General features: G+C 66.9%; 57 protein-coding genes, 2 tRNA genes and 2 pseudogenes (2 of these 61 cut by a window edge). 44 read left to right on the forward strand and 17 right to left on the reverse strand.

Annotated features, from left to right (window positions below; all coding sequences use genetic code 11):
* The 4 genes from yidD to ACFQPG_RS06235 all read right to left on the reverse strand — a co-directional run.
* On the reverse strand, positions 1 to 143 hold the 5' portion of the coding sequence (gene yidD / locus ACFQPG_RS06220; RefSeq protein ID WP_380811081.1) for a membrane protein insertion efficiency factor YidD. The gene continues 70 nt to the left of window position 1, outside the view; 143 of the gene's 213 nt are visible here — the first part of the coding sequence; it begins with the start codon at positions 141 to 143; its stop codon lies beyond the left edge, outside the window.
* Positions 140 to 460: a ribonuclease P protein component gene (gene rnpA / locus ACFQPG_RS06225; RefSeq protein WP_380811733.1), complete on the reverse strand. Its 321-nt coding sequence runs from the start codon at positions 458 to 460 to the stop codon at positions 140 to 142. The genes yidD and rnpA overlap by 4 nt, the downstream gene beginning before the upstream one ends.
* Positions 461 to 462: 2 nt before the next feature.
* A complete protein-coding gene (gene rpmH / locus ACFQPG_RS06230; RefSeq protein ID WP_029942004.1) occupies positions 463 to 597 on the reverse strand; it encodes a 50S ribosomal protein L34 in 135 nt (44 codons plus the stop codon).
* A 91-nt stretch (positions 598 to 688) separates the two neighbouring features.
* Positions 689 to 1,120 carry a hypothetical protein gene (locus ACFQPG_RS06235; RefSeq protein WP_380811758.1) on the reverse strand — a complete coding sequence of 144 codons (432 nt, stop codon included), beginning with the start codon at positions 1,118 to 1,120 and terminating at the stop codon, positions 689 to 691.
* A 141-nt stretch (positions 1,121 to 1,261) separates the two neighbouring features.
* Between ACFQPG_RS06235 and ACFQPG_RS06240 the strand changes: the two are divergent.
* The 6 genes and pseudogenes from ACFQPG_RS06240 to ACFQPG_RS06265 form a co-directional block, all read left to right on the forward strand.
* Positions 1,262 to 2,737, forward strand: a pseudogene (locus tag ACFQPG_RS06240) (YifB family Mg chelatase-like AAA ATPase); the annotation flags it as partial.
* A 40-nt stretch (positions 2,738 to 2,777) separates the two neighbouring features.
* Positions 2,778 to 2,861, forward strand: a tRNA-Leu gene (locus ACFQPG_RS06245).
* A 95-nt stretch (positions 2,862 to 2,956) separates the two neighbouring features.
* On the forward strand, positions 2,957 to 3,304 hold the full coding sequence (locus ACFQPG_RS06250) for an Mpo1-like protein (protein ID WP_380811083.1): 348 nt from the start codon (positions 2,957 to 2,959) through the stop codon (positions 3,302 to 3,304).
* A gap of 39 nt (positions 3,305 to 3,343) precedes the next feature.
* Complete coding sequence (locus ACFQPG_RS06255) at positions 3,344 to 4,534, forward strand: AI-2E family transporter (protein ID WP_380811085.1); 1,191 nt, start codon at positions 3,344 to 3,346, stop codon at positions 4,532 to 4,534.
* 54 nt (positions 4,535 to 4,588) lie between these two features.
* Positions 4,589 to 4,665: transfer RNA gene (locus ACFQPG_RS06260), tRNA-Asp, on the forward strand.
* A 46-nt stretch (positions 4,666 to 4,711) separates the two neighbouring features.
* A complete protein-coding gene (locus ACFQPG_RS06265; RefSeq protein WP_380811087.1) occupies positions 4,712 to 5,470 on the forward strand; it encodes a J domain-containing protein in 759 nt (252 codons plus the stop codon).
* A gap of 27 nt (positions 5,471 to 5,497) precedes the next feature.
* Here the strand turns inward: ACFQPG_RS06265 and ACFQPG_RS06270 are convergent, their stop codons facing one another.
* The 5 genes from ACFQPG_RS06270 to ACFQPG_RS06290 all read right to left on the reverse strand — a co-directional run bounded on the left by ACFQPG_RS06270 (position 5,498) and on the right by ACFQPG_RS06290 (position 8,181).
* Positions 5,498 to 6,637: a cell wall hydrolase gene (locus ACFQPG_RS06270; RefSeq protein ID WP_380811089.1), complete on the reverse strand. Its 1,140-nt coding sequence runs from the start codon at positions 6,635 to 6,637 to the stop codon at positions 5,498 to 5,500.
* A gap of 36 nt (positions 6,638 to 6,673) precedes the next feature.
* Positions 6,674 to 6,901, reverse strand: a complete 228-nt coding sequence (locus ACFQPG_RS06275; protein ID WP_380811091.1) for a DUF2842 domain-containing protein — start codon at positions 6,899 to 6,901, stop codon at positions 6,674 to 6,676.
* A complete protein-coding gene (locus tag ACFQPG_RS06280) occupies positions 6,895 to 7,482 on the reverse strand; it encodes a 5-formyltetrahydrofolate cyclo-ligase (RefSeq protein ID WP_380811093.1) in 588 nt (195 codons plus the stop codon). The genes ACFQPG_RS06275 and ACFQPG_RS06280 overlap by 7 nt, the downstream gene beginning before the upstream one ends.
* A 168-nt stretch (positions 7,483 to 7,650) precedes the next feature.
* Positions 7,651 to 8,004, reverse strand: a complete 354-nt coding sequence (locus tag ACFQPG_RS06285; RefSeq protein WP_380811095.1) for a cell division protein ZapA — start codon at positions 8,002 to 8,004, stop codon at positions 7,651 to 7,653.
* 3 nt (positions 8,005 to 8,007) lie between these two features.
* On the reverse strand, positions 8,008 to 8,181 hold the full coding sequence (locus tag ACFQPG_RS06290; RefSeq protein ID WP_380811097.1) for a hypothetical protein: 174 nt from the start codon (positions 8,179 to 8,181) through the stop codon (positions 8,008 to 8,010).
* A 136-nt stretch (positions 8,182 to 8,317) separates the two neighbouring features.
* Here ACFQPG_RS06290 and tkt point away from each other — a divergent pair, with 136 nt between their 5' ends.
* The 6 genes from tkt to thiE all read left to right on the forward strand — a co-directional run bounded on the left by tkt (position 8,318) and on the right by thiE (position 14,926).
* Positions 8,318 to 10,294 (forward strand): transketolase, encoded by a 1,977-nt coding sequence (gene tkt, locus ACFQPG_RS06295; RefSeq protein ID WP_380811099.1) that lies wholly within the window; start codon positions 8,318 to 8,320, stop codon positions 10,292 to 10,294.
* 110 nt (positions 10,295 to 10,404) lie between these two features.
* Entirely contained in the window at positions 10,405 to 11,412 is a 1,008-nt protein-coding gene (gap, locus tag ACFQPG_RS06300) for a type I glyceraldehyde-3-phosphate dehydrogenase (RefSeq protein WP_380811101.1), read from the forward strand.
* Between the two features lie 117 nt (positions 11,413 to 11,529).
* The gene (locus ACFQPG_RS06305; protein ID WP_380811103.1) at positions 11,530 to 12,732 is read left to right on the forward strand and encodes a phosphoglycerate kinase; all 1,203 of its coding nucleotides are present in this window, start codon (positions 11,530 to 11,532) and stop codon (positions 12,730 to 12,732) included.
* 12 nt (positions 12,733 to 12,744) lie between these two features.
* A complete protein-coding gene (locus tag ACFQPG_RS06310) occupies positions 12,745 to 13,644 on the forward strand; it encodes a fructose bisphosphate aldolase (RefSeq protein ID WP_380811105.1) in 900 nt (299 codons plus the stop codon).
* A gap of 101 nt (positions 13,645 to 13,745) precedes the next feature.
* Positions 13,746 to 14,243 carry a class I SAM-dependent methyltransferase gene (locus ACFQPG_RS06315; RefSeq protein WP_380811107.1) on the forward strand — a complete coding sequence of 166 codons (498 nt, stop codon included), beginning with the start codon at positions 13,746 to 13,748 and terminating at the stop codon, positions 14,241 to 14,243.
* Positions 14,240 to 14,926, forward strand: a complete 687-nt coding sequence (gene thiE, locus ACFQPG_RS06320) for a thiamine phosphate synthase (RefSeq protein ID WP_380811109.1) — start codon at positions 14,240 to 14,242, stop codon at positions 14,924 to 14,926. Before ACFQPG_RS06315 ends, thiE begins: the two co-directional genes overlap by 4 nt.
* Here the strand turns inward: thiE and ACFQPG_RS06325 are convergent.
* Positions 14,901 to 15,569, reverse strand: coding sequence for an HAD family hydrolase (locus ACFQPG_RS06325; protein ID WP_380811111.1), 669 nt, complete (start codon positions 15,567 to 15,569; stop codon positions 14,901 to 14,903). The two genes, thiE and ACFQPG_RS06325, sit on opposite strands and share 26 nt — an antisense overlap.
* 170 nt (positions 15,570 to 15,739) lie before the next feature.
* Between ACFQPG_RS06325 and ACFQPG_RS06330 the strand changes: the two genes are divergently transcribed.
* The 26 genes from ACFQPG_RS06330 to ACFQPG_RS06455 all read left to right on the forward strand — a co-directional run bounded on the left by ACFQPG_RS06330 (position 15,740) and on the right by ACFQPG_RS06455 (position 39,596).
* The gene (locus ACFQPG_RS06330) at positions 15,740 to 16,849 is read left to right on the forward strand and encodes a L,D-transpeptidase (RefSeq protein ID WP_380811113.1); all 1,110 of its coding nucleotides are present in this window, start codon (positions 15,740 to 15,742) and stop codon (positions 16,847 to 16,849) included.
* 4 nt (positions 16,850 to 16,853) lie between these two features.
* Complete coding sequence (locus tag ACFQPG_RS06335; RefSeq protein WP_380811115.1) at positions 16,854 to 17,516, forward strand: M23 family metallopeptidase; 663 nt, start codon at positions 16,854 to 16,856, stop codon at positions 17,514 to 17,516.
* A 72-nt stretch (positions 17,517 to 17,588) separates the two neighbouring features.
* On the forward strand, positions 17,589 to 18,152 hold the full coding sequence (efp, locus tag ACFQPG_RS06340) for an elongation factor P (RefSeq protein ID WP_380811116.1): 564 nt from the start codon (positions 17,589 to 17,591) through the stop codon (positions 18,150 to 18,152).
* Between the two features lie 87 nt (positions 18,153 to 18,239).
* A complete protein-coding gene (locus ACFQPG_RS06345; protein ID WP_380811118.1) occupies positions 18,240 to 19,052 on the forward strand; it encodes an inositol monophosphatase family protein in 813 nt (270 codons plus the stop codon).
* 92 nt (positions 19,053 to 19,144) lie between these two features.
* Complete coding sequence (gene ndhC, locus ACFQPG_RS06350) at positions 19,145 to 19,522, forward strand: NADH-quinone oxidoreductase subunit A (RefSeq protein ID WP_380811119.1); 378 nt, start codon at positions 19,145 to 19,147, stop codon at positions 19,520 to 19,522.
* Between the two features lie 98 nt (positions 19,523 to 19,620).
* On the forward strand, positions 19,621 to 20,094 hold the full coding sequence (locus ACFQPG_RS06355; RefSeq protein ID WP_380811735.1) for a NuoB/complex I 20 kDa subunit family protein: 474 nt from the start codon (positions 19,621 to 19,623) through the stop codon (positions 20,092 to 20,094).
* Positions 20,095 to 20,156: 62 nt separating this feature from the next.
* Complete coding sequence (locus tag ACFQPG_RS06360; protein WP_380811120.1) at positions 20,157 to 21,044, forward strand: NADH-quinone oxidoreductase subunit C; 888 nt, start codon at positions 20,157 to 20,159, stop codon at positions 21,042 to 21,044.
* The gene (locus ACFQPG_RS06365; protein ID WP_380811122.1) at positions 21,044 to 22,318 is read left to right on the forward strand and encodes an NADH-quinone oxidoreductase subunit D; all 1,275 of its coding nucleotides are present in this window, start codon (positions 21,044 to 21,046) and stop codon (positions 22,316 to 22,318) included. Before ACFQPG_RS06360 ends, ACFQPG_RS06365 begins: the two co-directional genes overlap by 1 nt.
* Positions 22,318 to 23,010: a complex I 24 kDa subunit family protein gene (locus ACFQPG_RS06370; protein WP_380811124.1), complete on the forward strand. Its 693-nt coding sequence runs from the start codon at positions 22,318 to 22,320 to the stop codon at positions 23,008 to 23,010. The genes ACFQPG_RS06365 and ACFQPG_RS06370 overlap by 1 nt, the downstream gene beginning before the upstream one ends.
* Before the next feature lie 115 nt (positions 23,011 to 23,125).
* Positions 23,126 to 23,260 (forward strand): hypothetical protein, encoded by a 135-nt coding sequence (locus tag ACFQPG_RS06375; RefSeq protein ID WP_380811126.1) that lies wholly within the window; start codon positions 23,126 to 23,128, stop codon positions 23,258 to 23,260.
* Complete coding sequence (nuoF, locus tag ACFQPG_RS06380; protein WP_380811128.1) at positions 23,260 to 24,570, forward strand: NADH-quinone oxidoreductase subunit NuoF; 1,311 nt, start codon at positions 23,260 to 23,262, stop codon at positions 24,568 to 24,570. Before ACFQPG_RS06375 ends, nuoF begins: the two co-directional genes overlap by 1 nt.
* Positions 24,567 to 25,154 (forward strand): hypothetical protein, encoded by a 588-nt coding sequence (locus ACFQPG_RS06385; RefSeq protein ID WP_380811130.1) that lies wholly within the window; start codon positions 24,567 to 24,569, stop codon positions 25,152 to 25,154. Before nuoF ends, ACFQPG_RS06385 begins: the two co-directional genes overlap by 4 nt.
* A 163-nt stretch (positions 25,155 to 25,317) precedes the next feature.
* Positions 25,318 to 26,010 carry a hypothetical protein gene (locus ACFQPG_RS06390; RefSeq protein ID WP_380811132.1) on the forward strand — a complete coding sequence of 231 codons (693 nt, stop codon included), beginning with the start codon at positions 25,318 to 25,320 and terminating at the stop codon, positions 26,008 to 26,010.
* 74 nt (positions 26,011 to 26,084) lie between these two features.
* Positions 26,085 to 28,094, forward strand: coding sequence for an NADH-quinone oxidoreductase subunit NuoG (gene nuoG / locus ACFQPG_RS06395; RefSeq protein WP_380811134.1), 2,010 nt, complete (start codon positions 26,085 to 26,087; stop codon positions 28,092 to 28,094).
* The gene (gene nuoH, locus ACFQPG_RS06400) at positions 28,091 to 29,146 is read left to right on the forward strand and encodes an NADH-quinone oxidoreductase subunit NuoH (RefSeq protein WP_380811136.1); all 1,056 of its coding nucleotides are present in this window, start codon (positions 28,091 to 28,093) and stop codon (positions 29,144 to 29,146) included. The genes nuoG and nuoH overlap by 4 nt, the downstream gene beginning before the upstream one ends.
* Complete coding sequence (locus tag ACFQPG_RS06405) at positions 29,143 to 29,646, forward strand: hypothetical protein (RefSeq protein WP_380811138.1); 504 nt, start codon at positions 29,143 to 29,145, stop codon at positions 29,644 to 29,646. The genes nuoH and ACFQPG_RS06405 overlap by 4 nt, the downstream gene beginning before the upstream one ends.
* Positions 29,643 to 30,125 (forward strand): NADH-quinone oxidoreductase subunit NuoI, encoded by a 483-nt coding sequence (gene nuoI, locus ACFQPG_RS06410; RefSeq protein ID WP_380811140.1) that lies wholly within the window; start codon positions 29,643 to 29,645, stop codon positions 30,123 to 30,125. The genes ACFQPG_RS06405 and nuoI overlap by 4 nt, the downstream gene beginning before the upstream one ends.
* A 119-nt stretch (positions 30,126 to 30,244) precedes the next feature.
* On the forward strand, positions 30,245 to 30,856 hold the full coding sequence (locus tag ACFQPG_RS06415) for an NADH-quinone oxidoreductase subunit J (RefSeq protein WP_380811736.1): 612 nt from the start codon (positions 30,245 to 30,247) through the stop codon (positions 30,854 to 30,856).
* Positions 30,853 to 31,158: an NADH-quinone oxidoreductase subunit NuoK gene (nuoK, locus tag ACFQPG_RS06420; RefSeq protein WP_380811142.1), complete on the forward strand. Its 306-nt coding sequence runs from the start codon at positions 30,853 to 30,855 to the stop codon at positions 31,156 to 31,158. Before ACFQPG_RS06415 ends, nuoK begins: the two co-directional genes overlap by 4 nt.
* The gene (gene nuoL, locus ACFQPG_RS06425) at positions 31,159 to 33,201 is read left to right on the forward strand and encodes an NADH-quinone oxidoreductase subunit L (protein WP_380811144.1); all 2,043 of its coding nucleotides are present in this window, start codon (positions 31,159 to 31,161) and stop codon (positions 33,199 to 33,201) included. It begins immediately after the preceding gene.
* Positions 33,201 to 34,757 (forward strand): NADH-quinone oxidoreductase subunit M, encoded by a 1,557-nt coding sequence (locus ACFQPG_RS06430; protein WP_380811146.1) that lies wholly within the window; start codon positions 33,201 to 33,203, stop codon positions 34,755 to 34,757. The genes nuoL and ACFQPG_RS06430 overlap by 1 nt, the downstream gene beginning before the upstream one ends.
* Complete coding sequence (nuoN, locus tag ACFQPG_RS06435; RefSeq protein ID WP_380811148.1) at positions 34,757 to 36,187, forward strand: NADH-quinone oxidoreductase subunit NuoN; 1,431 nt, start codon at positions 34,757 to 34,759, stop codon at positions 36,185 to 36,187. The genes ACFQPG_RS06430 and nuoN overlap by 1 nt, the downstream gene beginning before the upstream one ends.
* Complete coding sequence (locus tag ACFQPG_RS06440) at positions 36,184 to 36,879, forward strand: biotin--[acetyl-CoA-carboxylase] ligase (protein ID WP_380811738.1); 696 nt, start codon at positions 36,184 to 36,186, stop codon at positions 36,877 to 36,879. Before nuoN ends, ACFQPG_RS06440 begins: the two co-directional genes overlap by 4 nt.
* Positions 36,880 to 36,883: 4 nt before the next feature.
* The gene (locus ACFQPG_RS06445) at positions 36,884 to 37,666 is read left to right on the forward strand and encodes a type III pantothenate kinase (protein WP_380811150.1); all 783 of its coding nucleotides are present in this window, start codon (positions 36,884 to 36,886) and stop codon (positions 37,664 to 37,666) included.
* Positions 37,667 to 37,701: 35 nt separating this feature from the next.
* Positions 37,702 to 39,339, forward strand: a complete 1,638-nt coding sequence (locus ACFQPG_RS06450; RefSeq protein WP_380811152.1) for a ribonuclease J — start codon at positions 37,702 to 37,704, stop codon at positions 39,337 to 39,339.
* The gene (locus ACFQPG_RS06455; protein ID WP_380811154.1) at positions 39,336 to 39,596 is read left to right on the forward strand and encodes a DUF1467 family protein; all 261 of its coding nucleotides are present in this window, start codon (positions 39,336 to 39,338) and stop codon (positions 39,594 to 39,596) included. The genes ACFQPG_RS06450 and ACFQPG_RS06455 overlap by 4 nt, the downstream gene beginning before the upstream one ends.
* A 1-nt stretch (position 39,597) precedes the next feature.
* On the opposite strand, the gene ACFQPG_RS06460 is transcribed toward ACFQPG_RS06455, so the two are convergent.
* Positions 39,598 to 41,880: a hypothetical protein gene (locus tag ACFQPG_RS06460; protein ID WP_380811156.1), complete on the reverse strand. Its 2,283-nt coding sequence runs from the start codon at positions 41,878 to 41,880 to the stop codon at positions 39,598 to 39,600.
* A gap of 72 nt (positions 41,881 to 41,952) precedes the next feature.
* Here ACFQPG_RS06460 and ACFQPG_RS06465 point away from each other — a divergent pair, with 72 nt between their 5' ends.
* From ACFQPG_RS06465 to ACFQPG_RS06475, 3 genes are read left to right on the forward strand one after another with little or no spacing between them, the layout of a single operon-like run.
* Positions 41,953 to 43,137, forward strand: a complete 1,185-nt coding sequence (locus ACFQPG_RS06465; protein WP_380811158.1) for a hypothetical protein — start codon at positions 41,953 to 41,955, stop codon at positions 43,135 to 43,137.
* Positions 43,138 to 43,173: 36 nt separating this feature from the next.
* The gene (locus ACFQPG_RS06470) at positions 43,174 to 44,220 is read left to right on the forward strand and encodes a DUF2336 domain-containing protein (protein ID WP_380811160.1); all 1,047 of its coding nucleotides are present in this window, start codon (positions 43,174 to 43,176) and stop codon (positions 44,218 to 44,220) included.
* Positions 44,210 to 45,520: an ATP-binding protein gene (locus ACFQPG_RS06475; protein WP_380811162.1), complete on the forward strand. Its 1,311-nt coding sequence runs from the start codon at positions 44,210 to 44,212 to the stop codon at positions 45,518 to 45,520. Before ACFQPG_RS06470 ends, ACFQPG_RS06475 begins: the two co-directional genes overlap by 11 nt.
* On the opposite strand, the gene ACFQPG_RS06480 is transcribed toward ACFQPG_RS06475, so the two are convergent.
* Positions 45,517 to 46,803, reverse strand: coding sequence for a citrate synthase (locus tag ACFQPG_RS06480; protein ID WP_380811164.1), 1,287 nt, complete (start codon positions 46,801 to 46,803; stop codon positions 45,517 to 45,519). The genes ACFQPG_RS06475 and ACFQPG_RS06480 overlap by 4 nt on opposite strands.
* The gene (gltX, locus tag ACFQPG_RS06485; protein WP_380811166.1) at positions 46,803 to 48,224 is read right to left on the reverse strand and encodes a glutamate--tRNA ligase; all 1,422 of its coding nucleotides are present in this window, start codon (positions 48,222 to 48,224) and stop codon (positions 46,803 to 46,805) included. Before gltX ends, ACFQPG_RS06480 begins: the two co-directional genes overlap by 1 nt.
* Positions 48,225 to 48,280: 56 nt before the next feature.
* On the opposite strand from gltX, the gene ACFQPG_RS06490 reads away from it, so the two are divergent.
* Positions 48,281 to 50,563, forward strand: coding sequence for a ComEC/Rec2 family competence protein (locus ACFQPG_RS06490; protein WP_380811168.1), 2,283 nt, complete (start codon positions 48,281 to 48,283; stop codon positions 50,561 to 50,563).
* Here the strand turns inward: ACFQPG_RS06490 and ACFQPG_RS06495 are convergent.
* The 4 genes and pseudogenes from ACFQPG_RS06495 to ACFQPG_RS06510 form a co-directional block, all read right to left on the reverse strand.
* Positions 50,486 to 50,824 (reverse strand): annotated as a pseudogene (locus ACFQPG_RS06495) (hypothetical protein); the annotation flags it as partial. The gene ACFQPG_RS06490 and the pseudogene ACFQPG_RS06495 sit on opposite strands and share 78 nt — an antisense overlap.
* Complete coding sequence (lexA, locus tag ACFQPG_RS06500) at positions 50,751 to 51,398, reverse strand: transcriptional repressor LexA (protein ID WP_380811170.1); 648 nt, start codon at positions 51,396 to 51,398, stop codon at positions 50,751 to 50,753. The gene lexA and the pseudogene ACFQPG_RS06495, both read right to left, overlap by 74 nt.
* 54 nt (positions 51,399 to 51,452) lie before the next feature.
* On the reverse strand, positions 51,453 to 52,031 hold the full coding sequence (locus ACFQPG_RS06505; protein ID WP_380811172.1) for an anthranilate synthase component II: 579 nt from the start codon (positions 52,029 to 52,031) through the stop codon (positions 51,453 to 51,455).
* 3 nt (positions 52,032 to 52,034) lie between these two features.
* Positions 52,035 to 53,969, reverse strand: a complete 1,935-nt coding sequence (locus ACFQPG_RS06510; protein WP_380811174.1) for a SurA N-terminal domain-containing protein — start codon at positions 53,967 to 53,969, stop codon at positions 52,035 to 52,037.
* Positions 53,970 to 54,096: 127 nt separating this feature from the next.
* Between ACFQPG_RS06510 and tpiA the strand changes: the two genes are divergently transcribed.
* Positions 54,097 to 54,861, forward strand: a complete 765-nt coding sequence (gene tpiA / locus ACFQPG_RS06515; protein WP_380811176.1) for a triose-phosphate isomerase — start codon at positions 54,097 to 54,099, stop codon at positions 54,859 to 54,861.
* Between the two features lie 65 nt (positions 54,862 to 54,926).
* Positions 54,927 to 54,976, forward strand: the start of a protein-coding gene (secG, locus tag ACFQPG_RS06520; RefSeq protein ID WP_380811178.1) for a preprotein translocase subunit SecG. 364 nt of this gene lie beyond the right edge of the window; the window shows 50 of its 414 coding nt (coding positions 1–50); its start codon is at positions 54,927 to 54,929; the stop codon falls past the right edge of the window.

Here is a 54,976-nt window from a genome sequence, read left to right on the forward strand (position 1 = left end):
CTGCCCCGCAGCGCCCCATAGCGCGTCCAGGCGGTGATCGCATAGGCCGAGCAGGACGGCTGGAACCGGCAGCTGGGGGAAAGCACGCGCGATGGGCCGAGTTGCCAGCCGCGGGCTACGAGGATGAGGGCCCTGGCGATCATCGCTGCACCTTGGCGAGCGCCCGACCAAGCTCCTCCCGAAGACGGCCGAAATCGCGTTCGGCGCCGCCGGCACGGCCGATCAGCACATGGTCAGCGCCGCTCACGCCGCGCTCGTAGAGCATTTCGCGGGCGAGGGCGCGGAAGCGCCGCTTCATGCGGTTGCGGATGACGGCGCCGCCGATCTTCTTCGTCACGGTGAAGCCGACGCGCTTGGCCGGATCGCCGTCGCGGCGATCACGCACCAGCAGCACGAACCCGGGCATGGCGGCGCGGCGACCGCCGTTGGCAGCCAGGAAATCCGCGCGCTTGCGAAGGATGACTAGGCGCTGAGCTTCTTGCGGCCGCGCGCACGGCGGGCTGCCAGCACCTTGCGGCCGCCGACCGTCGCCGACCGGCTGCGGAACCCGTGCCGCCGCTTGCGGACCAGATTGCTCGGCTGAAAGGTGCGCTTCATCGCTCATTGCCTTGTTAGTCTAAAGAAAAAGGGCCGCCGTCGTGGGCAGCCGCTGGGTGTGTCGGGCCGTTAGGGGAGAGTGCGCCCGAAGTCAACGATTCGGCTGCCCTACCGGTGCTGCCGATTTGAGCTCGCCAGGCGTTGGATCGACCGGCGCCGCGTCGAAGCCGGCGTGGGGGAGCGGATCGTCGGTCCGCTCGATGCAATGCGGCGGCGGCAACTCACGCCGCTCACGCTCCTTGCGAAGCGCTTCGCGACGGCGCGGACTACCCCGGCGAAGGCCCCAGTCGGTCACCCGGCCGGCGCGCGGCTGCCAGCGCTTGAAGCGGACGTAGTGCCGCTTGGCCCACATGCTGGTCTTCAGCACCATCGCCAGGCCAAGCGCGAACACCAATATCCCGCCGGGGCCGGGCAAAACGCCGGCCAGCGGAGACACGATCATCAGCAGCATGCCGACAACGAAGATCGTCCACTCCACCACCGGGAGATCGAGGAACGCATGCCACTGATCGCGACTGATCATGAGAACGATGTGGGGAATGGAGAAACGGGCAACAAGAGCGGCTTGCGGGAGGGGCCGGTGCCGGGCTAGCAGCAATGCCGCCGAGCTAGGGGGGTGAGTGCCGCGTAAGAGTAGTGCAAGCGTGCTGCAGGCGGCCGCCTGATGGTCGCCATCGTTTCCACCGTTGCCTATCTCGGGCTCGAGGCGCGCGCCGTCGAGGTCCAGGTCCAGCTGTCGACCAACGTCCCGGCATTCATCATCGTCGGACTGCCCGACAAGGCGGTGGCCGAAAGCCGCGAGCGGGTGCGTGCCGCGCTGGCCGCGATCGGGCTGGCGCTTCCGCCCAAGCGGATCACGGTCAACCTGTCCCCGGCCGACCTGCCCAAGGAAGGCTCGCATTTCGACCTGCCGATTGCGCTTGCCCTGCTGGCGGCGATCGGCGCGTGCGATGCGGAAACGCTGTCGCATTATGTTGCCGTAGGTGAGCTCGGGCTCGATGGACGGATCGCGCCCTCGCCAGGAGTGCTGCTGGCGGCGCTCCATGCCTCGGCGCAGGACAAGGGGCTGATCTGCCCGGTCGCGCAAGGGTCGGAAGCTGCGTGGGCCGGCAATGTCGAGGTAATCGCGGCGCCCGACCTGCTGGCGCTGCTAGCCCACCTCAAGGGCACAAGCGCGCTTCGGCCGCCCGAGCAGGGCGAGGCCGAGCCGGTGCGGGCCGGCCCAGACCTCAGGCAGGTGAAGGGTCAGGAAACGGCCAAGCGCGCGCTGGAGATCGCCGCAGCCGGCGGGCACAACCTGTTGATGAGCGGTCCGCCAGGTGCGGGCAAGTCCCTGCTCGCGTCGTGCCTGCCCGGCATCCTGCCGCCGCTGCAGCCAGCCGAAGCGCTGGAAGTATCGATGGTGGCGTCTGTTGCCGGGGAGCTCGACGGCGGCAAGATGATGCGCCGCCGGCCGTTCCGGGCGCCGCACCATAGCGCCTCCATGCCGGCGCTGGTCGGAGGCGGGCTGAAGGTCCGGCCAGGAGAGATCAGCCTGGCGCATCTGGGCGTGCTGTTCCTCGACGAGCTTCCCGAATTTCAGCGCGCGGTGCTGGACTCGCTTCGCCAGCCGCTGGGTGCAGCTGATCGCGGCGATGAACCCGTGCCGCTGCGGCCATCTGGGCGACGCGTCGCTGGCGTGCAGCCGCGCACCGCGTTGTGCCGCCGACTATCAGGCCAAGGTGTCCGGCCCGCTGTTCGACCGCATCGAGCTCCACATCGAGGTGCAAGGGGTAAGCGCCGCCGACCTGACCCTGCCGCCGCCGGCCGAGGGCAGCGCGGACGTGGCCAGGCGGGTTGCCGCTGCCCGGTCAGTCCAGGCCGAACGCTATAACGGCCACGGCCCGCGAACCAACGCCGAGGCGGATGGCGAGCTGCTGGATTCGGTGGCGACGCCCGACGAGCCGGGATGCAAGCTGCTGGCCGATGCCGCGGCGGCGATGCGCCTGTCGGCACGCGGCTACCATCGCGTTCTGCGCGTCTCGCGGACCATCGCGTTCTGCGCGTCTCGCGGACCATCGCCGATCTGGAGGGGGCGAGCCAGGTCGGGCGGATCCATGTCGCCGAGGCGCTAAGCCACCGCCGGCAAAGCCCACGCAACCGATTGCCCCGGCGCGCAGGCTTCGCTAGCAGGAGGGCGGGCCCCCGTGGCGGAATGGTAGACGCGATCGACTCAAAATCGATTGTCGCAAGACGTGTCCGTTCGAGTCGGACCGGGGGCACCATCATCGCAGAGCCGCAGATCGCCGGTCACCCGCTAAGCCTAAAGGGCCTAGGTGCGCGGATTGCAACGACTTGCCGGGAATGACAGACTGCGACGATGGCCGAACGCACTTGTAAGACCTACGCCGAATTCTGGCCCCATTACCTGCGCGAGCATGCCCGGCCGCGGACCCGCGCGATCCACTATGTCGGCACCGCGCTGGTGATCGCCTTTGCGTTGGCACTGGCGCTGACCGGCAACTGGTGGTGGCTGCTGGCGATGCCGCTCGCCGGCTATGGTTTCGCCTGGGGAAGCCATGCCTTTGTCGAGCGCAATCGGCCGGCGACGTTCACCTATCCGTTGTGGTCCCTGGTGTCGGACTTCCGGATGTTCTTCCTGGCGCTTGGGGGCCGGCTCGGCCCGCATCTTGCGGCGGCTGGGGTCAGGACGGCTCCCGTCAGCTGACGCTGGCAGGGGAACGCGGCGCCCGCTACAACCCCGCGCATGGACGTCCCAGCGCCGACCGTCGAGGTCGAAGAAGTACCCGAGCCCGACCTTCCGGAGGTCGCCGGAGAGGCGGTCAACGTGAAGCGCGACCGGCTGCTTGCATCGCTGACCCTCATCGCCGGGATCGGATTGATCCTGGCAATTCCCTTCGCGCTTCGGGCGGGGGCGGAATTCTTCCTGCCCGTCACGGCAGCGCTGGTGATTGCGATCGCCCTGGTCCCGCTGCTCGAATGGTTCGAGCGGCGCGGAGTGCCGTCGGGGCTTGCCGCGGGGCTCTGCGTGATCATCTTCCTGGCGGTGATGGCGTTCGCGGTGCTTTCGATCGTCATTCCGGCGATCGACTGGGTCGCGCTGGTGCCGGAGCGGATCGGCAAGGTGCGCGAGGCGCTGGAACCGGTCCTCAGCCTCTACCAGTCGCTGGAGAAGTTCATCGACCGCACCATCTCTCAAATCCCGGTAGGGAGCGAGGGCGGCGGCCGGACCGTGCGGATCGAGACGCCCAACTCGATGCTCGGGCTGCTCGCCCAGTCGGCGCCGCATGCCCTTATCCAGCTGTTCTTCGCACTTCTGGTTATCTTCTTCTTCCTTGCCGGCTGGACCGGGATGCGCAAGCAGACCATCACCAGTCGCGGCAGCTTCGAAGGCGCGCTGACCACGGCGAGGGTCATCCAGCAGGTCGTCGCCGCGACGTCGACATATCTCGGCACCATCACCCTCATCAACGTGACCCTGGGGGCGCTGACCGCGACCATCCTGTGGTGGCTGGGGATGGATTCGCCCTTGATGTGGGGCGGCATCGTCGCGGTGCTGAATTACATCCCCTACCTGGGTCCGATCGCGTCGGCTTTCCTGCTTGGGCTGGGCGGGCTGATGACGTTCGACGATCCGTGGTCCGCCCTCCTGCCGCCGGCGATCTTCGTCGGGCTGCACATGGTGGAGGCCAATGCGATCACCCCGCTGGTCGTCGGCAAGAGGGTCAAGATCAACCCGCTGCTGATCCTCCTTTCGCTGAGCTTCTGGGCCTGGGTCTGGGGCACTACCGGGGCGCTGCTCGCGATCCCGTTGCTGATCATCATCAAGACCGTCTTTGCCGCCGCGGGAACGCCCGACATCGCCGGATTCCTGTTCGAGCACGGCACGCTGACCCACGCCGGCGAAGAGGACGAGAAAGAGGACTCGGCGCGGTGAGTTGGCCGTTGACTTGGCGAACCCCAACCCCTAGTTGCCCGCCCACGCCAAAGCGCGGGTGTAGCTCAGTTGGTTAGAGCGCCGGCCTGTCACGCCGGAGGTCGCGGGTTCGAGCCCCGTCACTCGCGCCATTCCCTTCATCTTTGCCTCGCGCTCTCACCGGCGTAACACGGTCCGATGCTCGTCGGTCCGTCGCCTCTTGCCGTGCTGGGCCTTCGCCCCGGCTGCAGCCGGGCCGAGGTGGACGAAGCCTATCGGCGCTTGATCAAGCAGCATCATCCCGACCTGCCGGGCGGCGATCCGGGCCGCGCGGCCGAGCTCAACTGGGCCTATGGCGTGCTGAAGCGGGAGGGGTCGGGCGCCGCAATGCCAGGCCGGCAAACCAATGTCGCTGCGCCGCCGTTGGTTCGTCCACGCCGGGGCAGGCGCCTGATGAGCGCCGGCGGGCTGCTGGCCGCCGGAGCCTGCCTGCTGCTGTTGCCCTTGCCGTCGCTGCCGGTTCAACCTTCAACGACACTGCAGCCGCCGCACCGCACAGGTGCGCGCGTGAGAGCGTCGCCGGCTCAGCCTGGCATGGCGGAGTTCCGGCCGCTGCCCGATTCCGGGTCAGTGACCAGCGGGGTAGCCGAGGCGGTCCGGCTGGCAAGGGATGGCGGCTCGGCAGCCTCCGCCCGCTACAGCCGCGAATGTGCGGAGGACCTCGAGCAGTATCCCGGGGCGGCCTTGCTAGACCATTGCGTCGCCTTCGACACGGCGGTCGCCACCCTGCTTCCTGGTGGGAGTCTGGAACCGCAGTTGACGCCAGAGCAGATGGCGGAGCGGCATGCCACGGCCGCGCAGGCGCTCGCGGGCAATCCGATCCTTGCCGACGCCAGGGTGCAAGTGGTGAGGCGGGAAGCACAACGGCTCGCCGGCGGAGTCAGTGAAGCCGACTGAAAGCGCTGATCAGGCCTGCGGAACCGCTCAGGGTTGCCCGGACGGGGTTGCCGGCGCGACGGGCGCTGCTGCCGTTTCCGGTGCGGCGGGCTTGCCGAGCGGCTTCTGGTCCGTCGCGAAAGCGAGATTGCCGGTCAGCGTCCAATCGAGGTTGGCCGACGGCGTCGCGCGCGGGATCTCCGGCTCGATCGGCTTCGAACCATCCTGGCGCGGGTTCGGGATGGTGAGCGCGACACGACCATCCGTGTTACCGGACTTGAGCTCGAGTTCGACCAGCGCGGCAAGTTCCGGCGGCAGCATCTGCCCGGCGACAGCCGTCGGGGCTGCGCCAGCCTTGGCACGGTAGCTCGCCTCCGCGGCCAGGCTGGCCTGGCGAAGCTTCGCCCCGTCCGGCTCGCGGCCGGCGTACCGCTGTCCGAACGCCGTCGGTTGGCCCCAGGTGCCGCGCCAGCGGTAGAAGATGTGGGTCCCGACGACCGCATTCTTGGTCAGCGTGGAGGCCCAGTAGGGCACTACCCAATTGGTGTGGTAATGGGTGGCGTTGCCGACCGGGGCGTAGACGAACCCGCGCAGCGCCGCGGCCGCCACCTTGTAGGCGCGCGACCAATAGGGATTGATGGCCCGGCGCGCGAGCGAGCCGTCGCAGGTGAAGGTGAACTGGCAGCCGGTCTCGCGCTCGGACCCCTGGTAGACGACTCCGCAGACGCTCGACGGGTAAGCCGGATGGCGCACCCGGTTGAGGATGACCTGCGCGACCGCCTGCTGGCCTTCCAGCGGCTCGGTCGCGGCCTCGTAGTAAACGCCCTCTGCAAGGCACTCCGCGGCCTGCTTGAAGGCCGCGCCGGTCGTGGTCATGCGGAACGGCATGGCCGGCGGGTTCGGACCGCGCGCGATCGGCACGGCGGCGTTGATCTGCACGGCAGCGGACGGCGCGATGTTGCGCACCGCCGTGGGCAACGGCGTCGGCGGCGGAACGGCGGCAAGCGCACGCTCCTCCGCGCTGAGCGGGCGAGGCGTCGAGCCGGCTGGATTGGCAACCGCGCCGAGTGCGGCAAGTGCAGCAATGGCGGTCAGGCCGCCGAGCAGCGATTCCTGTGGGTGCGAGCGCAGCCACTGCAGCGCCGCACGGACCTCGACGGGCCGCGAAAGGGTCATAGCAATGGTCATGAAGTGTGTGTTAAATTAGCAAATCACCCCGGAAAATCAACCCTGCGGGCCGTCGCTCCGCCAGCGGCCAGTCTCGCTCCAGCGCAACAGCGGCTTCAGCGGAAGCACCCACAGAGTCCCCGCCGCGATATAGAAAACAGCCTGAACGAGGACCGGCCAATCCCCGACGAGGTCCGCGAGGCTGGTCACGAGCACCGCCCAGACAATGATCACGCCGAGGATCATGGCGATGCCAGCGAGGGTCCTCCACCGTGGGTTCAGCATGGAAATTCCTCCACTCCGTCGGGCGAGGCGAAGGCATCCAGCCGCACGTCCCACGGATCGGGCTCGATTGGCCCGTCCAGCAGCTGGAACTGCCAGCCCACGCCCACGAGCCGCGCTCCGGCCGCGCGCAGGCCCGGCAGCGCCCGGTCGTAATGACCCTTGCCCATGCCGATCCGGTTGCCGGCGCGATCGATCGCCAGCAGGGGAACGAGGATTAAGTCGGGCGACAGCGTCGGAGCGTCGGTCGGCGGCTGGCGGATGCCCCATGGACCCGGATCGACCGGATCGCCTGCGCGAAAGGTCATCCGGCTGTCGCGGTCGGTGAAGGCGGGGACGGCGGTTGTCTTGCCCATTGCCCGGGCCTTCTCCAGCGCAGGCAACGCGCTGATCTCGTCCTTCATCGGGAAGTAGGCGGCGACGCCGGTTGCGGCGAAGAGGAAGGGCCCCAGCTGCTCCGCCAGCGCCGTCTCCAAGGCCTCGCGGGTGTCGGACAGGAGGCTGGCCGCGTATTGCCGCCGGGCGGCGCGCATCGCGTCGCGCAGGTCGGCCTTGCTGTCGGGAAGGGGTGACGGGACCGCCATGAGGTCGTTACTCTACTTATCCACTGACGCCATAAGCATCAGGTGGGAACCATATGTTCCGGACCCCAAGGTAACCCTTGTAGCCCAGGCAGGGACGGCCCCCTTGGATCGGGAATAGCCTCAGGGATGTTCAGAGCTCGTGCCTGGCAGTGCCCGTCAGCACCGTATCTAGGCGCTCTGGGCTACACTCTCAAGGCTGCCGGCCAACCGCTCGAGGCGCTCGGCCAACGCGTCGACCCGGCGCACCACCTGCGGGTCGAGCGAAGGGGCGGGGGGTGGCGGAGCCGGCGCTGCTGCGGGCTCTGCGGTGGGCAGAGTGTCCTTTTTCTCGATCAACTGGTCGGCAAGGAGCAGCGAGGCGAACAGGAGCTGCCGCGCCTCGCTCAGCGCACCAAGGCCGGCCAGCGCCTCGCGGCTCTTGCCGTCCACCAGTTGCGCTGCCTGGCGGAGACTGTCCTCCTCCCCGTCGCGGCAGGCAACCCGATAATTGCGCCCGGCGATCTGCAGGTCGACTTCCGCCATGGCTCAGGCCTCCGCCTTCTGGATCAGCAGGTCGAGCTCGGCGATCGCGTCGCGCACCTTGGCGCGGAGCGCATCGTCGCGACCGCCACGGCGCGCAGCACTTTCCGCGACCCGCTCGATCCTCGCCAGGGCACGCTCCGCCCGGGTCAGCGCCGTTTCCAATGCCTCATTGTCCATGGCGGTTGAGCTAGGCCTTCCCGAGGGTGCCCGCAAGGCGCGCGGAGGTTGACGCCCAACCGCTCACCGCCCAAAGGAGCCAACCCATCGGCACGACCGAATCCGGTGCGCCGCCGACCCCTTCGATGGAGCACCGATGCAGCCGACCCAACGCCGCCTTGCCAACGCCATTCGCGCGCTGGCCATGGATGCGGTGGAGACCGCCAATAGCGGGCACCCGGGCATGCCAATGGGCATGGCGGATGCCGCAGTCGCGCTGTTCGCCGACCACCTGAAGTTCGATCCGTCCGACCCAAAATGGCCCGACCGCGACCGCTTCGTCCTGTCGGCCGGTCATGGCTCGATGCTGATCTACGCGTTGCTCCACCTGACCGGTTACGAGCGGCCGACGATGGATGACATCCGCGGCTTCCGGAAGCTCGGCAGCCCCTGCGCGGGCCATCCGGAGAACTTCGAGCTTTCCGGCGTCGAGACTACCACCGGTCCACTAGGGCAAGGGCTCGCCACCGCGGTCGGCATGGCAATCGCCGAGCGGCACCTGAACGCGGTCCATGGCGACGATCTGGTCGATCACCACACTTATGTGATCGCCGGCGACGGTTGCCTGATGGAGGGCATCAACCATGAGGCGGTCGGACTTGCCGGTCACCTGAAGCTCGGCCGGTTGATCGTCCTTTGGGATGACAACAATATCACCATCGATGGTTCGACCGACCTGTCGCGCAACGAGGATGTGATTGCCCGTCACCAGGCCTGCGGCTGGCACACGGTCGAATGCGATGGGCTGGACGCCGCCGACGTGTCGCGGGCGATCGCCGAAGCAAAGGCCGACCCGCGGCCAAGCCTGATCCGTTGCCGGACGATCATCGGCTTCGGTGCGCCCAACAAGCAGGGTACGTCGGCGACACATGGCGCCGCGCTGGGCAAGGACGAAGTCGAGGCGGCGCGTGCCGAGCTCGGGCTCGAGCCGGCCGAGTTCACCATCCCTGACGATGTGCTGCAGGGCTGGCGCGCCATCGGGGAGCGCGGAAAGGCCGAGCGTTCGGCCTGGCAGAAGCGACTGGAAGCGAGCGGGGGCCGCGAGCCTTTCGAGGCTCAAATGACCGGCAAGGTCTCGGCCGGTTGGCTGAAGCCTTACCTCGACGGCCTGCTCGCCAATCCGCCGAAAGTCGCCACCCGCAAGGCGTCGGAAATGGCGCTGGAAGCGATCAACGCTGCGACCCCGCTGACGATCGGCGGCTCGGCCGACCTTACCGGCTCCAACAACACCAAGACCAAGGGGCAGACACCGCTCACCGCCGAGGATTACGCGGGCCGCTACCTATACTACGGCATCCGCGAGTTCGGCATGTCCGCGGCGATGAACGGCATGGCGCTGCATGGCGGTGTCGTCCCGTATGGCGGCACCTTCCTGGTCTTTTCCGACTATTGTCGGCCGGCGATCCGCCTGTCCGCGCTGCAGGGCGCGCGGGTCATCTACGTCATGACCCATGACTCGATCGGCCTGGGCGAGGATGGGCCCACCCACCAGCCGGTCGAGCATATCCAGAGCCTGCGGCTGATGCCGAACCTCGACGTCTACCGTCCGGCCGATGCGGTCGAAACGGCGGAATGCTGGGCGGCCGCGCTGCAGGCTGACCGACCGTCCGTGCTGGCCCTGTCGCGGCAGAACCTGCGTCCGGTCCGTACCGAAGCGGCAGGCGAGAACCTGTCTGCCCGTGGCGGCTACACGCTGCGCAAGGCGGACGGCGAGCGGCGGGTCATCATCATCGCCACCGGCTCGGAGGTGGAGATCGCGCTCGATGTCTCCGACAAGCTTGCTGAGCAGGGTGTGGGCGCCGACGTTGTGTCGCTCCCTTGCTGGGAGCGGTTCGAGGCGCAGGACGAGGCCTATCGGACGAGCGTGCTGCCACCGGCCGAACCGGAACAGATCCTGCGCGTCTCGATCGAGGCGGGCACCACCTTTGGATGGGAGCGGCTGGTCATGACGAAGGGGCTCCGCTTCGGCCTCGATGGTTGGGGCGCCTCTGCGCCGGCACCCGACCTCTACCGGCATTTCGGCCTCACCGCGGAGGCGATAGTGCCGCAAATCTTGGAACATGTGAGAAATTGATGCCGTTTGCCCTGGGCTTGTCGAAGGGCTGTTCTTCTCTCGCAGGGCGATTGAAGAAGGCCAGGGCTTCGACAGGCTCAGCCCGGACGGGTTGAGGGAGAGAAGAGTAAATGACCAAAGTTGCAATCAACGGTTTCGGGCGCATCGGCCGCCTTGTCGCGCGGGCGATCCTGGAGCGGCCGGACTGCGGGCTGGAGCTGGTGGCGATCAACGATCTGGCGGACGCCAAGTCCAACGCGCTGCTGTTCAAGCGGGATAGCGTGCACGGCCCGTTCCCCGGCGAGGTCAGCGCGGAAGGCGAGGAGATCGTCATCAACGGCAAGCGCATCCGCGTCACCGCGGAACGCGACCCGGCCAACCTGCCGCACAAGGAACTCGGCGTTGAACTGGCGCTGGAATGCACGGGATTCTTCACCGACAAGGCGGGCGGCGAGAAGCACATTCAGGCTGGCGCCAAGCGGGTGCTGATCTCGGCTCCGGCCAAGGGCGCGGACCTGACGGTCGTGTACGGCGTCAACCATGACAAGCTGACCGCCGAGCATCGCATCGTCTCCAATGCCAGCTGCACCACCAACTGCCTGGCGCCGGTCGCCAAGGTGCTGAACGATGCGATCGGCATCGAGCGCGGGCTGATGACGACCATCCACGCTTATACGAACGACCAGAAGATCCTGGATCAGATCCACTCCGACATGCGCCGCGCGCGTGCGGCGGGCATGTCGATCATCCCGACCACTACCGGTGCGGCCCGGGCGGTTGGCGAGGTGCTGCCGGAACTCAAGGGCAAGCTCGACGGCTCGGCGGTGCGAGTCCCGACCCCGAACGTGAGCCTGGTCGACCTGACCTTCACGCCCAAGCGCGACACCACCCTGGACGAGGTGAACGGCGTGCTGAAGGCCGCGAGCGAGAGCGGGCCGCTCAAGGGCATCCTGGCCTACACCGACGAGCCTTTGGTCTCGATCGACCTCAACCATAATCCGGCCAGCTCGACGGTCGACAGCCTCGAGACTGCGGTGCTGGAGGGCAAGCTGGTCCGCGTAGTCAGCTGGTATGACAACGAATGGGGCTTCTCCAACCGCATGGTCGACACCGCCTGCGCGATGGCGAAGCTGGGTTGATCAAATCAATCCCGCTCACCCTGAGTAGCCGCGAAAGCGGCGTATCGAAGGGCCGAGGTGCTTCGATACGGAGCCTTCGGCTCCTACTCAGCACAAGCGGGTCGGGAGTTTGCTGATTTGCCTTCGTTTAAAACCCTCGACGATCTCCCCGCCGACCTGGCCGGCAAGCGCGTGCTGGTCCGGGTGGACCTGAACGTGCCGATGCAGGACGGCGCCGTGTCGGACGCAACGCGGCTCAGGGCGGCGCTGCCGACCGTGCTGGAGCTGGCCGACCGGCGCGCGATCGTTCTGCTGTTGAGCCACTTCGGCCGACCGAAGGGACAGCGGCGGCCCGACATGTCGACCGCCCTGCTGGTCAAGCCGCTGACCGACCTCACCGGGCGGTCGGTCCGGTTCATCGAGGATTGCACCGGACCCGATGCCGAGCGGGCGGTCACGACCATGACCGCAGGATCGATCGGGGTGCTGGAGAATACACGCTTCCACGCCGGTGAGGAGAAGAACGATCCGGAACTGAGCCGGGGCATCGCGGCGCTTGGCGACTATTATGTCAACGACGCCTTTTCCGCCGCGCACCGGGCGCATTCGTCGACCGAGGGTGTCGCCCACCTGCTGCCAAGCTTCGTCGGGCGGGCGATGGAGGCGGAGCTGAAGGCCTTGGAAAAGGCCTTGGGCAAGCCCGAGCGCCCGGTCGCGGCGGTGGTCGGCGGGGCCAAGGTGTCGAGCAAGCTAGCCGTGCTGGGGCACCTCGTCGACAAGGTCGATCATCTCATCATCGGCGGCGGGATGGCCAACACCTTCCTCGCCGCGCGGGGGGTGAACGTTGGCAAGTCGCTGTGCGAGCACGACCTGACCGGCGAGGCCGAGGCGATCCTCGAGCGGGCCGAGCAGGCGGGGTGCACCGTGCACCTGCCCTATGACGTAGTGGTGGCGAAGGAGTTCGCCGCCAACCCGCCAAGCCTGCGCACGGTCAACGTCCATGAGGTCGCGGGCGACGAGATGATTCTCGACATCGGTCCGGCAGCGGTGGAGGCGCTCGGCGATGCGCTCAAGACCTGCCGAACGCTGGTCTGGAACGGGCCCCTCGGCGCGTTCGAGACTCCGCCGTTTGATGCGGCGACGGTGGCGCTGGCCAGGATCGCCGCGGCGCTTACCCAGGACGGCAGCCTGGTGTCAGTGGCCGGCGGCGGCGACACGGTGGCGGCGCTCAACCACGCCGGAGTGGCGGCGGACTTCAGCTTCGTCTCGACCGCGGGCGGAGCATTTCTGGAATGGATGGAAGGGCGGACGCTCCCGGGCGTCGCGGCCCTGATGCAGTAGCAGGGAACAAACATGCAGCAGTCGGAGATGATGGAAAAGATCGCGCGCGGGGAGGGTTTCATTGCCGCGCTGGACCAGAGCGGCGGTTCGACCCCCAAGGCGCTCAAGGGCTACGGCGTGGACGAAGGCGCGTGGAGCAACGATGAGGAGATGTTCGGTCTCATCCACCAGATGCGCTCGCGGATCATCACCTCGCCCTGTTTTTCGGGCGAGAAGGTGATCGGCGCCATCCTGTTCGAGCGGACCATGGACGGCGAGGTCGAGGGCAAGCCGACTCCGCAGGCGCTGATTGAGCGCGGCGTGGTCCCGTTCATCAAGATCGACAAGGGCCTGGAGGATGAGGTGAACGGCGTCCAGCTGATGAAGCCGATGCCCGAACTCGACGCACTGCTGACGCGCGCCAGGGGTCTCGGCGTGTTCGGGACCAAGGAGCGTTCGGTGATCAACCTCGCCAATCGCGAGGGCATTGCGGCGATCGTCCGGCAGCAGTTCGAAGTGGCGCAACAGGTGCTCTCGCACGGGCTGGTCCCGATGATCGAGCCGGAGGTCAACATCAAGAGCTCGGAGCGCGCGGACGCCGACCGTATTCTGCTGCAGGAGCTGACGAAGGCGCTCGATGTGCTGGGAGGCGACGGCCGGGTCATGCTGAAGCTGTCGATTCCGGCCCAAGCGGGGCTGTTCCAGCCGTTGGTGGACCATCCGCGGGTGCTGCGCGTGGTGGCGCTGTCCGGTGGCTTCAGCCGGAGCGAGGCGTGCGCCGAGCTGGCCAAGAACCCGGGCATGATCGCCAGCTTCTCTCGCGCCTTGCTATCCGACCTCCGCCACCAGATGGACGATGCGGAATTCGATCGTTCGCTGGGCGGCGCGATCGACGAAATCCACAAGGCGTCTACCGAGAAAGTCTCCGCCTGAGCCTGGAGGCCATCCTCGCCCGCCAGTTCGCTCAGCCGAGCGGCTGGCTGGGCCGATGGATCATCGCGCCCTGGCTGAACCGCATCGGGCGCAACCTCAACGTGCTTGCCTTCGATCTGTTGGCACCGCAGCCGGGAGAGGCGGTGCTCGAGATCGGCTACGGCGGTGGCGGGCTGCTTCGCCGGCTGGCAGAAGAGAAGCTCGGGCGCCTGGCCGGCGTCGATGTCTCATCCTCCGTTCCATCCCGCATCGAGGGGGCGGAGCTTGCCCGAGCGAGTGCGGTTGCCCTGCCGTTCGCCGACGCGAGCTTCGATGCGGTGGTGAGTGTTTCGGTGCTCCACTTCTGGACCGACCTGGACCCCGCGCTCGCCGAGATCGGCCGGGTGCTTCACTACGGCGGGCGGCTGGTGCTGGTGTTCGAGCCACCGCAAGCCCTGCGCAAGTGGAAGGGTTCCCGGCACGGATTCCAGATGTGGAGCGAGAAGGATGTCACTCGTGCCGCTCGCCAGGCAGGCCTGTTGCTGGAAGCCCGTGCTGACGACCACGGGCGCAAGCCGGACTATTTTGTCGGGCTGCGTTTGCGTAAGGGCGCGGAATGACCGACGAACTCGACACGCCGCTGGACGTCCATGGCTTCGCCGAACGGTTCGAAGCCGAGGGCAATCGCGATTGCCAGCTTTACCTCATCTCACCGCAGGAGGTGGACGGCAGCTTTCCTGAGCGGCTGCGAGCCGCGCTGGACGGCGGTCCGGTGGCGGCGTTCCAGCTGCGTGTGAAGGGCGTGGACGAGCATCAGCTCGCCCGGCTGGCGGAGCCGCTCCAGGCCATCTGCGCCGAGCGCGAGGTGGCGTTCATCGTCAACGACAGCATTGGTCTCGCCAAGCGGCTTGGCGCGGACGGGGTGCACCTGGGCCAGTCCGATGGTGACCCGCGCGAGGCGCGAACGATCCTGGGAGCGGCAGCGCAGGTCGGGGTCACCTGTCACGATAGCCGCCATCTGGCGATGGAAGCCGGCGAGGCGGGCGCCGACTATGTCGCCTTCGGGGCGTTCTACCCGACGACGACCAAGCGCAGCGAGTACCGGCCAGACCCTTCGATCCTCGGCTGGTGGTCGACCTTGTTCACCATTCCTTGCGTTGCGATCGGCGGGATCACGCCGGCCAACGCCAAGCCGCTGGTCGAGGCCGGTGCCGACTTCGTTGCGGTCTGCCAGGCGGTCTGGGGAGCCGAGGACCCTGCCGCGGCCGTGGCTGCTTTTACGCCTGTTCTCGGACGCGGCTGAGCGGCGAGGCGTCAAAGCGCGCCAGCAGATTGGCCACATGGTCGTAAATGGCGATCGCTCCGGTCAGGTCCGTATCGCTGAACCTGCCTGAGCGAACGGCAATGGTACGGACGCCAGCTTCGGAGGCCGCTTCGATATCGTAGGGTGTGTCGCCGATGACGACCGCGTCCGCGCCATCGACACCAAGCTTGCGCAGCGCCGTCGCGAATACGTCAGGGCAGGGCTTGGAGCAGCCGACGTCGTCCGCGCTGGTGTGGGCGTCAATCAGGTCGCGGCAGTCCAGCAGATCGAGGTAATGCTGCAACTCCTCGCCCGACGCTGAGGAAGCGAGCGCCACCTTGAAGTCTACCTCCTTGCATCGTTGCAGAATGTCGTGGGCTCCGGGGAACGGGCGGACCTGCGGCAGGTAGAGCCGTTTGAAGATCCGGCCATGCTCGTCCCCGAGCCGCTCCGCCTCTGCCGCCGCGATGCCTGGCAGAAGCGAGGGGACGTAATTGTCCGCGCCTTTGCCGATCTGACGATGGAGGGTTGCCCGGTCGAAATGGTGCCCGGCGCCGTGGAACGTTTCCTCCCACGCGAGCACGTGGAGGTCGTTGCTGTCGACGAGGGTGCCGTCGATGTCGAAGAGGATGGCCTGGAGCATGCTCCGCTTAACCGGCGCGGCAGCCGTGGGTTGCGCCTTGAGTTCCTGTCGTCGCGAACGGCCGAACGGATCGGCTCAGCCGAGGCGCGCCACGGTCATTCGTCGCTCCCAGGGAAAGAAGTGCGGCCTGCATCGTTTCGGACCCAACCGTTGGTTTCATGGAGAGTTTCGTGCTGCAATCCCGTTTCGTGCCCGCCAGTCTTGGGGCGGTCCTGCTCGCCACTGCAGCGATCGCTGTCGCCCAGGCGCCGAAGAACAATGCCGCTACCTCCTCCAACACCGTCTCGGCCGAGCCGAACAAGGCGGCATGGGTTCCGCCGGGCACTCCCGGGTCGCCGATCGATGGTACCGTGTTCCACGCGCAGGTTCTGCTCGACGTGGCCGGTTTCCCGACCGGCGTCATCGACGGCAAGAAGGGCATGGTCTTCAAGAAGGCGGTGCAGGGCTTCCAGCAGAGCCGCGGCCTGCCGGAGAGCGGCGAACTGGACGCGCCCACCCGCGCCGCGCTGCTGCAGCAGAACCGCGTGTCGACCCGCAATCTGCGGCTGACCGAGCAGGACGTGTCCGGCCCGTTTCTCTACCCCTTCCCGGACAAGCCGGAAGATCAGGAAAAGGCGAAGCAGCTGTCCTACCGCAACATGCTGGAGAAGGTTGCCGAGCGGTTCCATACCACGCCCGAGACCATCGTCGCGCTGAACGGTCCGGACAAGTTGATCGGCCTGAACCAGGTGCTTCGCCTGCCAAACGTCCTGCCGCGCTCGCGCGAGCACGGCGAAACGGCTGATGCAAAGCAGGGCGAACTACTCAACCTGTTCAACGTCGATGCACAGCAGCCGCGCGGGGACTTCGTGGTGGTCGACAAGAGCGAAGGCGTGATGAAGGTCTACGAGGGCGACGTTCCCGAGGGCAACACCGTTCCGCCGACCGCCGGCAAGCTCGTCGCGCAATTCCCCGTGACTATGGGGTCCAAGCAGTATCCGCTGCCGCTCGGCCGATGGAAGGCGACGACCTACGCCTTCATGCCGCCATTCCACTATCAGCCGGACATCCTGATCAATGCAAAGAGCGATGAGGAGCATCGCTTGCCACCTGGGCCCAACGGCCCGGTCGGGGTCGCCTGGCTCGACCTGACTAAGGAGAAGTATGGCATCCATGGCACCAACGAGCCGCAAACCATCGGCCGGGCCGAGTCCAGCGGGTGCATCCGCCTCGCGAACTGGGATGTGGTTCGACTTTCGCGCATCCTGAAGCCGGGCTTTACGGCCATCTTCCAGGCGTAGGACCATGGCCAGGCGCTTTTCCATCGTCGGCAACCTGATCGTCTTCGGGATTGTCGCGCTTGGCGCCTGGCTGGTCTGGACCAACGCCTTTCGCACTGCGGCCCCTCCCTCCGCCCCCGTCGGGGCACTTGTGGATGCAGCGGAGAAGGTCGGCTTCGATCCGGCCCGGCAGGCACCAAGGGCAGGGGAGATCTCCGTGCGCGACCTCCAGGTCGGGCCCCGTGGTCTCGCGGTCCCGGTGGACCGCGTGCACCCGCGCCAGCTTTCCGACACCTATACCCAGTCACGCGGTGGCGGGGCGCGGGTCCACAACGCGATCGACATCATGGCGGAGCGGGGCCGGCCAGTCGTGGCCGCCGCACCGGGGATCGTCGAAAAGTTGTTCTACAGCCAGGGCGGCGGCGGGATCACGGTGTACGTCCGCTCGCCCGACCGGCGCTGGATGTATTATTATGCCCACCTGGACGCCTATGCGCCGGGGCTGCGCGAGGGCCAGCGGGTCGAGCGCGGCACGGCGCTGGGGACCGTGGGTATCTCCGGCAACGCCAATCCCTCTGGACCGCACCTGCATTTCGCCATCAACCGGATGGATCCGCGGGAGAAGTGGTATCAGGGCGAGCCGGTCAATCCCTACCCGCTGCTTGCCGGAAACCGGGCTTCGCGCTAGGGGCGCGTGCGTTTTCCAACTCCGTACGCCCTGACAAGCTCAGCCCATACGGTTTCTTTGAACGGACCAGTCATGAAGATCAGCGGCGTGGACATTCGTCCCGGCAACATCATCGAATATGAAGGCGGCATCTGGCGCGCGGTGAAGATCCAGCACACCCAGCCCGGCAAAGGGGGCGCCTATATGCAGGTCGAGCTGAAGAACCTCATCGACGGTCGCAAGAACAACGTCCGCTTCCGCTCGGCCGAGACCGTCGAGCGTATCCGGCTCGACACTAAGGACTTCCAGTACCTCTATGCCGAAGGCGACGACCTCGTCTTCATGGACAAGGACACCTACGAGCAGGTGACCCTGCCCAAGGACCTGATCGGCGAGCCGGCGGCGTTCCTGCAGGACGGCATGGACGTGATGATGGAGCTCCACGAGGAGCGTCCGATCTCGGTCCAGCTGCCTGACACCATCGAGGCGACGATTGTCGAGGCCGACGCGGTGGTGAAGGGGCAGACCGCCTCGTCCAGCTACAAGCCCGCGATCTTGGACAATGGCGTCCGGGTCATGGTCCCGCCGCATATCTCCAGCGGAACCCGAATCGTGGTGGACGTTTACGAGCAGACGTACGTCCGCCGGGCGGACTGATTTGCGTTAAGCCCCGTTCGTCCCGAGCGAAGTCGAGGGGCGCAAGGAACGTGTCTCGACTTCGCTCGACACGAACGGAGAATGAGATTGGTAAGTCATTCAGGCCTGATCACCGTCATGCAGCGCGCGGCGCGCAAGGCCGCGCCCCGGCTTCGCCGCGACTTCGGCGAGGTCGAGCAGCTGCAGGTCAGCCGGAAGGGCCCGGGCGACTTCGTCTCGATCGCCGACAAGCGCGCCGAGCAGACGATCGTCGAGGAGCTGCGTAACGCCCGGCCCGACTGGGGCCTGCTGGTCGAGGAAGCGGGGGAGATCGAGGGCGATCCGTCCAAGCCGCGGTGGATCGTCGATCCGCTCGATGGAACGACCAACTTCCTCCACGGCATTCCGCATTTCGCCATCTCGATCGCGGTCGAGGACAAGCGTCCGGACGGGCGCGGGGAGGTTTCGGCCGGGCTGATATACCAGCCGCTGACCGACGAAAGTTATTGGGCGGAGAAAGGTCGCGGCGCCTGGCTGCACGACCGCCGTCTGCGAGTGTCGGCCCGGCGCTACCTCGATGAAGCGGTGATCGGCACGGGCATCCCGCACCTCGGCCGCTCGGACAGCGCGCGGTGGAGCCGGATCTATAACGCGCTTGCCTCCGAAGTGGCCGGCATCCGCCGGTTCGGCTCGGCCGCGCTCGACCTGGCCTGGGTCGCGGCAGGGCGGATGGATGGATTCTGGGAGGACGATCTCGACCCGTGGGACAGCGCGGCGGGGCTGCTGCTGGTCAAGGAAGCGGGCGGGTTCGTGTCCGACTATCGCGGGCAGGACCGGATGATGGAACGGCGCGAATATCTGGCCGCCAACGGCGAGCTGCACAGCAAGCTCCACAAGCTGCTTGCGGGAGCTTTGCGCTAGGAACAAAACGGGCGCGCCAGGCGCTCGCCAGTGTTGTTTCCGGCGGCGCCCTGCTCTAGAGCGCCGCCAAGTCTTTTGCCGGAGAGTCTCCCGTGGCAGCAGTCGCCGCCAACTACCTGCCGATCCTGCTGTTCCTGGCGGTTGCGCTGGCACTGTCGGGGGCCTTTGTCGTGCTGCCGATGATCGCGGCGCGCTTTACGGGCGCCGACCGGCCGTATGCCGAGAAGCTGACCGAATATGAGTGCGGCTTTCCGGCCTTCGAGGACAGCCGCAGCCAGTTCGACGTCCGCTTCTACCTGGTCGCGATCCTGTTCATCGTGTTCGACCTCGAAGCGGCGTTCCTGTTTCCGTGGGCGGTGACGCTCGATCAGACCGGGTGGCTCGGCTGGGGCGCGATGATGGTGTTCCTGGCGGAGCTTGGCCTTGGGCTCGCCTATGCGTGGAAGAAGGGAGCCCTCGAATGGGAGTGATGCTCGATCCGCGCGCGAACCCCAATCCTACCGAGGAGGAGATCGCTCGCGCCGCCGGCCTGGTTCTTGGCTCGGTCCAGCACCAGCATCTCGAGCAGATGCAGAAGGACCTGAACGAGAAGGGCTTTCTGGTCACCTCGACCGAGGACCTGTTCAACTGGGCCCGGACCGGGTCGCTGTGGTGGATGACCTTCGGGCTGGCCTGCTGTGCGGTGGAGATGATCCACGTCAACATGCCCCGCTACGACCTCGAGCGGTTCGGCGTCGCGCCGCGCGCAAGCCCGCGCCAATCGGACGTGATGATCGTCGCCGGCACCCTGTGCAACAAGATGGCCCCCGCACTACGCCGGGTTTACGACCAGATGGCCGAGCCGCGCTACGTCATCTCGATGGGCAGCTGCGCCAATGGCGGCGGCTATTACCATTACAGCTATTCGGTGGTTCGCGGCTGCGACCGGATCGTGCCGGTGGACATCTACGTCCCGGGCTGCCCGCCGACGGCCGAAGCCTTGCTCTACGGCATCCTCCAGTTGCAGCGGAAGATTCGCCGCGAAGGGACGATCGAGCGGTGATGCGCGGAATGTTGAGCTCAGCTTCTCCGCTCGTCCCGAGCGGGTTGGGGGGGCTGTAAGAAATGGCCAGCTCCGCACCCCGCACCGCATCCAACGACGGCGTGATCGAGGCCGCGAAGGCGGCGCTCGGCGATCTGATCGCCGAGGTGAAGGACCATGTCGGCGAGGTGACGCTCACTGTGCGCCGCGAAGGCGTCGAAGACGCCTGCCGGCTACTGCGCGATACGCCGGGGCTTGAGTACCAGCAGCTGATGGAGATCGCGGGAGTCGATTATCCGAACCGGCCGGACCGCTTCGAGGTCGCGTATCACCTGCTCTCCCTGACGCAGAATCGGCGAATCCGAGTCAAGGTGTCGACTGACGAGGCAACCCCGGTGCCGACGGTGACGACCCTGTGGCCGGTGGCTGGCTGGCTGGAGCGGGAAGTGTTCGACATGTACGGCGTGACGTTCGCCGGCAATCAGGACCTGCGGCGCATCCTCACCGACTATGGGTTCGAGGGGCACCCGCAGCGCAAGGACTTTCCGCTGACGGGCCATGTCGAGATGCGTTATTCGGAAGCCGAGAAGCGGGTGATCTACGAGCCGGTCAGCCTGGCCCAGGATTTCCGCTCGTTCGACTTCCTGATGCCGTGGCAGGGACCGGAGTACCGGCTGCCCGGCGACGAAAAGGCTGAGCCGCAGGCGGCCGGTGCGGCATCGCCGGCGCCTGCGACCGGCACGGCGCCTCAAGTGAAGCCGGTTGCCGCCAGCGAGAAGCGCGACCCGGACAAGCCGTATGCGATCGACAATGAAGATCGCAAGCAAGCGGGTGCCGCCGAAGCCGAGGCAGAGGCGCGCAAGCCGAACCAAGACAAGGCGGCCCAGGTCGGCGGTGTGAAGACGGACATCGAGGAGCCGAAGCCCGGCAGCAACAACCCTGCCTCGCAGGGCGGCCCGGAGGCGCAGTGATGAGCGACACGCAGACCGGAACCATCGTTGCCGACGAAGAGAAGCAGACCCGCCGCGTCGAAGTGAGCGTCCTGCCCGAAGCGGGCGATGTCAGCGCCGGTGATGAGGCGATCCGCAACTACACGATCAACTTCGGCCCGCAGCACCCGGCGGCGCACGGCGTGCTGCGCCTGATCATGGAGCTGGACGGCGAGATCGTCGAGCGTGTCGATCCGCACGTCGGCCTGCTCCACCGCGGCACCGAAAAGCTTATCGAATACAAGACCTACGCCCAGGCGATCCCTTACTTCGACCGCCTCGATTACTGCTCGCCCATGTGCATGGAGCATAGTTTCGTGCTTGCGGCCGAGAAGCTGATGGGCCTCGAGATCCCTATCCGCGCCCAGTACATCCGCACGATGATGGCGGAGCTGACCCGCATCAAGAACCACATGCTGAACCTCGGCAGCCACGTCATGGACGTCGGCGCAATGACGCCGAACCTGTGGCTGTTCGAGATCCGCGAAGATCTGATGCAGATCTACGAGATGGTCTCGGGTGCGCGGATGCACGCGAATTACTTCCGCGTCGGCGGAGTTCACCAGGACATTCCACCCAAGGTGCTCGCGCATATTGCGGACTTCCTCGACAACCGGATGAAGCTGTTCGAGGACGCGATCAGCCTGGTCGCGGACAACCGCATCTTCAAGCAGCGCAACGTCGATATCGGCAAGGTGTCCAAGGAAGACGCGATCGCCTGGGGCTTCTCGGGCCCGATGATCCGCGCCGCCGGCATCCCGTGGGATATCCGCCGCTCGCAGCCGTACGAAGTCTACGACCGGATGAATTTCGACATTCCGGTCGGCACCCAGAGCGACTGCTACGACCGCTTCATGGTCCGGGTGGAGGAGGTTCGCCAGAGCTGGCGGATCGCGCGCCAGTGCCTCAAGGAAATGCCCGAAGGCCCGGTCGGCACGCTCGACCGCAAGGTGTTCCCGCCCTCGCGGACGGAGATGAAGACCTCGATGGAGGCGCTCATCCACCACTTCAAGCTGTACACCGAAGGCTACCATGTGCCGGCGGGCGAAGTGTACGTCGCGACCGAGAGCCCCAAGGGCGAGTTCGGCGTGTATCTGGTCAGCGACGGCACCAACAAGCCCTACCGCTGCAAGATCCGCCCGACCGCGTTCAGCCACCTGCAGGCGATGGATTTCATGATGAAAGGCCACATGCTCGCCGACGCCACCGCGGTGCTCGGCGCGATGGACATCGTGTTCGGGGAGTGTGACCGCTAATGGCTGAGCGTCATTTCGCCCCTGATGTGCCTGAACTGCGCGAGCGATGGGGTTCGTTTGCCTGGACCCCGGCCAACGCCAAGCGGGCGGCGGAATTCCTCGCGCGCTATCCTGAGGGGCGCGAGCAGTCGGCGGTGATTCCGCTCCTCGATCTCGCCCAGCGGCAGGTCGGGGAGGAGACGGGCACCCAGGGCTGGCTGCCGATCCCGGTCATCGAATTCGTTGCCGCCGTTTGCCAGATCGCGCCGATCCGGGCGATGGAGGTCGCCAGCTTCTACACCATGTTCAACCTGACGCCGGTCGGGAAGTATCACGTCCAAGTGTGCGGGACGACGCCGTGCATGCTGCGCGGGTCGGACGACGTGCTCAACGCCTGCGCCAGCCGGGGGCTCAAGAAGGGCTACACGACCCCGGACGGGCTGTTCACGCTGACCGAGGTCGAGTGCCTCGGCGCCTGCGCCAACGCGCCGATGGTGCAGATCAACGACGACAATTTCGAGGACCTGACCGCCGAGAGCATGGGCTCGATCATCGATGCGCTGGCTCGCGGTGAGACTCCGCAGCCGGGTCCGCAGATCGAGCGGCAGACCAGTGCCCCGGAAGGCGGCCCGACCACGCTCAAGAAGATGGCCGAGCGCAACTACGACTATCGCGGGCAATGGAATGCCGCCCATGCGGGGGAGGGGGCCTGATGGCTTATCCCGTCATTGCGAGCGAAGAGAAGCAATCCAGTACTTCTTTGCTGAGGGCAAAGTCACTGGATTGCCGCGTCGCTGCGCTCCTCGCAATGACGAACGGGGTTCCGGTATGAGCGACATCGCCGTCATCATCGTGGCGCTAATCGTCGCCTTCCTGGCGTTCCGCTTCGTCGCGGGGCTGGTGAAATTCGCCGTCATCGCGGCCGTCATCGTCGCCGCCATCTATTTCCTGGGATTTGCGTGATGGGCAGCACCGGTCCGCTCAGCGACAAGGATCGCATCTTCACCAACGTCTACGGCTTCCAGTCGCCCGACCTGAAGGCGGCGCAGGCGCGTGGCGATTGGGATGGCACGGCGGCGCTGATGGCGCGCGGCCAGGATGCGATCATCGAAGAAGTGAAAACCTCGGGTCTGCGTGGGCGCGGCGGCGCCGGTTTCCCGACCGGCATGAAGTGGAGCTTCATGCCCAAGGAGCCGAAGCCCGGGAAGCCGAACTTCCTGGTCATCAACGCCGACGAGTCGGAGCCGGGCAGCTGCAAAGACCGTGAGATCATCCGCCACGATCCGCACAAGCTGATCGAAGGGGCGCTGATCGCCGGCTTCGCGATGCGGGCGCGGGCCGGCTACATCTACATCCGCGGCGAGTTCATCCGCGAGGCGCAGGCGCTGGAGAAGGCCGTCGCCGAGGCGTATGCAGCCGGCCTGCTCGGCAAGAATGCGGCGTCGAGCGGCTACGATTTCGACCTGTTCGTGCACCGCGGCGCGGGCGCCTACATCTGCGGCGAGGAAACCGCGATGCTGGAAAGCCTGGAAGGCAAGATGGGCCGGCCGCGGCTCAAGCCGCCGTTCCCGGCGGGCGCTGGCCTCTACGGCTGCCCGACTACGGTCAACAACGTTGAATCGATTGCGGTGGTGCCGACGATCCTCCGACGCGGGGCGCCTTGGTTCGCGGGCTTCGGCAATCCGAAGAACGAGGGAACCAAGCTGTTCCAGATCAGCGGCCATGTGAACACGCCGTGCGTGGTCGAGGAGAGCATGTCGATCCCCTTCCGCGAGCTGATCGACCGCCACGCGGGCGGCATCCGGGGCGGGTGGGACAATCTGCTGGCCGTGATCCCTGGCGGATCATCCGTGCCGCTCGTGCCCGCAGCCGAGATCATGGATGCGCCGATGGACTTCGACGGGTTGAAGGCGGTCGGCTCCGGGCTTGGTACGGCGGCTGTGATCGTGATGGACAAGTCCACCGACATCGTCCGTGCGATCAGCCGCATCAGCTATTTCTACAAGCATGAAAGCTGCGGCCAGTGCACGCCATGCCGCGAGGGCACCGGATGGATGTGGCGGATCATGGAGCGGCTGCGCGAGGGCGACGCGACGCCGGAAACGATCGACCGCCTGCTCGATGTGACCAAGCAGGTCGAGGGCCACACCATCTGCGCGCTCGGCGACGCGGCGGCGTGGCCGATCCAGGGTCTGATCAAGCATTTCCGGCCGGAACTTGAGCGCCGGATCGCGGACCGCCGCGGCGGTGACCTGCTGGAGGCCGCCGAATGATGTTGCTCGCGTACCTTGCTGTCGCGCTCTGGGCTCCTCAGGCCGAGGGCCCGTTGTCCAACGACCCGGTCGCGCTCGGCAAGATGCACGAAGTTGCCCGGTGCGTAGTGAAGGACGAGCGCAAGATCGTCGCAAAGCTGCTGCGCATCGACTGGAGGACGGTCAGCTATGCCGACCGGCTGAGGGAAAATGCCCGGCGCAAGGGCGAGTGCCTGGGCAACGGGGTTCTTCGGTTCAACCGGCTGGTGTTTGCCGGTGCGCTGGCTGAACACATGGTCGAGAGCGGCCGCATCGACATTACGCGTACGGCGGCAGCCGAGGGCCAGCCGATCGTGGCCCGTTCGCCGACCGAAGTGATGGCGCTATGCGCGGTCAAAGCGCAGCCGGCGCAGGTCTCCGCGATGCTCGGCACTGGTCCCGGCAGCACCGAAGAGCGGGCCGCCATGCGGGCGCTGGCGCCGACGCTGGGCGACTGCCTGGCGGAGGGCGCGCAGGCGACGCTGAACGCCGCGGGCACCCGCTCCGTCCTGGCGCTCGCTGCCTGGCATATCGCCGACGCACGCGGCGCCGGAGCCGCGAAGTGAAGTTCATCCTGACCCTGCTGATCCTCGCGGCGCTCGCCTATGCCGTGTCGCGGATCATTTCGGGGCGGCGTGGCCCGGGCGGAGACGCGTGACTTCGCGCTTTTCGATGCGAGTTCAGCCCGTTAGTGGTCAACGCTGCTCAAGGGGGAAAAGGGGTAGAGTCATGCACGTCGCCACGAAACTGATGCTGGCTTGTTGTGCGGCCGCGATGGTGGGGGCACCTGCATCGGCGCAGAAGACGGGCACTCGCATCGGCAAGAACGTGAAGACGGAGAACGTCGGAGCGCTGACCCAGATCATCGCGAAGTGCATCATGGAACGGCAGCCCAAGATGGTGCGTACCTGGATGAACATCCTTCCTGGCACTGACGCAGAAGACAAGTTCGTGAAGACGAAGGAAGGCGAATTCTCGATCTGCACCCGGGATGACCAATTGGTTTTCCCCGATGATCAGGAACTCGTCTTCCAGTCGCATCAATTCCGCTACCCAGTCGCCCTGGCGATCGCCCGCAAGCAGCTGCGCAAGTCGAATCTGGCGCCGGCCGGCCTGAACCCGAACGGCAAGGCATGGTTCGCTGCACCTTACGCGGCGCTGCCGGCTGGGTCGGCCGTCGACCACAACGCTTTGGTGCTGCAGGACTTCGGCCATTGCGTTGCATCCACCGATTGGCGCGGGTCGCGAGCTCTTTTGCTATCCGAGGAGAAGAGCGGTGAAGAGAAGGCCGCCGTGGCCGCACTGGCGCCGGTTCTCGGGCCCTGCTTCCCGGCAAACTCCAAGATCAAGCTCACCTCGGCGAGTCTGCGCCGTGCACTGGCGGAGCCAGTGGTTCATCTGCTTGGGGATGCAGGGCAATGAAGCAGCACATCAGCCAGGACGATCGCACTTCGCGCCTGCTGAGCGGGGCCAGCAAGTGAAAATGAGTTTGAACCATGCCTAAGGTCACCGTCGACGGACAGGACATCGAGGTTCCGCAGGGCGCAACCGTGCTGCAGGCTTGCGAGCTTGCGGGCAAGGAGATCCCGCGCTTCTGCTACCATGAGCGGCTGAGCATCGCCGGCAATTGCCGGATGTGCCTGGTCGAGGTCGCGCCGGGTCCGCCGAAGCCTCAGGCGAGTTGCGCACTTCCGGCTGCCGACGGCCAGACCATCCGCACCGACACCGCATTGGTGAAGAAGGCGCGCGAAGGCGTCATGGAGTTCCTGCTCATCAATCACCCGCTCGACTGCCCGATCTGCGACCAGGGCGGCGAGTGCGACCTGCAGGACCAGGCGATGGCCTATGGCCGGTCGTCCACCCGCTTCGACGAGAACAAGCGCTCGGTCGACGACAAGTATATGGGTCCGGTCATCAAGACGGCCATGACGCGCTGCATCCAGTGCACCCGCTGCGTGCGGTTTGCGGAGGAAGTGGCGGGCACGCCGGAACTCGGGATGCTGTACCGCGGCGAGGATGCGCAGATCACAGCCTATCTGGAACGCGCATTGACCAGCGAGCTGTCCGGCAACCTGGCGGACCTGTGCCCGGTCGGCGCGCTGCTGCAGGCGCCGCAAAGCTTCGAGGCACGGCCGTGGGAGCTGAAGAAGGTGCCGGCGATCGACGTCATGGACGCGGTAGGCACGAACATCCGCCTCGACACCCGCGGGCCGCAGGTGATGCGCATCCTGCCGCGGATCAACGAGGACGTGAACGAGGAGTGGTGCAGCGACAAGACGCGCCACCATGCCGACGCGCTTGTACGCAACCGCCTCGACCGGCCGTGGGTGCGGACCGACGGCAAGCTGCGCGAGGCCAGCTGGGGCGAGGCGCTTCGGACCTTTGCAGACCGGCTGAAGGCCGCGGGGGCCAAGGTCGCGGCAATCGCGGGCGATCTACTCGACGCCGAGACCATGTTCGCGGCGAAGAAGCTGCTCGAGGGGCAGGGCTCCAGCCTCTTGGAAGGGCGGCAGACGGGCCTCGACTATGACGTGTCGTCGTTGAGCGCGGTGGCGTTCAATTCGACGATCGCCGGGATCGAGACGGCCGACGTGATCCTGCTGGTCGGGACCAACCCGCGCTGGGAAGCGCCGCTGGTCAATACCCGGATCCGCAAGGCGGTGCGCCGCGGCGCCAAGGTGTTCGCGATCGGGCCAATGGCGGACCTCGCCTATCCAGTGACCAACATCGGCGACGATCTGGCGCTGCTCGGCAAGCTGCCGGCTAACGTCGTCGAGGCATTCGCGGGCGCGGCACGGCCGGCGCTGATCGTCGGGCCGGGCGCGCTCGGGGCGGGAGCGCTGGGCGCGGCGCTCTCGGCGGCCGAACCGCTGAGGCTGGTGCGCGACGGCTGGAACGGCTTCAACGTGATCCACACCGCTGCGTCGCGGATGGCCGGGCTGTTGCTCGGCTATGCGCAGCCGGGCGGCATTGCCGATATCGAAGCGGCGCGGCCGGACGTCCTGTTGCTGTTCGGCGCCGACGAAGTGGCTCCCGAGCGATTTGCCGGAGCGTTCAAGGTTTACGTCGGCCATCACGGAGACAAGGGCGCACGAGGGGCGGACCTCATCCTTCCGGCGGCGGCGTATAGCGAGAAGCACGGCACTTACGTCAATCTGGAGGGCCGGGTGCAGCGCGGCGAGCGGGCGGTGTTCCCGCCGGGCGATGCGCGGGAGGACTGGACCATCTTCCGGGCAGTGTCCGACCTGCTCGGCAAGCCGCTCCCGTTCGACCGCTTCGACCAGCTTCGCGCCGCAATGATCGCGGACGTGCCGGAGCTTGGCCGCGACGGGCTGATCGACCTGCCGTGGGCGCCGCCGGCGCTGGCTTCCGACGCGGGCGGGTCGATGACCCTGCCGATCCAGGATTTCTACCTCACCAACGCCATCGCGCGCTCCAGCCCAACGATGCAGCGTTGCTCGGCCGAGCTGATCCACGGCCAGACCTTAGCGGAGGCCGCGGAGTGACCGCCACTTTCCAGGACTGGGGACTGACCTACGAATGGTCGTGGTTCCTCGCGACCATCGCGGGCATCCTGCTCATTGCCCTGCCGCTGATGCTGGCGGTGGCGATGATCATTTATGCAGAGCGCAAGATCTGGGCCGCGATCGCTCTTCGCCGCGGCCCCAACGTAGTGGGGCCGTTCGGCCTGCTGCAGAGCTTCGCCGACGGGCTGAAGGTCTTCCTCAAGGAGACCATCGTCCCGACCAGCGCCAACAAGGGCCTGTTCCTGATCGCGCCGATCATCAGCTTCACGGTCGCGCTGATCGTGTGGGCGGTGGTGCCGTTCGACGTCGGCGTGGTGCTGGCGGACATCAATGTCGGACTGCTCTACATCCTCGCGGCGAGTTCGCTGGGTGTTTACGGGGTGATCATCGCGGGTTGGTCGTCCAACTCAAAATATCCGTTCTACTCGGCGCTTCGTGCAGCGGCGCAGATGGTGAGCTACGAAGTATCGATCGGTTTCGTCCTGATCTGCGTCGTGCTTTACGCCGGGACGTTCAACCTGACCGGGATCGTCATCGCGCAGACCGGCAACAGCGGCTTCGGCCTGCTGAACGGCTTCGGATTCGAACCGCTGCTGTTCCCGATGTCGGTGGTGTTCCTGATCTCGTCCATGGCCGAGACCTTCCGCACGCCGTTCGACCTGACCGAGGCGGAGAGCGAGCTCGTTGCCGGGTTCCAGACCGAATATAGCTCGATGAGCTTCGCGCTGTTCTGGCTCGGCGAATATGGCAACGTCATCCTGATGTGCGCCTTGAACGCTATCCTGTTCTGGGGCGGGTTCCTGCCGCCGATCGACTGGGCACCGCTTTACGCCATTCCCGGCATCATCTGGCTGCTGCTCAAGATGCTGCTGTTCTTCTTCATCTTCGGCTGGGTCCGCGCGACCGTGCCGAGGTACCGCTACGACCAGCTGATGCGGCTGGGCTGGAAGATCTTCCTGCCGCTGAGCCTGGTGTTCGTCGTCCTCATCTCGGGCTGGCTGATGCTGACCCGCTATGGCGGTGCAGCGTGATCCTGGCGGCGCTTATGCTTTTTCAGGCCGCGCCCTCGGCGGAAGCCATTCCCGCTTTCCGGGACAAGCCGGCCTTCGCCTTCACTTGCCGCGCCAGGGAGGGGGCGTCCGCGCTGGCGAGCTACGAGTATCGGGTCTTCCTTCCCGTGGATCGTTCCCGTTCGCAGATTCCTGTGCGAGTGGAGCTGACGAACATGGAGGGCGTGTCGAAGGACATGTCCTCGCTCCGTCTCGACCGGGGCAACCTGTGGGTCTTTCATGGACCGGGTTCAGAAGCCGGGAAACCGCCCATGTTCAAGGTGAGCGCCTTCGCGGAATCCCTGAACCACGTGCTCTACGATTTTCAGATGATTTTCCGCCGATCCACGTCGACGGGCGAGCATGGAGTTTCCCAGGTGTTCATCAGCCCAAGCGAGGGACGCTTGCGCATCACAAAGGTCGGCGAGGAACAGACCTTCCCCGCTGAATGCACCCACATTGACGGTGGATCGGTTCAATGATTGCGCACTGGATCAAATCGTTCACGCTCTGGGAGTTCGTGAAGGCGCACGCGTTGACGCTGCGCTACTTCTTCAAGCCCAAGGCGACGATCAACTACCCCTATGAGAAGACGCCGCAGTCGCCGCGTTTCCGGGGGGAGCATGCGCTGCGCCGCTACCCGAATGGGGAAGAACGCTGCATCGCCTGCAAGCTGTGCGAGGCGGTGTGCCCGGCGCTGGCGATCACCATTGAGGCGGAGCCGCGCGAAGATGGCTCCCGGCGGACCACCCGCTACGACATCGACATGGTGAAGTGCATCTATTGCGGGCTGTGCGCGGAGGCGTGCCCGGTGGACGCGATCGTCGAGGGGCCGAACCTCGAATTCTCGACGGAGACCCGGGAGGAATTGCTCTACGACAAGGCAAAGTTGCTGGCGAACGGGGACCGCTGGGAACAAGCGATCGCGGCGAACCTTGCCGCTGATGCTGCCTACCGTTAAGGCCCGCCGCACTTGATTCCGCTTCCACCACGTCCGTTCGTGTCGAGCGAAGTCGAGACACGTTCTTATCGCAGCCAAACGTCCCTCGACTGCGCTCGGGACGAACAGGGATTTGGGTTCTGATCGCGCTTCTCGCCTTTTACCTGTTCGCGACGATCTGCATCACCTCCGCGGTGCTGGTGATCTTCGCGCGCAACCCGGTCCATTCGGTCCTGTGGTTGATCGTTGCTTTCTTCAACGCAGCGGGACTGATGCTGCTCGCGGGCGCAGAGTTCATCGCGATGCTGCTGGTCATCGTCTACGTCGGCGCGGTTGCCGTGCTGTTTCTGTTCGTGGTGATGATGCTGGACATCGATTTCGCGCAGTTGCGCTCCGGCTTAACCCGCAACCTGCCGTTCGGCCTGCTCATCGCGCTGGTGCTGCTGGCCGAGATCATCATCGCGATCAGCGCGCGCGGCTCCGGACCGGTGCTGCAGCAGGCCTCCGCCATGCCGCCGGCGACCCCCGTGCCGAATATCGAGGCGCTCGGGACCTTGCTCTACACCCGCTTCCTCCTGCCGTTCGAACTGGCCGGCCTGATCCTGCTGGTGGCGATGATCGGAGCGATCGTCCTCACGCACCGCAGCCGGGGCGACGTTCGCGGGCAGGATGTCAGCCGCCAAATCAAGCGCCGACCGGAAGATGCCACGCGCAACCTCAATCCGCCGGTGGGTGAGGGGATGAAGCTGTGATCGGTCTCGCCCACTATCTGACCGTTGCCGCGATCCTGTTCGTGATCGGCGTGCTCGGCATTTTCCTCAATCGCCGCAACGTCATCCTGATGCTGATGGCGCTTGAGCTGCTGCTGCTGGCAGTGAACATCAACCTGGTCGCGTTCAGCGCATTCCTGGGCGACCTCACCGGCCAGGTGTTCGCCATGTTCGTCCTGACCGTCGCCGCCGCTGAGGCCGCGATCGGACTGGCGATCCTGGTCATTTTCTTCCGCCGCCGCGGCACCATCGCGGTGGACGCAGCCGATCGGATGCGCGGGTAAATGCAAAGCATCGTCCTCATCGTCTTCCTGCCGCTGCTGGCCGCGATCGTCGCCGGGCTCGGCGGGCGTGTGATCGGCAATTTTGCGGCCAAGATCGTCACGACCGCCGCGCTGCTCATCGCCGCGGCGCTGAGCTGGCCAATATTCATCGCCTTTCTCGGCGGCGGGGCCGAGGCGCAGGTGGTACCGGTCCTCGACTGGATCCGCTCGGGCGACATGGTGGTCGATTGGGCGCTTCGGGTCGATGCGCTGACGGCGGTGATGCTGGTGGTGGTGACCACCGTCTCCAGCCTCGTCCACCTCTACAGCTGGGGGTACATGGCCGAGGACCCCAGCCAGCCTCGCTTCTTCGCTTATCTGTCGCTGTTCACCTTCGCCATGCTGATGTTGGTGACCGCGGACAGCCTGGTGCAAATGTTCTTCGGCTGGGAAGGCGTCGGCCTCGCCTCCTACCTGCTGATCGGCTTCTGGTACCACAAGCCTTCCGCCAATGCGGCGGCGATCAAGGCGTTCGTCGTCAACCGGGTCGGTGACTTCGGCTTCAGCCTGGGTATCTTCGGTACCTTCCTGGTGTTCGGCACCGTGTCGATCCCCGCGATCCTCGAAGCGGCGCCGGGCATGGCGGGGTCGACCATCGGCTTTGCCGGCATGCGGGTCGACACCATGACCCTGCTCTGCCTGCTGCTGTTCGTTGGAGCGATGGGCAAGTCCGCGCAGCTTGGCCTCCACACCTGGCTGCCCGACGCGATGGAGGGCCCAACTCCTGTCAGCGCGCTGATCCATGCGGCGACCATGGTCACGGCCGGCGTGTTCATGGTTTGCCGGCTGTCTCCGATGTTCGAAACGAGCGACACGGCGCTCGCAGTCGTGACCTTCGTCGGCGCCGCCACCGCCATCTTCGCAGCAACGGTCGGCACGGTGCAGAATGACATCAAGCGGGTGATCGCTTATTCGACCTGTTCGCAGCTCGGCTACATGTTCTTCGCGGCGGGCGTCGGCGCCTATTCCGCGGCGATGTTCCACCTGTTCACCCACGCCTTCTTCAAGGCGCTGCTGTTCCTAGGTGCGGGATCGGTGATCCACGCGATGCACCATGAGCAGGACATGCGCTACTATGGCGCGTTGCGGAAAGAGATCCCGCTTACCTTCTGGGCAATGATCGCCGGAACGCTGGCGATCACCGGCGTCGGGGTGCTCGGCGTGTTCGGGTTCGCCGGCTTTTATTCCAAGGACGCGATCCTGGAGAGCGCGTTCGCCAGCGGTTCGGTCCATGGCACGATCGCCTTCTGGATCGGGGCCTTCGCGGCCCTGCTGACCAGCTTCTACAGCTGGCGGCTGATCTTCCTGACCTTCTTCGGCCAGGCACGCTGGGCGGCCTCCGAGCATATCCAGCATGCGGTGCACGGTCACCATGACACGCCCGATGAGGAGCATGGCGACAGCTCGCACGAGATCCACGCGCCGGCCGTCACAGGCACTGCGGGCTACCACCCGCACGAAAGCCCGTGGTCGATGCTGGTGCCGCTGGCACTGCTGTCGGTCGGGGCGGTGTTTGCCGGCGTCGCCTTCCACCACGCGTTCATTGACGCGGAGGGCGGGGCGCACTTCTGGAACGGCAGCCTGTCGTTCGATACACACCTGATGCATGCGATGCACGAAGTGCCGCTGTGGGTGAAGCTGACTCCGGCGGCTGTGATGATCCTCGGCTTCCTGATCGCCTACAACAATTACATCCGGCGTCCGGACGCGCCTGGTCGCTTCATTGCGGCGACGGGGGGGCTGCATACGTTCCTGATGAACAAGTGGTATTTCGACGAGCTGTACGACGCCATCTTCGTTCGTCCGGCAATGTGGCTGGGACGGCTGTTCTGGCACCGCGGTGACGAGCAGACGATCGACCGCTTTGGGCCGCACGGCGCTGCTTATGCGGTGGGCGTCGGCAACCGGTTCACCGCACGGCTGCAGTCCGGCTATGTGAACAGCTATGCGCTGGTGATGCTGCTTGGGCTTGTCGCCGCCGCGACCTGGGCGATGACCCGGTAATGGAGAGCGTTCCCATCCTCACCACCATGATCGCCATCCCGCTGCTGGCGGCGTTGGCGTGCCTGTTCGTCAAGGCGCCCGCGGCGCGCGCCCTGGCGCTCGGAGCGACGCTGGCCGATCTGGCGCTCGGCGTCCTGCTGTGGCTGAACTACCAGCCGGGTGGGCCGCAGTGGCAGTTCGTCGAAAACGTGTCGATCGGCGGCGAGACCCTCAACTGGGCACTGGGCATCGACGGCATCGCGCTGATGCTGATCATGCTGTCGGTCTTCCTTATGCCGATCTGCATCGGCGCGAGCTGGCGCGCGATCGACAAGCGCGTGCCGGAATATATGGCCGCCTTCCTGCTGATGGAGGCGCTGATGCTCGGCGTGTTCATGGCGCAGGACCTGCTGCTGTTCTACATCTTCTTCGAAGCGGGCCTGATCCCGATGTACCTGATCATCGGCATCTGGGGCGGCGCCGAGCGGATCAAGGCCAGCTACAAATTCTTCCTCTACACCCTGCTCGGCTCGGTGCTGATGCTGATCGCCATGCTGGTGATGATCGGCGAGGCCGGCACAGGCTACATCCCCGCGCTGATGGCCTATCACTTCGCGCCGGAGTTGCAATGGTGGCTGTGGCTGGCGTTCTTCGCCAGCTTCGCGGTCAAGATGCCGATGTGGCCGGTTCACACCTGGCTTCCCGACGCGCACGTTCAGGCGCCGACGGCGGGCTCGGTGATCCTGGCCGGCGTGCTGCTGAAGATGGGCGGCTACGGCTTCATCCGCTTCTCGCTGCCGATGTTCCCGGAAGCGTCAGAGCAGTTCATCCCGCTGGTCTTCATCCTGAGCGGCGTCGCGGTGGTCTATACCAGCCTGGTTGCGCTGGTGCAGCGGGACATGAAAAAGCTGATCGCTTATTCCTCCGTCGCGCACATGGCATTCGTGACCTTTGGCCTGTTCGCCTTCAACCGGCAGGGGATCGAGGGCGCGCTGATCGTGATGCTCAGTCACGGGCTGGTGTCCGGCGCGTTGTTCCTGTGCGTCGGCGTGATCTACGACCGGATGCATACCCGCGAAATCGAGAAGTATGGCGGCCTGTCCAACAACATGCCCGGCTACGCGCTGCTGTTCATGCTGTTCACCATGGCGAGCGTCGGACTGCCGGGGACCAGCGGCTTCGTTGGGGAGTTCCTCAGCTTGGTGGGCACCTACAAGGTGTCGACCTGGGCCGCGATCGTCGCCACCACCGGCATCATCCTCGGCGCGGCCTATATGCTCTACCTCTACTGGCGGATCGCCTACGGCGTCGCGCGGACCGAGGAAGCGGCCACCCTCAAGGACCTCGACCGGCGTGAATGGTGGCTGCTCGCTCCGATCGCCGCAGCTGTGCTGTGGATGGGCGTCTATCCGGAAAGCTTTCTCGCGCCGATGCGTGACGACGTCGGGCGACTGCTGACCAGGATCGAGCGCGCCACCCCGCCGGGCGACAGCAGGCCAACGGCCGGCAATCCGGCCGCGGCCGCCGCTGGCAAGGACGAACATGGCGCCGCGGGCGCTGCGGAGCCCGCTCACTGATGACCAGCCTCGCCCCAATCCTCCCCGAGGTGATCGTCGGCCTTGGTGCCATCGTCCTGATGATGGTGGCGGCCTTCGTGCGCCGTTCGTCGATGATCATCCATGTTGCGGCGGTCGCGATCCTGTTTGCTGCCACCTTCACGCTGGTCGGCGCGCCGCAGCAAGCGGGAGCGGTGTTCGGCGGCATGTTCGCCGCCGACGGCTTTGCGGCCTTCGGCAAGCTGATCATCTTCCTGTCCGCTGCGGTGGCAATCGTCATGGCGCATGGCTGGTTCGACCGCGACTTCGAGCATGGCGGCGAATACCCAGTGCTGATCCTGCTGAGCAGCGTCGGCGCGGCGGTGATGGTCTCGGCCACCGACCTGATGATGCTCTACGTCGGCCTGGAGCTGCAGAGCCTGTCCGCGTACGTCCTGGCTTCCTATCGCCGCAACGACGAGAGGTCGGCGGAAGCGGGGCTCAAATATTTCGTTCTCGGCGGCCTTGCGTCGGGTATCCTGCTGTTCGGCCTCAGCCTGCTCTACGGCTTTACCGGGACGACCAGCTTCACCGGGATCGCCACCGCATTCGGCGAGGGCGAGGCACTCTCGATCGGGCTGACCTTCGGGCTGGTGTTCACCCTCGCCGGCCTCGCGTTCAAGATCGCCGCCGTTCCGTTCCACATGTGGACCCCGGACGTTTACGAAGGCGCGCCCACCCCGGTGACCGCATTCTTCGCCTCGGGTCCGAAGATCGCCGCAGTGCTGCTTGCCACGCGGGTGTGCCTCGATGCGATGGCTCCGGCGATCGATGAGTGGCGGCAGATCGTGATCTTCGCCGCGCTCGCCTCGATCATCCTCGGCGCGGTTGCGGCGTACGGCCAGAACAACGTCAAGCGGCTGCTGGCCTATTCGTCGATCAACAATATCGGGTTCGTCCTGGTCGGCCTGGCTGCGGGGGGCGAGCAGGGCGCGCAGGCGGTGCTGTTCTACAGCGCGGTTTACGTCGTGATGACGCTGGGCGCCTTCCTGTGCGTGCTGCGGATGCGCGACGCTGACGGCAGGCCGGTGGAAAGCCTGGCCAGCCTGTCGGGCCTGTCGCAAACGCGGCCGCTGCTGGCTGCGGCGCTGGCCATGTTCATGTTCAGCCTGGCCGGTATCCCGCCCTTGTTCGGCTTCTGGCCCAAGCTGATGGTGTTCATCGCCGCGGTCGACGCCGGGCTGCGGCTCCTCGCCCTGGCCGCGGCTGCGGCGACAGTGATCGGCGCTTATTACTACCTCAAGGTCGTCAAGGTCATGTACTTCGATCCGCCTGCCGAGCCGTTCCCCCGCTCGAGGGCGCCGGTGGAAACGGCGCTCATCGCGCTTGCGGCCCTGTTCGTATCGCCGCTCGGCTACCTGCTGATCGGACCGCTCGGCCGCCTCAGCGCCAACGCCGCGAGCCTGTTCTGACGCGGCTTCGATTCGTCGAGCGGACCGGCTCGACCAACAGCGACCTGCTCGCCAGCGACGCTGCAGTTGAGGGCGACTGGCTCATCGCCCTGGCCCAAGACGCGGGGCGCGGGCGGCAAGGTCGCGAATGGCTTGCTCCGGCGGGCAATTTCAGTGGCAGCACGATGGTCGAACTGCGGCCTGGTGATCCGGCTGCCTCAAGCCTTGCGCTGGCGTGCGGGCTGGCTTTGATCCGCGCAGTGGAGGCCGCCGCCCCCGCCACTGGCTTGATGCTGAAGTGGCCCAACGACCTGCTGCTCGGACCGGGCAAGCTGGGTGGAATCCTGCTGGAACGCAGCGGCGGCCGGGTGGTCGCGGGGTTCGGCGTCAATCTTGCGAAGGCGCCGGCCCTTCCGGAACGCCCAACCGGTGCCCTTTCGTCGGTGGCGCTGGTCACCCCGCAAGCCTTCGCGCCCCTGCTCGCCGCGGCGTTCGCTCGGGAGCTCGAACGCTGGCGCGAGGACTGGCCGGGACTGCTCGGCCTGTGGCTGGAAAGCGCTCACCCCATCGGCTCGGCCCTGTCGGTCCACGCCGGGCCGGACGAGCGGTTGGAGGGCGGGTTCGATGGACTGGAGCGCGACGGCGCTCTGAGGCTGCGCTTGGCGAGCGGCGAAACGCGTGTCATCCGTGCCGCCGACGTCAGCCTCGGGTAGGGCCATGCTTCTCGCGATCGATGCCGGCAACACCAATCTGGTCTTTGCGCTAGTCCACGGCGACGAGATCCGCACGCGTTGGCGGATCGCCACCGACCCGCGGCGAACCGCCGACGAATATGTCGTCTGGTTGCGGCAGTTGCTCGACCTGGAAGGCTATTCGACCGAGGACGTCAGTGCCGTCATCATCGGCACGGTGGTGCCCCGTGCGCTCCACAACCTCGAGGTTCTGTCCCGCAAGTACTTCCGCGTCGAGCCGGTGATCGCCGGTCAAGGCGAAGCCGCCTGGCCGGTTGCGCTCGACGTCGACGAGCCGCAGAACGTCGGCGCGGACCGTGTCCTCAACGCCATCGCCGCCCACGCCAAGCATGGCGGCGATTTGATCGTGATCGATTTCGGCACCGCGACGACCTTCGACGTGGTCGACTATACCGGCGCCTACAAGGGCGGGATCATCGCGCCCGGCATCAATCTCAGCCTCGACGCGCTGGTGGCGGCCGCGGCCAAGCTGCCGCGGATCGGCATCGAGGCGCCCAGGGATTCGAGCGTGATCGGCCGCACGACGCAAAGCCAGATGCTGACCGGCATCTACTGGGGCTACGTCGCCATGATGGAAGGGCTGGTCACGCGGATGAAGGCGGAAATTGGCCGCCCGGTCACCGTGATCGCAACCGGCGGGCTGGCGACGCTGTTCAGGCAGCATACGCCGGTGTTCGACGCGATCGAGCCCGACCTCACCATCCAGGGCCTGGCTTTGCTGTATAGGCGGAGCCAACCCCGGGATTGAGCGTCATCGCAGGTGACGACAGAACAGGAAATGAAGTGACACCAGGCGAAGAACTGCTCTTTCTGGCGCTCGGCGGATCGGGCGAGATCGGCATGAACGTCAACCTGTACGGTTGCCGCGGCAAATGGCTGATGGTCGACTGCGGGCTGACGTTCGGCGATCACGAATATCCCGGCATTGACCTCGTCCTGCCCGACCTCGAATTCATCGAGCGCCGGCAGAAGGATCTCGTCGGCCTGGTGCTGACCCACGGCCACGAGGACCATATCGGTGCGATCCCCTATCTGGCCGCCGACCTCAAGGTGCCAATCTTCGCAACCCCGTTCACCGCCGGTCTGATCGCGGGCAAGCTGGAGGAAGAGGGACTGACCGGGCAGGTCAAGCTCAAGATCATCGAGCGCGGCGGAAGCATCGACCTGGCGCCGTTTCGTGTGACTTACGTGCCGCTCGCCCACTCGATCCCGGAGGGCAACGGCCTGCTGATCGAGACGCCGCATGGCCGCGTCTTCCACACTGGCGACTGGAAGATCGACAACACGCCGGTGCTTGGCAATCCGACCGGGGCCGAGGCGCTGACCGCCATTGGCGACAAGGGCGTGCTGGCGCTGGTGTGCGACTCCACCAACGCCTTCACGGAGGAAGCGTCCGGATCGGAAGCCGACGTCTACCAGGGGCTGTTGCAGACGGTCGGTGAGGCGCGTGGGCGGGTGCTGGTGACGACCTTCGCTTCGAATGCGGCGCGGCTCGACACGATCGGCCGGGTCGCTGACGAGACTGGCCGGCGGGTGGTCGTCGCGGGCCGTTCGCTCGACCGCATCCTCAAGGTAGCCAAAGCGACCGGCTACCTCCGCGACTTCCCCGAGCCCGTGCGGTTCGACGAAGCTATGCGCCTGCCCCGCAAGGACGTGCTGATCGTCGCCACCGGCGGCCAGGGCGAGCCGCGCGCCGCGCTCGGCCGGATTGCCGCCGGCAACCATGAGCTCAAGCTTGGCGAGGGCGACACCGTGATCTTCTCGTCCAAGCAGATCCCCGGCAATGAAGTCGCGATCGGCCGGATCATGAACGCACTGTCCGAGCTTGGCGTGCTCACGGTCACCGACCGGCAGGCGCACGTTCACGTGTCGGGCCACCCCGGCCGGCCGGAACTGGCGGCCATGTACCGCTGGATCCGCCCGCAGGTCCTTGTCCCGGTGCACGGGGAGCCGCGCCACCTGCGCGAGCAGGCACGCTTCGGGCTCGCGAACGGAATCCCGACCGCCGTCTTCCAGGAAGATGGTGATGTCATCCGCCTCGCCCCGGGCGCGCCGAAGAAAGTCGGCGAGGAACGGGTCGGACGCTTGGTGCTGGACGGCGACGTCATCCTGCCCGCGGATGGATCGACGATCAATGAGCGTCGCAAGCTGGGGGTCAACGGGATCATCGCCGTGTCGCTCCCGCTTGGCGCCAATGGGGCGCTGGCTGGGGAGCCGGTAGTGCGGGCGCTCGGCGTGCCGGTCGAGCAGGATCGGTCGGACTTCCTGCGCGACGCCGCGGACGTTGCTGCCCGTGCCGTCGAGCCGCGGATGGACGAGGAGAAGCTGCGCGAAACGGTGCGGCTGGCGGTCCGGCGCTGCGCCACGGTGTGGACGGGCAAGAAGCCGATTGTCGAAGTGATGCTGGTGCGCGCCGGATGAGCATCGGCGCGACGATCGCGGTCTATTTCCTGTTCTGGGTCGGCAGCGCGTTCCTGCTGCTGCCGTTCGGCGTGAAAACCGCTGAGGAGGTTGGCGAGGAAAAGGTGCCGGGGCAGGCGGACAGCGCCCCGCATCGGTTCGACGTCGGGCCGCACGTCGTCCGCTCGACCATCCTCGCGACGGTGTTGTTCGGCCTCTACTACTCCAATTACGTGTTCGGCTGGATCACCGCCGAAGACCTCGACTTCTACAACTAAGTCAGCGCCGCCTTTCGACCACTTGGGCAAGCGCCGCATAGAGCTTGCCCATGTCGGAGGACATCAGCGTCACGGCCATCATCCCGCCGTCGCGCTCGGCCAGCACCCGGCGCAGCATCGCCTCGAAGTCATGCACGTAGCGGTCGGCGGAGGACTGGAACTCCCCGTCCGCTTCGTACTGCGCGGAGAGGGCCCGTGATTCGCTGTTGCCAAGCAGGCGAACGGCGCGGCGGGTGAAGACCCCGCGGTCGCCCTTTAGGTAGGCCGCCCACGCCTTGTCGTCTACCTCGTCGGACAGGATCTTGCCGACGTCGATCGAGGCCGAGTGCATCGAATCGATCAGCACGGCCGTGCGCTTGGCGAACGCCTCGCTGTCCTGCGTCCGCTGAGCCTCTGTCGACCGCTCGATATGCGCCTCGAGCGCGGTCGCGGTCTGGCCGATGCTGAGCATCTGCCGGGTCAGCCGGTCCGACGCGGCTTGGGCGGCCTCGACCGCGCGGGTGGCGACCGTTTCCACATCCGCAAGCTGCTGGGTGACACCGTCGCGGATGGCCTTCTCGAGCGCCTTGCGGGTCTCGGCCGACAGGCGTTCGGCGCTGTCCGGGATCACGGAGGCGATCGCTTCGCGCGCCCGCTCGGCGGCATGCGCGGACGCTTCCCGCACCTGGACCATCGCCGCCACCAGGGCTGGGGCGGTTTCGGCTTGTACCCGAGCGGCCTCGGCCTGCAGCGCCTCGATCGTGTCGCGCAAGCCTGCCAGCCGCTGTTCCGCGGTGCCGACGCCTTCATCGACGGTGGCGAGCAGGGCAGCAAGGCGATCCTGTTGCGCGCCGATGGCCTCGGCGCTGGTGCCGAGACGATCGCTCGCCTCCACCGCGGCTTCGCGCATCCATTCCACTTCTGGGCGGGACGCCTGGACCGCGGCGAGCAGCCGTTCCGCGCCGCTCTCGGCCTGGTGCAGCGACACGGCAAGCCGCTCGCCGACGTCCGTCTGAAGCGTGGCGATGGCCTCGCGAAGTGCGCCGGTTCGCTGGGCGAGGCCGTCCAGCGTACCGTCGTTCGTCGCCGACTGCATGGCGAGCTGATCGAGCTCGTTGCGGACCCGGTCGATAGCGGTTGCAACCGCAGTCGCCCGCAGGTCCCCCTCGGCCGCAAGGTCGACGAACTTCTGGTCGAGGTCGGCCAGCCCACGGTCGAGGCCGGCAATCAGCGCCTGTGACGCCCGGTCCTGTTCCGCGATCCTCGACGACAGCTGATCGAGCGCGCCGCCGGCCGTTCCCAGCCGCTGCGCCAGGGAGTCGGCTGCGTCGTTTCCGGCCCGCCCGATCCCGGCGGCGCTCTGTTCCACCAGCGCGCGGACGGCCTCTGCCTGCGCATCGACCCCGGCGCGGACCTGCACCAGTGCTTCGGCCGTGCGATCGAGCAGCGCATCCACTTCCGCGCTTGCTGCCGCACCGGCTTCCCCGACTCGGGTCGCCGCAGCGTTGCTGGCGGTTTCGATCTGGGTAAGATGGGCGACCAGCCGCTGGGCCGCGGCGCCGATCACGTCGTCGCTCTCGCGGGCACGGGCGCTTATGGCGCTCAGTTGCGCTTCCAGCCCAACGGCCTGGGCACTTGCCCCACGCCCGGTGCGGCGCAGCTCGTCGCTCATGGCCCGGGCACTCGCCTCCGCCCGAGGGAGGTCCTCCAGCAGCACGCCAATGTCGTTGCGGGCATTCTCCGCCGCGCGGTCCAACGCCGCGCTATGGCGGGCAAGGGTCTCGGCTCCGCTGCCGAGGTCGCGGGTAACGTTGCCGAGGCGGTGGGTCGTCTCGTCGCCAAGCCGCATCAGACGCTCCGCCATACGGCCAAGCGCGTCCTGTTCCTCGTCGATCCGCTGCCGCAGCACCCCGAGCAGGTCCTCGAGCGACCGTGCCTCGGTCCGCATCGCGATCACCGACCGGGTGAACCGCTCCGTCTCGCGCCGCCGGGTGCGGCCGAACAGCAGCCAGACTAGGCCGAGCAGCGCCAGTGGGCCGGCGAGGATTGCCAGCCATTGCGCCGCCGCCGGTGCACTGAGCCCGCCGCCAAGCGTCCGCCCGGCCGACCAGGCGGCGAAGCCAAGCCACAGCACCGCCAGTCCGACCAGGGTCCAGCCGAGTACCTGCCGGCCACCCGCGCCGTCCTCCGGCACCAACGCAGGTTCCTCGTAGGCCTGGGCTTCCTCATACCCACCGTCCTGCTGGTCGGCGGTGAGGTCCAGAGGTGGAAGCGGCTCTTCGGCCCGCTGCATGCTCGCGTTCATGACGCTGATGTTTACCACCTTTGCGGCCAAGCGGAAGCGTGCAAGGAGAGCCTTCAGGGGAGGGACGTGCCGATGGCGCTCGGCGCCTTGATTGCTGCCTATGGCGAAGACGATTCGGGAAGCTTGCGGGCGCTGACCCCGCTCGCGGGCCGGACATTGATCGAATATCAGTCCCGGTGCGCCGCCGCGGCGGGTGCCGCTCCCGTGGTGGTGCTGGTCGAGCGCGTGCCCGTGGCGCTGGCCGCGGCCTTCGATCGGCTCCGCAGCGAAGGCATCAACGTGGTGCCCGTGACCGACGGCAATGAGGCCGCTGCACGGTTCGAGCCCGGTGCTCCGATCCTGCAGATCGCCGACGGAGTGGCGCCCGGCATGGCTTTGGTCGAGCGGATCGCGCAGGCCGGGGAGCGGGCCATCGCCACGGTGGCCGACGACCAGGCTCATGAGGATTTCGAGCGGCTGGACGCGAGCCACCGCTGGGCTGGGCTTGCGCGGGTGGACGGAGCGACCCTGTCCTCCACTGCCGCGATGCTCGGCGACTGGGACCTCCAATCGACGCTTCTTCGCCGGACTCTGCAGGCGGGCGCGAGCCTGGTTCCTGCCGGCCAGGAGGCAACGCCGTTCCTTGCCGGGGCCGCGGCCGATCCAGCGGCGTTCGATCGCTACCTGCTGGTCACTTCCCGCGGCGCTCGGCGCGACTGGCCAAGCCGGTACCTGCTGCCGATCCCGGAGGAGTTCGCTACCGAGCAACTGATGCGCAGCCCGGTCCGGCCGGAATGGCTGGTGTTCGCTGCGCTGGCGCTGACCGTTGGAGCGGCGCTGGTGTTCACCCGCGGCTGGCTGGCGGCGGGGCTTGGGATGCTGGTCCTGGCGATGCCCCTCGACCTCATCGGTGAGCGTCTCGCCACCTTGCGAATGCGACCGCTGCCGGCGCGGATGCTCAGCCGCCGATTGCTGTGGCCGGCTTGCGGGCTGGCTCTGCTTGGCCTTGGCTGGTTCGAGACACGCCACGGCGGCGGTTGGGGCGCGCTGGCCTGCGCCTTTGCGACGATCGCCTTTGCCGAGGCCCAGCGGATCGAGCAGGCGGGGCGGGACGTGCCCGGCGCGCACTGGCTGTTCTCATCGAGGGCTGCGGTGGTCACGGCGCTGCCGTTCGCGGCACTCGGCTGGTGGAGCGGGCTGCTCGCGGTGCTGGCGCTCTATGCCGCGGCCAGCTTCTTCATCGTTCAGCACGTTGTCCATCGGATCGCACGCCATTGAGGACGCGTTAACTTCAATCCGCTAACACCCCCCAGAATGTCTGGCGATGAATGGCCGATCGCAATCCCCGGCGAGGGGGAGCTTGCCGACCCCCCGGTCGACCGTGCGCATGCCGCGCACGGCGGCCGGCTGGCGACTGCGCTCGCCGACTTCTTCCTCGATCCGGCTCATCGACTGACCGAGCAGGAGCGGTCGTTGATGACCGCCATGCTGCACGGGCTGATCGGCGGAATTGCCGACGAGATCCGGGTGCGGGTGCCGAGCGAAATTGCAGCCCGTTGTGATTTCGATCCGGCCGAGCTTACTGCGGTGCTGACCCGGGCCGGCCACCTGCAGGGGCCTGACCTGATGCGCCTGTTGCTCTGCCGGGCGGACACGGCGCGGATTACCCAGAGCGTCGGGCATTCCGGCAATGGTAACGCCTTGCTGCAGCGGCTGGCGTCCGGGCCCGATGGGGATGTCGCCGCCGCGGCCATGGCATTGATCATCGCGCGGGGCCGGACCCGCGACCGGTTCGGCAAGGCTGCAGTCCATCTTCAGGATCTCGACGCGGAGACCGCGGTCGACCTCGCATTCGCGGTCGCTGCCGCGCTCGCCTCGGCGATCCCGGCTGCGGATCACGATGCCCTTGCTGCGGCCGCCTCGGGCCTCCTCGCCCGCCATGACGACGGGCAACGTGCCGACGCCCTGACTGCCCGCCTGGTCCGCGCCCTTGAAGCGGCCGGCCAGCTGGACGGAGAGGCGATCATCGACTTTGCCCGTCATGGCGACGCGCCATTGCTGTCGCATGCCTTGGCGCGGGTTGCAGGCATTGGGCCGGGCGACGCCTGGGCGATGATGGTGAACGAAGAGGGGAATTTGGCGCTTCTGCTCCGCCTGGCGGGGCAATCGCGGCCGGTGGCGGCGGCTTTGTTCGCGACGCTGAGCGACGCGCTCGGCATTACCGATCCAGCCGCGGAAATCGATCGTTTCGATCAGCTCGACCCGGCGCTTGTACAACGGGAGCGTCGTCGGCTTCGGCTCCCGGCACCTTATCGGTGCGCGCTGGATGCAATCGGGGAGCGGCGCGCGGATGGCCGCTGAGCAGATCAGGGCGACTGTGGATGACGCCGGCCGGCTGGTCGCGGCCGACCCGCCGCTTGCTCGCCTTCAGGAGGAAGCGGGCTCCAGGTTGGGCGCCCCGTTCGCAATTCCGCAACTGCGAGCCATTGCCCGCTTGGCCCGCAAGCTCGGCGTAACCGTTTCCCGCCCCGCCTTTGCCGGGTCGCGCGACAAGGACCTCGATCTGTGGGTTCGGGCGGAGCCGGGCGACGCCGAGGTGCGCCTGACCGTGGAAAGCTGGGTAGAACGGCCGCTTCACCCGCCGAGATGGGCAGGGGACGACGCGCCGGAACCGGGCGTTGCGGCCGATGCCGGCGCGGACTGGCTGGAGCTGGACGCTGAGCTGCGGGTCAAGGCCCTTGCTCCGTCGCTCGCGCGGCAATTCGGGCTCCAGGCCGGGGGGACCGTCGATGTTCCGCTCACCCGGCTGCTCCGGTTGGAACCGGACGAGGAGGGGGCGATGCCCTTGCTGTCCGCTTTGGCATTGCGGCGGTCGTTCGTGGGTCAGCGGGTCGTCGCCTTGCATGGCGAAAATGCGCCCCTGCTCCTGTCGGGCGAGGCAGTTGCCGACCCGGGCGGAACGTTCGGCGGTTATCGGGCGACTTTGGGCGCGGAACGGGCCGAATTGCCCGCCGCCGCCGGAGAGGGAGAGGGCCCGGGGATCGACGACCTGCTTCGGCAGCCGCTCGATCGGATCATCGACGAAGCGCAGCAGATCGCGGCCCGCGCCGAGGGTCCGCTGCGGAGCGATTATGCGGCTTACGCGTCCGACATCGCGGCGGCGGGCCGGCACCTGCTCGCCGTGCTTCATTCCATGGGTGACGAGCCCATCCGCGGCCATGATCGGGTCGACCTTTCCACGATTGCCGGTGAAGCGATCGGGCTGGTCCAGTCGCAGGCGGGCGAACGTGGCGTGGCGCTGGTGCGGGACGGGGCCGAGTTGCTTCCGGTTCGCGGCCAAAGCCGGGCGCTGACGCAGATCCTCGTCAACCTGATCGGCAACGCGATCCGGTTCTCGCCGCGCGGCGGGACGGTTCAGGTGACCCTGTCGGCGGGGAAGATGGCGGAGGTCACTGTGATCGACCAGGGGTCAGGCGTGCCGCTCGAGGACCAGCAGCGGATCTTCGAGAAGTTCGAGCAGGTCGAACCGCGCGGCGAGGGCGCCGGCCTTGGCCTTGCGATCTCGCGCCGCCTGGCCCAGTCGATGGGCGGCGACATCGCCTTGGTGAGCACGCCCGGCCAGGGAGCGCGCTTCACCCTGACGTTGCCGCTGGAGCCCTAGCGGCTGCCTACCGGGACGTACTGGCGCTCGGTATCGCCGACGTAGAGCTGACGGGGACGGCCGATCTTCTGCTCAGGGTCGGAGATCATCTCGTTCCACTGCGCGACCCAGCCGACGGTCCGGGCGAGCGCGAACAGCACTGTGAACATGTCGCTCGGGAAGCCTATCGCGTTCAGGATCACGCCCGAATAGAAGTCGACATTCGGATACAGCTTCTTCTCGATGAAATAATCGTCCTTGAGGGCGATTTGCTCCAACTCGCGGGCGGTATCGAGCACCGGATCGGAGATGTTGAGCTCCTTCAGCACCTCCTCGGCAGTCTGCTGCATCACCTTCGCGCGGGGGTCGTAATTCTTGTACACGCGATGACCGAAGCCCATCAGGCGGAACGGGTCGTCCTTGTCCTTTGCGCGGGCGATATACTCAGGGATGTGCTCCGGACGCCCGATCTCGCGCAGCATGTTGAGCGCCGCCTCATTGGCCCCGCCGTGCGCCGGTCCCCACAGGCAGGCGATGCCCGCCGCGATACATGCGAACGGGTTCGCGCCGGACGACCCCGCCAGCCGGACGGTCGACGTCGAGGCATTCTGCTCATGGTCGGCATGGAGGATGAATATCCGGTCCATCGCCCGCTCCAGGATCGGGTTGACCTCATAATGTTCGGCCGGGACCCCGAACGTCATCCTCAGGAAATTGCCCGTGTAGCTGAGCGTGTTATCTGGATACAGGAACGGCTGCCCGATGCTGTATTTGTAGGCCATGGCGGCGATCGTCGGCATTTTCGCAATCAGCCGGTGCGAGGCAATCATCCGCTGCTTGGGATCGGTGATATCCGTGCTGTCGTGATAAAAGGCCGACAGGGCCCCGACCACGCCGCACATAATCGCCATCGGGTGCGCGTCACGGCGAAATCCGCGGAAGAACGTCGCTAGCTGCTCATGCACCATCGTGTGGCGGCTGATGGTGTAGGTGAAGCTGTCGAGCTCGTCCCTGGTCGGGAGCTCGCCATGGAGCAGCAGGTAGGCAACCTCGGTAAAGCTCGACTGCTCGGCGAGCTGGTCGATCGGATAGCCGCGATGGAGCAGGACGCCTTCTTCGCCGTCGATATAGGTGATCGCGCTGCGGCAGCTGGCGGTCGACGTGAAGCCGGGATCGTAGGTGAACGCACCCGTATCGGCGTACAGCTTGCGGATATCGACCACGTCCGGGCCAACGCTGCCGGACAGGACGGGCAGGCTGGTGTCCTTGCCGTCGAGTTTCAGGGTCGCGTTGGTATCCGACATCAATATTGCTCCGTTTGTTCGGTGTTCCCTGGCATCTGATCTTCTATCCGGGCCAGGCTTTCGCCCTGCCCGAGTAGCGCGAGCACGTCAAAGATGCCCGGACTGGTCGTCTTTCCGGTCAAGGCGGCGCGCAGCGGCTGGGCCAGCTTGCCGAGCTTCAGCCCCGCTTCCTCCGCCACCTCCCGGACCGCGGCTTCGGTGCTCTCCCGGGTCCATTCGCGCAGGCCCGCCAGCGCGCTGTGGGTGCGGACCAGCACCTGACGGGCATCCGGCGTCAGCAGCGCCGCAGCGCCGTCCTCCATCGGCAGTGGCCGCGCTGCAAACAGGAAGTCGGCGGCGGCGGCAAGCTCGTTCAAGTCCTTCGCCCGGGCCTTGAGTTCGGGCATCGCCCGCTCGAGCAAGGCGAGATCGTCACCCTCCATCCCGCCCCGCCGCGCCGCAACCAGCACGCTCAGCCGGGCATCGTCGGTATGGCGCAGGTAGTGCCCGTTGAGGTTCTCCAGCTTCTTGAAGTCGAACCGCGACGGCGACTTGCCGACATGATCAAGGTCGAACCATTCCACTGCCTGCTCGCGGCTGATGATCTCGTCGTCCCCATGCCCCCAGCCAAGGCGCAGCAGATAGTTGAACAGCGCTTCGGGCAGGATGCCGAGCTCGTCCCGATAAGCATCTACCCCGAGCGCGCCATGCCGTTTGCTGAGCTTCGCCCCGTCAGCGCCGTGAATCAGTGGAATGTGGGCGTAGGTCGGCTCCGGCCAGCCCATCGCGCGGATGATCACCAGCTGGCGGAAGGCGTTGTTGAGGTGGTCGTCGCCGCGGATGATGTGCGTGACCCCCATGTCGTGGTCGTCGACCACCACCGCCAGCATGTAGGTCGGGGTGCCGTCGGAGCGGAGCAGGACGAAGTCGTCGATCTCGCTGTTCGATACCGTCACCCGGCCCTGGACCAGATCGTCGATGACCGTTTCGCCTTCACGCGGCGCCTTGATGCGCACGACGAACGGCGCTCCTTCAGGCCCGGCATCCGAGCAGTCGCGCCACTCGCTGCTGAGCCGGAACGGGCGGCGCTCGGCCTGAGCCTTTTCACGGCGAGCGGTCAGTTCCTCGGACGACAGGTAGCAGCGGTAGGCATGACCGCTTTCGAGCAGCTGATGCGCGACCTCCGCATGGCGAGCCTCGAACTCCGACTGGAAATGCGGTTCGCCATCGCCCGCGATGTCGAGCCATGACAAGCCGTCGAGAATCGCGTCGATCGCAGCCTCGGTGGAGCGCGCCCGGTCCGTGTCCTCGATCCGCAGCAGGTATTGCCCGCCATGGTGACGGGCGAACAGCCAGTTGAACAAGGCGGTGCGGGCTCCGCCGATGTGCAGATAGCCGGTGGGGCTCGGCGCAAACCGGGTAACGACAGTGCTTGCGCTCACGCGCGCTTTCCTCTTGAAACGGCCTCGCCGGATCGCGAGGGGCAGGGGCCCGTAGCATGGACATCCTTGCGCTTCCACAGCGCACCGCAGCCGGCTGGCCAATGCAGGTCGGGAAGCTGCGCGCGGCACTCGAAACCTTTCTCGAAAAGGAACGCGAGCAGCTTGCGCTCTGGCTGGTGGTTGGCCTCGCGGTCGGCATTTCGGCCTGGTTGGTGCTCGCCGACAAGTCCCTGTGGATTGCCTTCCTCTGCCTGACCACCGGTGGAGCGATCATGGTCGCGGCCTTCGGGACGGGACGGCTGGGCCGGGCCTGCGCCGCGTTCCTTGCCGCGACGATCCTCGGCCTGGTGCTGATCTGGGCGCGCAGCGAGATGGTTGCGGCTCCGCGGGTGGAGCGCCCGACCATCACTCAGTTCACCGCTTCCGTCGAGCGGGTCGAGTTCCTCGCAGCGCGCGAAAGCATCCGGCTGACCCTGGCGCCCACGGACCCCGCGCTGCCTGCGCGGGTACGGGTTTCCATGCCGGATGACGATCCGCCCCACGGCCTTGGCGAAGGGGCCACGGTGCGGCTGCGCGCCCGCCTGACCTCGCCGATGCCGATGGCTCTGCCGGGGAGCCATGATTATGCTCGGGACGCCTGGTTCCGGGGGATTGGCGGGCTCGGGCGCGCGCTGGGGTCGGTCGAGGTGCTCCAGCCCGCGCCGACCGGCGGGCTTGGGCAGTTTCGGGAGCGGCTGGACCGGCACATCCGCGAGTCGCTGCCCGGTGCCGAAGGGGCGATCGCAACAGCCCTCGCTACCGGCGACCAGGGCGCCATGCCGGAGGAGGATGCGGAGGCCATGCGCCGAAGCGGCCTTGCCCACCTCCTGTCCGTCAGTGGGCTCCACATCGCGGCGGTGGTGGGCGCTGCCTTCGTGCTGACCATTCGCCTGCTGGCCTTGTCCGAACGACTGGCGCTGAGGGTCAATCTGGTACTGGTCGGGGCAGGCGCGGGGGCACTGGCGGGGATCGGCTATACCCTGCTGACGGGCGCGCAGGTTCCAACTGTACGAAGCTGCATCGCGGCCATTCTGGTGCTGGTCGGGGTGGCACTCGGCCGCGAGGCGATCAGCCTGCGTTTGATCGCGGTCGGAGCCTTGCTGGTCCTGCTGTTCCGGCCTGAGGCTCTGGCCGGCGCCAGCTTCCAGTTCAGCTTCGCGGCCGTCACTGCGATCGTCGCGCTGCAGTCGACGCCCTGGGTGCGGCGGCACTTCTCGCCGCGGGAGGAGGGGCTGCCGAGGCGCTTCGGGCGAAGTCTCGGCTCGTTGTTGCTGACCGGCCTGGCCGTCGAGTTCGCGCTGATGCCGTTCGCCCTCTACCATTTCCACCGCGCCGGGCTGTACGGTGTGTTCGCCAACCTGGTTGCGATTCCGCTGACGACCTTCGTGGTCATGCCGTTGCAGGCAGCGGCATTGTTGTTCGACGTGATCTGGCTCGGAGCGCCGTTCTGGACCATGACCGGATGGTCACTCAGCTTCCTGCTCGATCTGGCGCATTGGGTTGCCGGGGCAAAGGGAGCGATCGCCATCCTGCCGGCCATGCCGCGCTGGGCCTTTGGGCTGATGGCTGGGGGCTTCCTGTGGCTGTGTCTCTGGACCAGCCGAGCCCGCCTGCTCGGCCTCGTGCCGCTCGCGATCGGCGCGCTCGTTGCCGCCGCGGCGCCGCGGCCCGACCTGCTGGTGACGGGCGACGGGCGGCACGTCGCGATCGTCGGGGAGGATGGCAGGCCGGCACTGCTCCGGGAACGGGCCGGCGATTTCATCCGCGACATGCTCGCGGAAAGCTCGGGTTACGATGGCGACGCGCTGCCGATGGAGGCGCTAGCGGACGGCCGGTGCAGTGCCGACGCTTGCATCGCCGACGTGGAAGCAGACGGCCGCACCCTCGGACTGCTGGCGATCCGATCGACCCAGCGGCTCGATTGGGGCGAGTTGACCCAGGCATGCTCCCAAGCCGACATCGTCATCGCCGAGCGGCGCCTGCCCCGCGGGTGCACTCCGCGCTGGCTCAAGCTCGACAGAACCACTCTCGAGCGGTCAGGCGGCGTGACCATTCGCCTTGGAGATCCGCCGCAGGTGCGGAGTGTTGCCGAGCAGGTGGGGGGCTGCCCTGGGCTCAGGCGCCGCGGGCCCCATCCATCATCCGGCCGACTGCCACACTGCCAGTTCGCTTCCCGATGGATCGATGAAGTGAAACCGCCGTCCTCCCGGGAAGCTGAAGATCGGCTTGGCGATCACCCCACCCGCTTCGACCACGGCGTCGAACGCCGCCTCGAGATCGTCGACACGGACCACCGGTAGCGGCGCTGCCAGCGCCTCCTCCCGCTCCCCTTGCAAGCCCACATCGACATCACCGGTCGTCGTTGCGGAATAATCCGGCCCGAAGTTGCTGAACGTCCAGCCGAACGCCTTGCCGTAGAACGCGCGGGTGAGCTCGTGCGCCGTGGCGCTCGGCAGCTCGATATAGTCGATCCGGGCCTTCGCCATCTCAGTAGCGGCGGATGAGGCCGGCGAGGCGGCCCTGGATCTGGACCCTGTTCTCGTCATAGCGCTGCGCCTCATAGGTCCGGTTAGCCGGATCGAGGCGGATCATCCGCCCTTCGCGCCGATAGGTCTTCAGGGTGGCCTCGGCATCATCGATCAGCGCCACGACGATTTCCCCGTCCCGCGCGCTGTCGACCTTGCGGATCAGGGCGAAGTCGCCGTCCAGGATGCCTTCCTCGATCATAGAGTCGCCGGACACCTCCAGGGCGTAATGCTCGCCGGGGCCAAGCAGCGCCGCCGGGACTGCAAAGCCCTCGGTGCCCTGCAGCGCCTCGATCGGTGTACCCGCCGCAATCCGCCCATGGAGCGGGATCTCGACGGTATCGTTGGCAGCCTGGATCACCGGCCGCAGCGCGGGAGGAGAAACGACCGACGACGCTTCCGGCATCCGCAGCACCTCAAGCGCGCGGGCGCGGTTCGGCAGCCGGCGGATGAACTGCCGCTCTTCCAGCGCCGAGATCAGGCGGTGCACGCCGGACTTCGACTTCAGCTCCAACGCCTCGCGCATCTCATCGAAGCTTGGGCTGACGCCAGTTTCGCCAAGGCGATCATGGATGAATTGGAGGAGTTCGCGCTGCTTGAGCGTGAGCATGCCGGGCTCCATCGTGAACAGACGGAGAACAGTTATCGAACACTGCTGAAGGCGTCAACCCCTGCGTTCGGCCTTGCCAAGAAATGCGCTCAGCAGTGCGTGGCCGTGCTGCGAGGCGACGCTCTCCGGATGGAACTGGACCCCATGCACCGGGGCTTCGGCGTGGCGCACGGCCTGGATCATGTCATCTTCGCTCCAGGCGTTGGGGAGCAACGGCCCGGCGGTCAGGGTGATCGCCAGCGAATGATAACGGGTGACTTCAAAATGGGGTGGCAGTCCGGCGAACAGGCCGCTGCCATCGTGACGAATTCGGGTAGTCTTGCCATGGACCGGCGGGACCTGGCCGACCTCGCCGCAACAGGCGAGTGCGATGGCCTGGTGGCCAAGGCAGACTCCCAGCAGCGGACGCCGCGCGTCGATGCAGGCCCGGGCAAGATCAACCGAGATGCCAGCATCCTCAGGCTTGCCGGGTCCGGGCGAAATCAGGATTGCATCGCTACTCAGCGAAAGCGCGTCCTGGACACCGATGTCCGTGCTTCGGATCACCCGCACCTCGGCGCCGAGCACAAGCAGGTAATCGATCAGCGTGAAGGTGAAGCTGTCGACATTGTCGATGACCAGGACGGAGGGCAAGGATCAGCCGCCGGTGATCAGCCGCTTCCTGGCCGCCGCGATCGCTGCTTCGTTGCGCTCCACCCCCAGCTGCTGCTGCGCCGCGGTGAGGAACTGCACCGCATATTCCTCGCTGGCCGACTGGTTGAACTCAGCCTGCACCTGCGAGATCAGGGCGGGCTGCAGCGAGGCATTGCCGGGCGTGATCCGGCTGTTGCGGACGATGAAGAAGCCCTGGCCCTCCGGCGCTCCGGTCAGGCGCGCACGGCCGGCGGGCATGCCGAAAAGAATGCGCAGCGGCCCCGGCACCTGCGGTCCAAAGCGGTTCAGTTCGAGCCGGCGGACGTTCAGCGGCTCCGGCTTGGGCAATCCGGGAACTCCCGCTCCGGCTACCGCCTGAGCGAGCGGCGCTCCGCCGTTGACCTTGGCCAGCACGGCATTGGCGACGGCGCGGGCGCGGGCGAGCGCGCGCTCGTCGAGGAGGTCGCTGGCGACCTGCGCCCGGATTGCGGCCAGCGGGGCAGGGGCCGCCGGAGTGACCTCGCCGGGCGCGAGCAAGGCATAGCCCGCTCCATCCGGCAGGGTCTCCACGACGGGGTCGTCGTCCGCCGCCATGTCGAAGCCGAAGCGCACCAGCCCGGCGAGCTCAGGGGGAAGCTTGAATCCGGGGTTGGACGGCGCGGCGCCAGTGGCAGTGAGCGGCGGCGTCTGGACGATCGGGAGGCGATTGGCCGCCGCGACTTCGGCGAAGTTCTGTCCCTCGGCCACCGCATCCTCGACCTTGGCGACAAGGTCCGCCAGGCCGTTCTTGCGCTTCTCCGCGGCCAGCTTTGCGGTGATCTCCGCCCGTGCCTGGGCCAGCGATCGGCCCGCCGTATTGCGAATGCCCTCGACCTTGATGACGTTCCAGCCGAGGTCCGACTGGACCGGCCCGACGATCGCGCCGGGCGCGGCGGCGAACACCTGCGCCGCGATCGCGGCTCCCGCCAGTTGGGTCAGCTGTTCGCGGGTCTGCGGCCCGACGCTGACGTCCGCGGCACTGAAGCCGGCTGGCGCCGCTGCGGCGGCGAAGGTGCCGCTGCGGGCGCGGCTGGCAACCTGGTTGGCGGCATTGCGGTCGGCGATCACCGCGCGGCTGATCACCCGCTCCTCTTTACCGGCATAGGTGGCCCGGTTGGCATTGTAGTAAGCGGCGATCTCCGCGTCCGTCGGAGCCAGGTTGCCCAGCTGCTCCGGCCCAATCCGCGCGATGCGCAGGACCCGCTGCTCCGGCACCGTGTAGCGGGCCTGGTTGGCGCGGTAATATTGCTGGACTTCGGCCTCGGTCGGCGCGGGGCCGCCACGGAACGCGGCCGCGGGAATGAAGGCCACTTCGCCCTCGCGCCGCTCCAGCAGCATGGATGCGTAGGGCCGCGCCACGCCGACCGGCAGACGGGCGTTGGCGGCAACCGGGGCCAGGATCAGCCGCTGCAGCAGCAGGGTCATGATCTCCCGCCGGACCTGCGCATCGGTCAACCGCTGCTGCTGGAGGAAGGCTTGGTAGTTGGCCTCGCTGAAGCGCCCGTCCAGTCCCTGCATCCCGGGAATGCGGGCGATCTCCGCGTCGATCAGCCGCTTGGAGATGTGCAGCCCATGCTCCTGGGCGAACGCATGCAGCGTCCGCTCCTGGATCAGCCCGTTCATGATCGATTCGAAGTCACCGGCGATATCCGCGTAGGTGGCATCGGGCTTCTGCTGACGGGCCTGCTGCAAGCGACGCTCGAGCGCCTTGGCCAGGTCCTGCTCGGTGATGCTCGCCGACCCGACCTTTGCCAGAGTGCCCTGCGACAGACCGCCGCCGCCGGACAGCACATTGCTCATGTCCCCAAGGGCGAACGACGCCAGGATCATCAGCAGGAAGGCAACCAGGATGCCGGTGCCGACCTTGGACTTGGACAGGCGGCGGAAGGAGGAAAGCATGAAGCGGCGGCTCTCGCGAAAAAAGGAATGCGGGCTTTAGGGGCCGCCGGGTCAGGCATCAAGGCAGGCGGGCTTCAAGGTGGACTGGTTGGCTGCTAGGCGCGGCGCAAAGCAAGGGGAGGATCAGATGACTCGGCGCAAGCTGGTAGCGGGAAACTGGAAGATGCACGGCACCGCGGCCGATCTCGATGAGGTCCGCGCGATCGCCGAGGCGGCGCAGCGGATGGGCGGGGTCATTGTCGCGCTGTGTGTCCCGGCGACGCTGATCCACCGGGCGGCCGAGGCGGTCCCCGGCTTCCCGATCGGGGCGCAGGACATCCACAGCGCGGAGAAGGGCGCCCACACCGGCGACATCTGCGCGGCCATGCTCCACGACGCCGGAGCGAGCCTGACCATTGTCGGCCACAGCGAGCGCCGCGATGCCCACCGCGAAGACGATGCAAGCGTACGGGCCAAGTCCGAAGCGGCGCTTTGTTCCGGGCTGCAGGTGATCCTGTGCGTTGGCGAGAGCGACGCGGAGCGCGTGTCAGGCAAGGCGGTCGAGATCGTTTCCGCTCAGCTCGATGCTTCGCTGCCCCACGGGGCAGCCGCGGACCGGGGCGTGCCCGATCGCCTGGCCGTCGCGTATGAGCCGATCTGGGCGATCGGCACGGGCAAGGTGCCGTCGACCCAGGACATCGGGGAGATGCATGCTGCGCTCCGCTCCAGGCTGCATGCCGCCTACGGCAGCGCCGGGGCGAGCGTGCCGATCCTGTACGGCGGTTCCGTCAAGGCCACGAACGCCGCGGAGATCTTCGCGGTCGCCGACGTCGATGGAGCGCTGGTCGGCGGGGCGAGCCTCAAGGCCGCCGATTTCCTGCCGATCGTCGAAGCGGCCGCCGCCGCCGCTTGAGATTGAAACTGCGGCCGTGCGCCGCTAAGTGCCCGCGAGCCATTCTCCCGAAAGCCTGACCTTCCATGTTCACCTTCCTCCTGATCGTCCAGACGCTTATCGGCGCCGCCCTGTG

This window comes from Sphingomonas sp. GCM10030256 (assembly GCF_042666415.1).
In the GTDB taxonomy this organism is placed as follows: domain Bacteria; phylum Pseudomonadota; class Alphaproteobacteria; order Sphingomonadales; family Sphingomonadaceae; genus Sphingomicrobium.

Excerpts from the sequence above, each read along its gene's own strand:
- rpmH (WP_029942004.1), bottom strand. The coding sequence starts at position 597 with ATGAAGCGCACCTTTCAGCCGAGCAATCTGGTCCGCAAGCGGCGGCAC.
- ACFQPG_RS06235 (WP_380811758.1), bottom strand. The coding sequence starts at position 1,120 with ATGATCAGTCGCGATCAGTGGCATGCGTTCCTCGATCTCCCGGTGGTG.
- ACFQPG_RS06250 (WP_380811083.1), top strand. The coding sequence starts at position 2,957 with ATGGCCGAACGCACTTGTAAGACCTACGCCGAATTCTGGCCCCATTAC.
- ACFQPG_RS06255 (WP_380811085.1), top strand. The coding sequence starts at position 3,344 with ATGGACGTCCCAGCGCCGACCGTCGAGGTCGAAGAAGTACCCGAGCCC.
- ACFQPG_RS06265 (WP_380811087.1), top strand. The coding sequence starts at position 4,712 with ATGCTCGTCGGTCCGTCGCCTCTTGCCGTGCTGGGCCTTCGCCCCGGC.
- ACFQPG_RS06270 (WP_380811089.1), bottom strand. The coding sequence starts at position 6,637 with ATGACCATTGCTATGACCCTTTCGCGGCCCGTCGAGGTCCGTGCGGCG.
- ACFQPG_RS06275 (WP_380811091.1), bottom strand. The coding sequence starts at position 6,901 with ATGCTGAACCCACGGTGGAGGACCCTCGCTGGCATCGCCATGATCCTC.
- ACFQPG_RS06280 (WP_380811093.1), bottom strand. The coding sequence starts at position 7,482 with ATGGCGGTCCCGTCACCCCTTCCCGACAGCAAGGCCGACCTGCGCGAC.
- ACFQPG_RS06285 (WP_380811095.1), bottom strand. The coding sequence starts at position 8,004 with ATGGCGGAAGTCGACCTGCAGATCGCCGGGCGCAATTATCGGGTTGCC.
- ACFQPG_RS06290 (WP_380811097.1), bottom strand. The coding sequence starts at position 8,181 with ATGGACAATGAGGCATTGGAAACGGCGCTGACCCGGGCGGAGCGTGCC.
- tkt (WP_380811099.1), top strand. The coding sequence starts at position 8,318 with ATGCAGCCGACCCAACGCCGCCTTGCCAACGCCATTCGCGCGCTGGCC.
- gap (WP_380811101.1), top strand. The coding sequence starts at position 10,405 with ATGACCAAAGTTGCAATCAACGGTTTCGGGCGCATCGGCCGCCTTGTC.
- ACFQPG_RS06310 (WP_380811105.1), top strand. The coding sequence starts at position 12,745 with ATGCAGCAGTCGGAGATGATGGAAAAGATCGCGCGCGGGGAGGGTTTC.
- thiE (WP_380811109.1), top strand. The coding sequence starts at position 14,240 with ATGACCGACGAACTCGACACGCCGCTGGACGTCCATGGCTTCGCCGAA.
- ACFQPG_RS06325 (WP_380811111.1), bottom strand. The coding sequence starts at position 15,569 with ATGCTCCAGGCCATCCTCTTCGACATCGACGGCACCCTCGTCGACAGC.
- ACFQPG_RS06335 (WP_380811115.1), top strand. The coding sequence starts at position 16,854 with ATGGCCAGGCGCTTTTCCATCGTCGGCAACCTGATCGTCTTCGGGATT.
- efp (WP_380811116.1), top strand. The coding sequence starts at position 17,589 with ATGAAGATCAGCGGCGTGGACATTCGTCCCGGCAACATCATCGAATAT.
- ACFQPG_RS06355 (WP_380811735.1), top strand. The coding sequence starts at position 19,621 with ATGCAGAAGGACCTGAACGAGAAGGGCTTTCTGGTCACCTCGACCGAG.
- ACFQPG_RS06360 (WP_380811120.1), top strand. The coding sequence starts at position 20,157 with ATGGCCAGCTCCGCACCCCGCACCGCATCCAACGACGGCGTGATCGAG.
- ACFQPG_RS06365 (WP_380811122.1), top strand. The coding sequence starts at position 21,044 with ATGAGCGACACGCAGACCGGAACCATCGTTGCCGACGAAGAGAAGCAG.
- ACFQPG_RS06370 (WP_380811124.1), top strand. The coding sequence starts at position 22,318 with ATGGCTGAGCGTCATTTCGCCCCTGATGTGCCTGAACTGCGCGAGCGA.
- ACFQPG_RS06375 (WP_380811126.1), top strand. The coding sequence starts at position 23,126 with ATGAGCGACATCGCCGTCATCATCGTGGCGCTAATCGTCGCCTTCCTG.
- nuoF (WP_380811128.1), top strand. The coding sequence starts at position 23,260 with ATGGGCAGCACCGGTCCGCTCAGCGACAAGGATCGCATCTTCACCAAC.
- ACFQPG_RS06385 (WP_380811130.1), top strand. The coding sequence starts at position 24,567 with ATGATGTTGCTCGCGTACCTTGCTGTCGCGCTCTGGGCTCCTCAGGCC.
- ACFQPG_RS06390 (WP_380811132.1), top strand. The coding sequence starts at position 25,318 with ATGCACGTCGCCACGAAACTGATGCTGGCTTGTTGTGCGGCCGCGATG.
- nuoG (WP_380811134.1), top strand. The coding sequence starts at position 26,085 with ATGCCTAAGGTCACCGTCGACGGACAGGACATCGAGGTTCCGCAGGGC.
- nuoI (WP_380811140.1), top strand. The coding sequence starts at position 29,643 with ATGATTGCGCACTGGATCAAATCGTTCACGCTCTGGGAGTTCGTGAAG.
- nuoL (WP_380811144.1), top strand. The coding sequence starts at position 31,159 with ATGCAAAGCATCGTCCTCATCGTCTTCCTGCCGCTGCTGGCCGCGATC.
- ACFQPG_RS06430 (WP_380811146.1), top strand. The coding sequence starts at position 33,201 with ATGGAGAGCGTTCCCATCCTCACCACCATGATCGCCATCCCGCTGCTG.
- nuoN (WP_380811148.1), top strand. The coding sequence starts at position 34,757 with ATGACCAGCCTCGCCCCAATCCTCCCCGAGGTGATCGTCGGCCTTGGT.
- ACFQPG_RS06445 (WP_380811150.1), top strand. The coding sequence starts at position 36,884 with ATGCTTCTCGCGATCGATGCCGGCAACACCAATCTGGTCTTTGCGCTA.
- ACFQPG_RS06455 (WP_380811154.1), top strand. The coding sequence starts at position 39,336 with ATGAGCATCGGCGCGACGATCGCGGTCTATTTCCTGTTCTGGGTCGGC.
- ACFQPG_RS06460 (WP_380811156.1), bottom strand. The coding sequence starts at position 41,880 with ATGAACGCGAGCATGCAGCGGGCCGAAGAGCCGCTTCCACCTCTGGAC.
- ACFQPG_RS06465 (WP_380811158.1), top strand. The coding sequence starts at position 41,953 with ATGGCGCTCGGCGCCTTGATTGCTGCCTATGGCGAAGACGATTCGGGA.
- ACFQPG_RS06470 (WP_380811160.1), top strand. The coding sequence starts at position 43,174 with ATGTCTGGCGATGAATGGCCGATCGCAATCCCCGGCGAGGGGGAGCTT.
- ACFQPG_RS06475 (WP_380811162.1), top strand. The coding sequence starts at position 44,210 with ATGGCCGCTGAGCAGATCAGGGCGACTGTGGATGACGCCGGCCGGCTG.
- ACFQPG_RS06480 (WP_380811164.1), bottom strand. The coding sequence starts at position 46,803 with ATGTCGGATACCAACGCGACCCTGAAACTCGACGGCAAGGACACCAGC.
- ACFQPG_RS06490 (WP_380811168.1), top strand. The coding sequence starts at position 48,281 with ATGGACATCCTTGCGCTTCCACAGCGCACCGCAGCCGGCTGGCCAATG.
- lexA (WP_380811170.1), bottom strand. The coding sequence starts at position 51,398 with ATGCTCACGCTCAAGCAGCGCGAACTCCTCCAATTCATCCATGATCGC.
- ACFQPG_RS06510 (WP_380811174.1), bottom strand. The coding sequence starts at position 53,969 with ATGCTTTCCTCCTTCCGCCGCCTGTCCAAGTCCAAGGTCGGCACCGGC.
- tpiA (WP_380811176.1), top strand. The coding sequence starts at position 54,097 with ATGACTCGGCGCAAGCTGGTAGCGGGAAACTGGAAGATGCACGGCACC.